Here is a 56763-nt window from a genome sequence, read left to right on the forward strand (position 1 = left end):
AACCAGCCGGGCGCCGTCGGAAAACTGGCTAAGACCACCGGTCCGCTCAAGGACAAGGTTGAGGGCAAGGCCCAGGAGGCATTCGACAGCCATCGCGACAAGCTGGAAACCGCCGTCGACAAAAGTGTCGAGGGGCTGGCTTCGGCCAAGGACTCACTGACCCGCAGTGGCAGTTACTCGCTCAACGCGAAAGACTCCACCGGCAGCAAGGTCGCCGACGCGACCCAAAGCGCGCTGTTCGGCGACAAGAGCGGTGCAACCTCGTACACCCCGACGCTGTACCTGGACGTCAGCCACACCAGCAAAAACAGCGTTACCCAGGCGTCCGGCATCAGCGGCAGCCAAGGTGTCGACCTTCGGGTCGGCGGAGAAACACAACTGACCGGCGCACGGATTTCTGCCAAGGAAGGTTCAGTGGATCTGGGTGGCTCCAGGGTCACCAGTACCAGCCTCAGCGGCAGCGACTACCGGGCCGATGTTGGCCTCAATCTGTCCAAGTCAGCGGTCAACCTGGCGACCGGCGCCAAGGACGAACTCACCCAAACGCCTGACGCCGCCACGGCCAAGGATCGCAAGTTCAACCTCGGCCCGCTGAGCGCCGGAGGCCATTACGAGACCCAGGTGCTGCAAGCCGGTATCGACGAGAAAACCCTCTAAGCCGGCTCAGGCCAGTGACTGTGTCACGGGCCTTGCGCAAGCAATAAAGCCCCTCTCCTGGCAACAGGAGGGGGGCTTTGCTTTCGACTGCGGTAACTAATAAGTTCACTTGTTTTTTCTGTCGGCTACCTGAACATTATTCAGAAAACAGTGCGCGTGCTCTGTTGGGTGCGGACAAGTCGGTAACTCGGTGGATATACTCCGGCGCATCCGAAGAACGACTCTTTAGTTGAGAAGATATCGCTGATCAAGCACTTGGATAGTGTTTGTTTGTGCGTGCGCCTATCAGAAATAAGTGCGCTGATGTTTCGTGATATGTATCAGAGTATGTAACTGGTTTTTTGATAGTGAACGCTGTTGGTGGCGGCCTGTATGGGTTTCAAGGTGGGCTGGGTTGCCGGTGGTAGACGTTTTCGGATGAAATAAAGTTGTCACAAATTGAAATAAATTCTGTCCGGCCAAGTTGGGTAGTCGTGCCTTGTTATGGCCGTTAATGAAAGATCAGGAGCATCGAAGATGACCGAAGAACCTAGTTGTAACTCTCAATACCTGAACGCTGACTTATTGTTGAAGACATTAACCTTAACCGTCGCAAACCCTCCTCGCCATATACATGAGGAGCGTTTTCGTGAACAAGTATTCAAGGTCGATCATGCCAAACTACACTCCTTGCCGCACCGTCCGGACCGCCCATTCGAAAACCACTGCACAGGCCGTTGAGGCCGGTTCATTCACTGCTTTTCTTCAAGATCTGTCTCCCCACAAACGCGGGGTCATGCGGCAAAACCTGGTGTTTGTCGGTGTGGCCGTTGGCGTCTCCCTCCTGCTGACTCTCGCTTCCAAAGCCCACGCCGCCGGCGGCCCCTATGTGGTCGACGACGGTTCGATCAACGCCCCCGGCGAATGCAACGTCGACGTCTGGTACAAAAGCCAGCGCCACCAACAATCGAACCATGAAACGGAGTTGTCCCAGGACTGCACGTTCAAGGCGCTGCCCTCGGTGCAGTTCGGCGCCGCGGTGTCCCACGGCCACGACGATGGCGACAGGGAGACCCAAGTCAGCCCGAAGATCAAGGCACAGGTGTTCAGCGATGACGAACTGGGGCTGGAAGTGGCCCTTGCCGCAGGCGCGAACTTTGCCCTCAACCGCCGCCACTCCTTCGATGGCGCCGACCTGACTCTGCCCATGACGTATCAACCTGTCGAGTCGTTGCGCCTGAACGTCAGCACCGGCTGGACCCACGAATATGACGACGGCAAGCAACGCCGCAGCTGGACCTGGGGCACAGGCGTTGAATACGCGCTGGCCGAATCCCTGACGCTGATTGCCGAGCGCTTCGGTCAGCAGGGCGGAGACCAGGGCTGGCAAGCCGGACCTCGTCTGCATCTGGGCAAGCGGGTCGATGTCGATCTGGTGCTCGGACGCCACCTGAACAACGACCGTGAACAGTGGCTTGTCACCGGCGCCACGTTGCGTTTTTAAACAGCCCGCTGCTCAGTTGGCTCTATACGGCTTCAGGGGGGGCATTTTGCGGCTGCCGCAGATATGCAGCGATCTGCCTATCCATCCGTTCCCTGTGCTCTTTAAGCACCTGCTGACCCTCCGGTGTCAGAACCCACGCGTTCCCCGCTAGATGCGGGTTTGTCAGAGCCTCAGAACAGGTTGATCGGCACGTTGGCGACGATGCGGAACTCGTCGTAACTGCCGTCAATCTGCCCGCCGCTGGCGAGGTGGTTGTAGATGATGGTGCGTAGCGCCGAGTTTTTGAGTCTTCCAGACTGGATGGTGTAGCCCAGCATCAAGCCGTTTTCGTTGTGTTTCGCGTCGTCCAGGCCGCGCACGTTGTAGCCGGTATTGTGGCCGTCGCGGTCGCCGTTGTAGTGGGTGCCGTCGATACCCCAGCCTTTGGCGTGCCACAGGCTGGCGGTGAGACCAGGGACGCCGTAGGCCGCGAAGTCCAGGTCGTAGCGCAATTGCCAGGACTTTTCGTTGGGGCCGTTGTAGTCCGCGTATAACGAGTTGGCCATGTAGTTGCCAGTGGATTCCCACACATAGTCAAAGTACTCGTTGCCGAATACTTGCTGCCAGGCAAGCGTCAGGCTATGGGCCTGGTGAGTGGCGGTGAAGGCCAGGCTGGCGGCGTTGTTGTCGATGTAGCCGAGGTTCTTCTTGCCTGAATCACTGGTGTGGTAGTAGTTGAAGGCGGTCTTGAGGGCCAGATCACCTTGGTCGCCCATGCGGTGCGTAACGCCGACGTAGGTCTGGTCCCACATGTCTTCGAAACGCGACGCGTAGACGCTGGCTTCCAGCCCATAACCCGGTTTGACCGTGGCCCCCAGGTAGCTGATGCGCGCGCCACTGTAGGCGCGGTTGCCGAAGGTGGTGGTCAGCTTTTCGGCGCCGGTGCCGGTGCGCGGAATCGCCCGTTCGAAGCTGCCGCCCTGTATCGACAGCCAGTCGAGTTCGTTGCTGAGCAGGCCCACGCCCTGGAAGCTGGAGGGCAGGGCGCGGTTGTCCTTGTAACGCAGGATCGGATTGTCGGTCATTAGCCGGCCGGCCTTGAGCTCGGTGTTGGACAGGCGAACACGCACATCACCTATACCCAGGCGACTCCATGTGGGAATCGCATCGCCGTCGCCGTCTACCAGCACCCGGTCGCCGCCGTTGGCCACCTTTCCGTGGCCGCGCTCCAGGTTTACGGCACTGAAGATCCCTGCATCCATGCCGACGCCGATCAGGCCCTGGGTATAGCCGGAGCTGTACTTGAGCATGCTCGCCTGCACCCAGGTTTCGCGAATACGGGTGGGCTCGATGCCGCCGGGTTTCTTGATGATCAGGTGAGTGGTGCGTTTGGTGTGCTGGTTGGAATAGTAGTGACGCAGATTCAGGTCCAGGGTACTGCCTTCCAGAAAGCCAGGTGCGTTGACCTGGGTCTGCTCTGGGGAGAATGGCTGAGCGAAAGCCTGGGTGCCGGATGCCAAAGTAACGGCCAGCAAAAGACGTGGATACATGGTAAATCCCATACAAATCGAATGTAAGGCAACCGTCCCGCGAAGGCCTCGGGGGCGCGTTTATCAGCGGACCCGGGCTTCTGCAAGCCGGGTTTCGCGGGCGGGGCGTTCGGGCAGCGACGGACGCGTTTCCTTGGCAAACCAGGCGGCGGTCAGGCACACAAGGTTAGCGATCAGCAGGTACCAGACCGGTGACATCGGGTCACCGGTGGTGCCGATCAGCCAGGTAATGATGATCTGCGCCGTACCGCCAAACGCAGCTACACCGAAGGCGTAGACGATGGAGAAACCGGTGGAGCGCACCGATTTCGGGAAGCTCTCCACCAGCAGCACGATCAACGCTGCGCCGCTCATGCCATGCAGACCCGAGAGGACCGCCAGGGTCAGCAGGAAGGTCGCCGGGCTGGGGTGCTCGGTCATCAGTTGCAGGGCCGGAAACAGGATCAACAGCAACACCACTCGGGGCGTCATCAGGGTCACCCGACGCCCGAAGCGGTCGCAGAGCATGCCACCCGCCACCGCGCACACAGCCATGGCAGCACCGGCCACCAGGGTCGAGAGCATGGAAATGCTGGTGGGCAGCTTCAATTCGGTGAGGGCGAAGGTGGTCATGTAGTTCAGGAAGTACTGGGTGATAGTGCTGCCGGAAAGAATCAGCAGCCCCAACACCAGAGCGCGCCGGTGTTTGCCGCCTATTTCCCGTACCAGGTCGACGGTATTGGTTTGCTCGCTATGGCCGTGGAAGGTTTCGGCAAGATTGCGGCGGATGTAGATACCGATCGGCAACACCAGCAGGCCGAACACGAACGGTACGCGCCAGCCCCAACTATTGAGGTCTTCCGGGGACAGGACTTTTGTCAGGATGAACCCCACCAGCCCGGCCACCATGGCGGCGACGCCCTGGGCAACCACTTGCCAGCAGGCGTAGGTGCCGCGTTTGTGGGGGGGCGCCGCTTCAAGGATGTAGGTGGTGGCGGGGCCGGCTTCACCGCCCCAGGCCAGGCCCTGGATCATGCGGGTGACCACCAGCAGGATTGGCGCGGCGATGCCGATGGTCTCGTAGCCGGGCAATATCGCGATGCTGCCGGTGCCCACAGCCATCATCACCAGGGTCAAAAGCATCGCTGGTTTGCGCCCGACGCGGTCGGCGTAGGCGCCGATCAGTACCGCACCCAGGGGCCGGACGATAAAGCCGGTGCCGAACGCGATGACCGACAGCATCAGGCTGACGAAGGCACTGTCGGACGGGAAAAACGTGTGGCCGATCATCACCGCAAAAGTTGCGTATACACCAAAGTCGAAAAATTCCACGGCGTTACCCAGGACTACAGCGAAGATGCTCTTCTTGCCGACGTCCGGAGGTGATGTGTCGAGTGCAGGATCGGGTCGTGTCAATTGTTGTGTGGGCATTCCATTGCCTTTTAGGTCGATAGGGCTCTGGCCAGGACGGCCCGGAGCAACAAGGTGGGAGGGGAGTTCTTGAGGGGGCGAAGTCAGGCAGGATTCGGCCAGCAGTGGATTGCACCACGCCAGTTTTCGTAGGTTTTTGCGATTTGCAGCAGCCATTGATCGGCAAAGCGCGGGGCGATCATCTGCAGCCCGATGGGCATGCCGTCGGCGGCGAAACCGCAGTTGATCGACAGCGCAGGTTGTTCGCTCATGTTCCAGGGCACAGTGAACACGATGTGTTCGAACGGTTGCTGCGGGTCATTGCTCGGTGACGGCCAGTCGGCCGCAAAGGCGTTGATCTGGTTGGTGGGGGAGAGCACCAGGTCGAATGTGTCGAACAACTGAGCGGCGCGGCGGCGCATTTCGAAGGTCTGGTTGAAGCCCCGTACGGCTTCCACGCCAGTGATATCGGCGCCAGGGGCGGCCCAGTCGCGGATGTACGGCAAGACTTTGTCGAATTGCTCGCTGCTCAAGGCTGACAGTTCGGCCCATTGGCGAGCGCGCCAGAACTGGTCGAGGCCGTCGAGCTGGGCGCGGTCCATGATCGGCGCAATCACTGTGACCTTGGCACCGTGGGCTTCGAACAGCCGAGCTGCTTGCTCCACGGCTTTACAGACGAAATCTTCAGGTGCGAGGCCGGCACCGGGTTCGAGCATCAGGCCGATACGCAGGCCCTTTACCGACAGCGACTGATTGCTCCATTGCGTGGTGAGCGGTGGCAGGCTGGTAGCGTCGCGCGAGTCGGGGCGGGCCAGGTGTTGCATCAACAACACGCAATCATCGACCGTGCGGGTCATGGGGCCGGCGGTGCGGCCGGTGTAATACGGGTCGATGGGGATGCGCCCCAGCGTCGGCTTGAAACCGACCAGCCCGCACCAGGCCGCGGGCAGTCGCACCGATCCGCCGATGTCGGTGCCTACGTGCAGAGGCCCGTAACCGGCGGCTGCGGCTGCGGCGGCCCCGGAACTCGATCCACCAGTGTTGTTGGCTGTGTTCCATGGATTGCGAGTGATGCCGTGGAAGCTGGAAAGGCCCGAAGAGAGCATGCCGAAATCCGGAACGGTGGTCTTGGCCAGGATGATTGCCCCGGCTTCACGCAAGCGCGCGGCGGGCGGTGCATCCTTCAGCGCCGGCGTCAGGCGGGTGGCGGCGCTACCCAACGGGATGGGCTGGCCCTCGGTGGCGATCAGTTCCTTGAGGGTCACCGGCACACCGTCGAGGGCGCCGTTGGGTTGGCCTTTGTTCCAGCGTTCGGTGGAGGCCTGGGCCTGCTGACGCACTTGTTGCGGGTCGAAGGCGTAGAGCGCATTGATCTGCGGTTCCCAGCGGTCGATGTGGGTCAGGAGCTGGTCGTAATAGTCGATGGGAGTGAGTTGCCGGCTGGCGAATCGGGCCAGCAGTTCGGCGGCCGTAAGGGTGTGCAGGTCACTCATCATTCTCTTCCTTGGAATGGGCCGGCGGGTTGCAATGGGGGCGACTATATACACCCCGCCGTGCATCGGCCAACACCTGTTCAGCAAAAGCGGTGGGGCATTTCTGTTCAGACCTTTGTTTTTGGCGCAGGGAGCGACGTCGAGGATTTGCCAGGTTATTGGCCTGCGTCGGTTGCCAACAGTTCAAGCCATTGTTGTGCCGCTACCGACAGCTGTGAGTTTTTGCGCCAGATTACGACGAGTTGCCACTGCAGTTCGGCGCATTCGAGCGGGATGATTTCCACACCGGGTGGGATATGGTGTTGAGCCAATAGCCTGGGCAGTACCATCAGGCCTGCATTCGCGGCCACTAATGACAGGCAAAAGGCCAGGTTGTCGCTCTTGGCTGTCTGTAGACGGCTGACGTCCAGAGCAGGGCAACAGTGCTTAATGCGGTGATTGAGGATAGAGGCACCCTGTAGCTGTACCCATGGGTGATGCGCTAAATCTGGCAGAGTCAGTCGATGGCGGCTGGCGAGTGGGTGGCGAGGCGGCAGGACGACAACGAGTGGCTCCTCACAAATCGGAAGCCAAGCCAGGTCGTCGCCCTCTGGTCGCAGACTGATAGCCAGTTCTATCTCGCCCTTGCGAACGGCCTCTTCCAGGGCTTGTCCTCCTTGTTCACGCAATTGGAGTTCCACTTGGGGAAAGCGTCGCCGAAACTCGGTCAACACGACCGCTACTTGATCGGTACTACCTAAAGGAGGTAGCCCCAGCCGAAGGACGCCGGTGACGAGGCTATTAAGCAAACTTACGTCGGTCAGCATTTGCTTGCTGCGGTTCAGTAATCCTTTGGCGTGGTGGAATACCACTTCGCCCGACGGGGTCAAGCGTGACGGCACGCCTGGACGGCTGCGAACCAATAGCGTCGTACCCAGTTCTTCTTCGAGCAATTGAACGGCTTTGCTAAGCGCCGATTGGGTGACGTGAATAGTGTGGGATGCCTTCGAGAAGCTTCCATGCTCTGTCACTTCCACGAAATAGCGCAAGTTCTTCAGATCCATCTTGTATTCCATTTCCGCATAGAGTTTATAAAAAATGTTCACTCACTCTGGTTGGAGAAATGCTTCTACTATCGCCCCCCCAAAAACGTCCGGATGCCAAGACGGGGAACATCAAATTAGTAGTAGAGGCCAACCTTGTTCAGTGATTGTATTCGGCTTGATCAGACGCTGGTTGAATCTGCACAGCGCTATCCACAGAGGCCCGCGCTACAAGCGGAAGATGCGTCATTTAGCTATCAACAACTGAACGAAGCGGTTAATAAATTATGCGAGTTGATGCGTGCAGAAGGCGTGCATGCCGGTGATCGAATAGGCATCTATATTGCGAAGAGCGCAGCCGCTGTTGTGGCCATTTATGCCGCATTAAGGCTGGGGGCATTAGTCGCTCCGATGGATGTCAAGGACCCCGCGGAGCGGGGCGCACGGATGTTGGCCAACGCCGACCTGGATTTTTTATTGGCCACCCCTGCAAGCCAGGCAGCAGCAACCAGGTTGGTTTCCATACATGGCCAGTCTGGCGACGCTCGCACAGTGGGCGATCTATGGCTGTTCCCCTTGCGAGGACAACCACGTCGACATGTCGGGTGCGAGGGTGGCTATGTTTTGTTTACATCAGGCAGTACCGGCGCGCCCAAGGGTGTATGCCTGACTCATGCCAACGTCCTGCATTTTTCTACTTGGGCGGCACGCGCAGTTGCTCTGGACTGTGAGGACCGTGTTGGATCACAAGCGGCACTCACATTTGATCTGACGACCTTCGATCTGTTCTCGACCGCACTGGCCGGAGCCTGTCTTTGTCTGTTGCCAGACTATCTCAAGACTTTTCCTCGCGATGTGACGCGCTGGCTGGGTGAGCAGTGTATCTCAGTGTTCTACGCAGTACCCGCCTTGTATCAGATGCTGCTACAGCAGGGCGGGATTGAACAAGCGAGGCCGTCTGCACTACGCGCTGCGTTGTACGCGGGTGAACCGTTCCCGCCACAACTGCTTAAGCGCTATCTGACTGCATTCCCCGACTTGCCGTTCTACAACCTGTATGGGCCTACGGAAACCAATGTGTGCACCGCAGAACTGGTGAGCTTGCCGAGTATCGAGACAGTTTTGCCGTCGATCGGTTGGGCGATTGATGGAGTGGAAGTCGACATCATCGGTGACGACGGTCGCGCAGCGTCGGAGGGTGAGATTTTCGTTGCGGGGCCGACGGTATTCGCTGGTTATTTGGTTGATGGCATCTGTCGCGATGCCCGCCGTGCAGTGTACTTCCGCGATGGAGTGGAAAGGTTGGCCTATGGCACGGGGGATATCGGGTATCAGGCGGCGGATGGTCGCTTTCATCTGCAAGGTCGACGAGACCATCAGGTGAAGCGTCGCGGCCACCGCATTGATCTTCTGGACATAGAAAGTGCGGTATTGGCGTTGCCGGGTGTTGAAACTGCCGCCGTTGTAGCTCGCCATGGCACAGCGCCTGACTGCGAGATTTGGGTACATGTGGTAAGTGCAAGTACAGGTCGTGATGAGATTGTTCGCGGCTTGAGCGGAACATTGCCGAAGAGGATGCAACCGGATGGAGTTCGTATGGCACGAACGCTGCCAGCTACTGCCAACGGCAAAATAGATCGACGTGCTTTGAGCCTGTTGAGTTTAAACATGGAAGAGATAAGTAATGAAGGACATTGAAACGCTGTGCTCGCTGATTCATTCGAATCTGCTGACTCAATATCAAGGTGCAGACCTTATTGTGGTGCCGGATACGGCGCTATTGGAGGAAGGCTGGCTGGACTCTCTCACGATCATATCCATTGTCGCCGACGTTGAGAAAAAGTTCGAGATAGCGTTCCCCGAAAACAAAGTTGTCGCGGCTTCATTTCGCACGCCGGCCGCGCTATGGGCCGTCATTGAGGCCAGCCTGGTCGAGCTCGCTTGAGTCTGTGCCGATAACAGAGAGGGCGAGTGATGCTGTTCGCAGACGAAGACAAGTTAGTTGAACAAGCGGTGCAGGAGAGTTGCATCCAGGGGCAGGCTTTGTTGCCTGCGCTGGAAGGAAAAACGTTCCGCGAGCAATGGTTGCTGGCAGCGGCTACAGGGCTGCTGCGCACCTCCAATAGCACCGTGACAAACAAGCTCGCGATGGTGGAAGGATTGGGCATGAGCGGTCTGAGTCCTGCCCTTTGCTATGCGCTGGCTTCACAGTTGTTCGGTATGCAATTGCCTATGCAGCCTTGGCTGAATGCCGAACAGTGCAAACAACTGGCAGGCCTGGAAACCGGAGAGACGCTGTTGTGTCACGCGCTGACTGAAGTGCAGGGCGGTAGTGATCCAAAGTCGATGGAAACCGTGGCTGAACGTCAGGCGGACGGTAGTTATCGGTTGACGGGCGAGAAGCGCTTCATTACCGCCGCCCCGGTAGCCGATCACGCGTTGGTGTTCGTTCGTACCGGCAAGGGCCGATCACCATTCGATTTATCAGTCGCATTGGTTGACCTGTCGGATGCGGGCGTAGTGCGCAGTGAGCCGCTGGACAAGACCGCGTTGCCCGGCGTACCGATGGGGGTGTTGACCTTTGACGGTGTGCGGTTGGAAGAGCACAGCCTGTTGGGAGGCGAGGGGGCGGGTTTCTCTGTAATGACCGCGACCACGACCTGGGAACGAGCGCTGCTGATGGGGTATGCGCTAGGCCCCATGCGCAGGATGCTGGATCAGACGGTGGAGTGGAGCCGGGAGCGAACTCATTTCGGTAGATCCATGAGCTCCAGTCACCTGGTGGCGGGGCATGTGGCCGACATGAGCATGTACCTTTACCGTTCGCGAAAACTGCTCTACGGCATTGCGCGGCGCATCGATGCCGGAGTGACGATCCGTCAATTGAGTGGTGAGGCTGCGATGGTGAAGATATCGGTTTCTGAAGACTTTACGCGGCTGTCGCAGTTGGCAGCCCAGTTAGGTGGTGTGCGTTCTTACATCGCCGATTCCGGTCGGGCGATCGATCTCATCAGTTCATTGGCTTCAATGACCTATGCGGGGGCGAACGATCTGCTACGTATCAGCGTGGCGCGCCAGGCTGGTTTGTGGCGCGCCAGGCTGGTTTGCCAGTCGAGAACTGAGCGCTAGAGTTTTTGAATCATATACATAAGGTCAACGCATATGGCTTTGCCACATCAAATCGATGAAATTCTCACGTTGGTGGATCGCATCGGTACACGGCTGGTCGACTTGGCTCCGTTGGTAGATAACCAACAATCGGATAGTAGCGAGAGCTATCAACTGATCAAGGAGTCTGGTCTGTTGGGGTTGCTGATCCCTCGCGAGGCTGGGGGGGCGGGTCTAAATTATTTGGAATATAGCCAGGTTCTGGCGCGACTTGCTCAGTATGACGCGGCCACTGCGCTGGGATTCAATATGCACAATGTGGCGCTTGGCTCGTTATGTGAGTCGGCGGGGAAATCGCTGTCAGCGGCTGCGGATGCCTTTCGCTCCTGGGTATTTGATGAGGTGATAGCGCACAACAAGATGTTTGCATCTGCGACGTCAGAGCTGGGTAGTGGTGCGCGGTTGCGAGGTATCCAGACACATTACCGCCCGCATGAAGGCGGCTTCCTGCTCAATGGCAACAAGTCTTTCGTGTCGTTGGCAGGCGCTGCAGACTATATCGTAGTAACGGCAAAACCTGAGGGTAACGACAGCGACAGCGAAATCAGCCACTTCGTGGTCGGTCGCAATGACGAAGGTGTGCGTTACGGCCAAGTTTGGGACGGGTTTGCCATGAATGGTACCCAGACTGCCAGCATGACTTTTGAAAATGTGCTTTTGACCCGCCAGCGTTTGTTTCTGGCAGTCGAAGGGATGTCTTTATTCAAGCTGGTACGTGAGCCTCATTGGATGATTTCCGGTTATACCGGTGTTTATCTTGGGATTGCTACTGCGTTGCTGCAACACATCACCGAGGCCGTGCGTTCCACGCCTTCCCAACTTGAATCTAGCGCGATCCATCAGGAAGTAGGCAGGCTATCGGCTGAATTACAAGCGGGTCGAGCGTTGCTGAATGAGGCTGGCACACTCATCGTGCAACGGCGCGGAACGATAGAGGCGAATGCCGCTGTGCATGCTGCTAAGTACTTCATCGGTGAGCTTGCGCCGAAGATGGCAATGGCGGCGGTTAAGATTTGTGGTGCGAGCACATTGAATCGTAGCCGACCGCTGGAACGATTCCTGCGCGAATCGTTCTTTTGCAGTGTTATGCCGGCCAAGCCAATGGACTGTCTGGAATACTTAGGCAAGGCCCAACTGGGGGTTAATCTGTTCGATGCGCGACAGATTAACTGGTAGTGGCTCATGCGAATTCCAACCCAATTCAGACGCGCCGCCTGGCTCAGCACTTATCTGTTGTTGGTGGTGATGATGGTGGGTACCTTGCCGACACCGTTGTATCCGCTCTATGCCACGCAATTAGGCTTGTCTCCATTTGTGGTGACGTTGGTATTCGCGTCCTACGCACTAGCCATCCTGTTCAAACTGATGGTGTTTGGTCGATTGTCTGATTTGTTGGGCAGACGAGCAGTGCTGGGGCTCGGGCTCGGGCTGACATTTTCCAGTCTGTTGAGTTTTTTACTCTGGCCCACGTTAGCCGGTTTGTTCGTTGGGCGAATATTGTCCGGGATGGCAGTAGGGTTGATGGTGGGGGCCACGACTGCCTATCTGAGCGAGTTGCTGAGCAATCGGTCACTCGCGGCTCTGATCTCCAGCTTGAGCAACATGAGCGGTCTGGGGCTTGGGGCGTTACTGTCTGGCTGGGTGGCAGAGAGTGCCGCGCAGCCGCTCCATGCCAGTTATATCGCGCTGCTGTTCATGCTGTTGCCAGGTTTGCTGTTGCCATGGCTACCCGAAACAGTGATCCACGGAGGTACTCGCCCACCGTTGCGATTGCAGCGATTGAGGATACCGAGTGAGATGGGGCAAGCCTTTATGGCCGTGGCAATGTCGGTGTTGTGCGGCTTTAGCTTTCTTGGCTTGTTCGCCGCACTGGCAGGTCGTTTCCTCGCTGTTGGATTGCATCACAGTGGCCTTCTGTTGAGCGGAGGCATTGTCTTTTTGACTTTCTGCAGTGCTGCAATCGGCCAGTTGTTGGTGTTGCGATTGTCGCCCCGTCGAGTCGTTCCCGTTGGTGTCTGGCTGCTGCCCTTGGCTTTGGCCTGTGTCTGGCTGGCCTTTCATTTTGCATCCTTGTCCTTGTTCCTGGGGGGAGCGGTCTTGGGAGGGATGGGGGCGGGCATGGTGCTGCGCGCAGGTCTGGGACTGGTGACGATGTTGTCTCCTGCCGATCGTATTGCGGAGGTCAGTTCAGGCTTTTTCGTCGCGGCCTATTTGGGGTTGATTGTGCCCGTGGTCGGGGTGGGTTTGCTTTTGTCCGTATGGGATATGTCTTCAACCATTGGCCTGTTCGGCGGACTGGTGACGATATTGGTGATTTTCAGCAGCCGTGCGGTTTTGGGGCTTGGCCCGGTACCCGGTTTGTCTATCGCAGTAGGGGGTGAATGATGGCGACGATCTCACTGAATGGCGGAGAAATTGATTATTTGCTGATCGACGGTGAGTCAGATCTTCCTCCGCTTGTACTGCTGCATGAGGGGCTCGGTTGCATTGCGATGTGGCGACGTTTCCCTTATCGACTGGCAGCAATGACCGGACGCCGAGTGCTCACTTATAGCCGCTATGGTTACGGTCACTCGTCTCGAGCGGATCTGCCACGTCGTTCTGACTATATGCACGTGGAGGCGCAACAGGTATTGCCTGAACTGCTGGAAAAACTGCAGCTTCGCAATCCAGTGCTGGTGGGGCATAGCGATGGCGCGTCTATCGCGCTGCTCCATGCGAGCAAATTCCCTGTTTCGGGGCTGGTGCTGTTTGCTCCACATGTTTTCGTCGAATCCATCACCTTGAGCGGCATCGACGCCGCGCGAAATTCGTTCCTGGCCGGGAACCTGGAACGACAACTTGCTCTGTTTCATCCCGATCCCAAAGCAGTCTTCGAGGGGTGGAGCAGTGTCTGGAGGTCCGATCATTTTCTTGACTGGAATATTGAGCAGTGCCTGGCCGATATCCGTTGCCCTGTCTTGTTGTTGCAGGGAGATCGGGACGAGTACGGAACGCTGGCGCAGCTGAGCGCGATTCAACGGAAGATACCCGCAGTGGTCACCCAGCATTGCCTGATCGATTGCGGACACTCGCCGCATCTTGATCAGACGGACCACACACTTGATCTGATAGTCGAATTCTTTGAGCAGATGATGGGCGCGTCGCCCAAAGCCGACCTGGCGTCAGCGTCGTTTTAAGAGGTCTTTCCTTCAACGCTATTTTCGCGAGGAGCTAACTTCATGAGTACCGCAGTCAGTGAGACCCGCCGTCTAACCGTGCCAGATATCAGGGCTTACAAGGGCAAACGCAAGATCGTGTCGTTGACCGCGCACAATCGATCGCTCGCTGAAATCGTTGACGAATTTGTCGACGTTATCCTGATGGGGGATTCGACCGCGATGGTTGCCTATGGGCAGCCCAACACGCTGGATTTCACTTTGGACCAGACGATACAACACAGTCGCGCGGTAGTGCGTGCTACACGTCGCGCGTGCGTGGTAGCTGATCTGCCGTTCGCCTCCTATCAGGAGTCGCCGGCTCAGGCTTTCCGCAGTGCAGCGCGGTTGATGAAGGAAGCGAATATCGCAGCGGTAAAGTTGGAAGGCAGTGCGGTCATGGCGCCCACCGTGCAGTTTCTGGTGGAGCGAGGCATTCCAGTGATGGCGCATATCGGGTTGATGCCTCAGTTTGTCAACACCATGGGGGGGTTCAAAGCCCAAGGTATGGATGAGCAATCGGCAGACTCTATCTGTGAGGCAGCCATGGCGATGGAATCTGCAGGGGCCTTTTGCATCGTGCTGGAGGGGGTAGCAGAGTCGCTGGCCCGAGAGTTGACCGAGGTACTGCGCGTGCCGACGATCGGAATCGGGGCCTCGCCCGCGTGCGATGGCCAGGTGCTGGTGATCGAAGATATCCTGGGTCTTGGCGGCGAGTTCGTACCGCGTTTCGCTAAACGTTATGTTGATGCCCATGCTGTTATCCGCGATGCAGTGGGCCTGTACGCATCTGATGTCCGCGATGGCCGCTTTCCTGAACTCTCGCACTGCTTTGGGGTGAAACGCTGACCTTAATACTGCTTAACTCAGGTTGACTGACTCGATGCCTCCACATAACGGCCCAAGAAGCGCACCGAGACATCAGCCACTATTTGATGCATCGGTACAACTGGATTCGGCCCCATCAATTCAACGGCGGGCTGGCACCCGCTCAGGCCGAGAAAAAACTTAACGTCGTGTTCGGGATTAGTTGACCACTACAGCCTTGCTCCTACATATATCGGTCGTATGCGGATATTCGGCCGACTCTGAACGTGTAGGAGCAAGGCTTGCCCGCGATAAGGTCCGCAGGACCTTCCGGCGATATTGCTGTTAAAGCTTCAACGCTTTGCCACTGATCGCCACCGCCAGCAGCAACACCGCGATCAATCCAAAGGCAAAACTCAAGCTGCTGCCGTGGGCGATAAATCCGATCACCGCAGGTCCCGCCAGAATCCCTGCATACCCCAAGGTCGTGATGGCCGGAACGGCGATGCTTTCCGGCATGACGTTCTGTTTGCCGACAGCGGTGTACAACACCGGCACGATGTTCGAACACCCGACTCCGACCAACGCATAACCGATCAGCGCGGCTTCCCAGGTCGGTGCCAAGATTGCCAGCAACAAACCGGCAGCCGCGGTCAAACCGCCAAACACGATCACGCGCGTGGCCCCCAACTTATGCACGATGGCATCGCCCGTCAGCCGTCCGACCGTCATGGTCAAGGCAAACGCGGCATAGCCCAGTCCGGCATACGCGGTGTCGAGATCACGCTCTGAGGTCAGGAACACCGCGCTCCAGTCCAGCACTGCGCCTTCGGCCAGGAACACGATAAAACACAGGCTGCCGATAAACAGCACCACGCCGTGGGGAATGGCGAACGCCGGCCCCGCGCTTTCGCTGCCATAGGGCAACAAGTGCGGCGCAGCCTTGAGCAACGACACCAGCAGAAACACGATCACCACCAAGGTCGCGCCCAACGGCGAAATACCCAGGCCGAGCAGGGCGCTGACACCGGCCGCGCCGACGATCCCGCCGAGGCTGAACAAGCCGTGAAAGCCCGACATCATGGTCTTGCCGCTGGCTCGCTCGACGATCACCGCTTGCAGGTTCACCGTCGAATCCACCGTGCCCAACCCAGCTCCGAACAGGAACAGCGCAGCAATCAGCAGCGGGATCGACGACACCGTCGCCAGCAGCGGCAGTGCCAGGCAGATCAACAGCGTGCCGCCACTGAGCACCCGTCGACAGCCGAAGCGCGAGGCCAGCGCACCGGCCATTGGCATCGCCAGAATCGAACCGCCCCCCAGACACAGCAACAACAAACCGAGCGTGCCGTCATCGAGCCCGGCGCGGGCTTTGGCGTAAGGCACCAGCGGTGCCCACGCGGCGATACCGAAACCGGCGATAAAGAAGGCGATGCGCGTCGACCTCTGTTCGAGGCGTCCGGGACGGACGGAGACGGGAGGGATGATGGCGGTCATGAAAATCCTTGGTACTTCGGGGAGGCTGTGATCAGGGTCACATCCTTGCACATCAGTGACCGTCAGACGACCTTGAGGCTCTGCGGGTGCGATTCGAGTCGCCAGCGCTTACAGTAGCGTCGTGTTCCAGACCTCACTCAGGACCTGTCCATGACGTCGTTTTTCGATGCTCGCGGGAATATCTACGCCGTTGTCAGCCCACACGATCTGCGCCAGCGCGGGATCGATCTGCCGGAGGATGCCAGCCAGGCGGCGCAAAACCGTGCCGACTGGGCGCTGTCTGCGGTGGAGGCCATTTGCAGCTGGGCCCCCGGCACCCAACCGGCCGGTGCCAAGGAGCACCGTTCGGATGGCTTGCTGGTTGGCCCGTTTCAGGCGGCGCCACCGTTTGACCTGTTGATCGTCAACACCGACGGGACGTTGGCCGAGCGCAGTGGCAACGGCCTGACGATTTTTGCCCAGGCGCTGACCGAACAGGGCTTGATGCCGGCGCAGGGGCGTTGCCTGTTCAAGGTTCACCATGACAAAGGCGATGCCGTGTCTCCTGTCGAAACCTCGGTCGAGCCGGCGCAGGTCGACGGCGTGCAGGGTTTCTGGCTGGATTTGGGGAAACCGGCCTTCGGGCCGAATGCAGTGAGGGCTCAGGCAGTCGAGGCGCGGACATTGAATCAACGTGAGTTGAGCCATGTGCCGCCGCTCGCACGACTGAATCCGCTTTGGGCTCACAGTCAGTTTGTGCGGATCGGCAATCCCCATTGTGTGACGCTGGTGGCGGATGCCGAGGCCTTGCCGAGCAACGAACAGATGCGCGAATCCGGATTGTCGGCCGACCTGACCTGCATCGCTTTCGCGCCACCGAGCGGGGCTGGCGCGCCGTGTGCGGCGGGCGTCAATCTGCAATGGGCGAGGCTGGAATCCGAGCGGCGCATTGTCGCCCGGGTCTTCGAGCGTGGGGAAGGGCCGACGGCATCTTCTGGCACCAGCGCCAGCGCGGTGGCTTGCGCGGCGTGGAGTGTCGGTTGGGTGACGGCGGGGGCTGTGGCGGTGGTTATGCCCGGCGGTACGGCGCCGGTCTTGCTCGAAGAGCTGGACGGTGTACTGAGCCGGGTCAGTTTGTTTGGTACGGCGCGGTTGATGTCCTGATTCTGCGGTGCCGGACGGGCCTCTTTAGAATTTATCCGCCCATTCCACCACCGGCATCTGCCGCTTCATCAACACCTTCCCGCCACGAATCGAATACAGCGGCAAGCCCTGGCTGCGGATCACTTCGTAATCGCTGTCCGCCGACAGAATCAGCAAGTTCGCCGGACGCCCCGGTTCCAGTCCGTAACGATCGCCCAGGGCCATAGCCTTGGCGCTGTTGTCGGTCACCAGGTCGAGCGCGGTTTGCAGGTTGCGGTAACCGAGCATGTGGCAGATGTGCAGGCCGGCTTCGAGCACCCGCAGGATGTTGCCGTTGCCCAGCGGATACCACGGGTCGACGATCGAGTCCTGGCCGAAACACACGTTCATCCCGGCTTCCAGCAACTCGTTGACCCGGGTGACGCCTCGGCGTTTCGGGAAGTTATCGAAGCGCCCCTGCAGGTGAATGCTTTCGGTCGGGCAGGAAACAAAACTGATCCCCGAGTGCCCGAGCAGGCGAAAGAGCTTGGCGCAGTAAGCGTTGTCGTAGGAGCCCATGGCCGTGGTGTGGCTGGCGGTCACCCGTGAACCCATGTCGCGGCTGCGCGCTTCTTCGGCCAGCACTTCAAGAAAGCGTGAATGCGGGTCGTCGGTTTCGTCGCAATGCACATCCACCAGGCAGCCGGTGCGCTCGGCCAGGTCCATCAGGAATTTTACCGAGCTGACACCTTGATCGCGGGTGTACTCGAAATGCGGGATGCCACCGACCACATCGGCGCCCAGGAGAATGGCTTCCTCCATCAAATCGCGGCCGTTGCGGTAGGACTCGATGCCCTCCTGGGGGAAGGCGACGATTTGCAGGTCGATCAGGTGCCGACTCTCTTCGCGTACTTCAAGCATCGCCTTGAGTGCGGTCAGCGCAGGATCGGTCACATCGACGTGGGTACGCACATGCTGGATACCGTGGGCGGCGAGGGCGTTAATGGTCTTTTTGGCGCGGGTCTTGGTGTCTTCAGCGGTGATGGTCGCCTTGCGCTCGCCCCAGCATTCGATGCCTTCGAACAGCGTGCCGCTCATGTTCCAGCGCGGCTCGCCGGCGGTCAGCGTCGCGTCGAGGTGGATGTGCGGCTCGACAAAGGGCGGCACCACCAGATTGCCACCCGCATCGAGGTCTTCAGGCCCCAGCGTCGGGGCTTCGGTCTGCCGGGCAATGTTGGCGATCAGGCCGTTTTCCAGGTGCAACTCATGCAGGCCTTCATGGTTGCGCAGGCGGGCGTTGATGATGTGCATGGGTCAGGTCCTTTGGGCAGGTGCTGTATTCGGAGGGCATTGGTCGTTGGTAATACGTTAGCGTAGCGGTGACCGTACCGGCCAGTGGCACCTGTCAACTCTGACAGTAGACGGTGTCTGATGCTGGATGCTATCCAATACCCATGGACAACCTCAGCCTACATCACGTCACGCCTGCCCTGGCGGTCATCGATCCGCGCAGCCTTGCTGTGCGCAGCGTGACTTATTGGCGTTCGAAGGTTGAGCAAACACTCGAGGCGCGGGTGACACGTCATGGGTTCGATGCGGCGGGGCGTGAGGTCGCCCAGTGGGACCCGCGGTTGTGGGCGAACGGTGGCGCTGCGGCGTTAAGCAATCATTACAGCCTGTCGGGCAAGGTGATATCGACCGACAGTGTCGATGCCGGTTGGCGTGTGTCGTTGCTCGGGCAGGCTGACGAAACCTTAAGCCACTGGGACAGCCGTGGCACTCGGCAGGACACTGAATACGACGGGTCGTTGCGGCCCTTGGCCGTACGGGAGCAGGGCGTAGAGTTGACCGCGCGTGTCGTGGAACGCTTCGAGTATGGCACCGCCAATTCCGGCAATCAGTGTGGACGGTTGATTCGCCACGACGACTCGGCCGGTACACGGTATATGCCGGCGTACGATCTGCTGGGGCTGGCGCAGCTGGAAATCAGCCACTTTCTGAAGACGCTGGACTCGCCCGACTGGCCGCTGGAAAAGCCGGCACGTGACTTATTACTGGAACCCGGCACTGGGTTGGAGAGCCGTTGGGCCTACAACCCTGTCGGCGATCTGCTGAGCCTCACCGATGCCAAGAACCATTGTCGGCATTTCATCTACACGGTGGCGGGGCAGCTCAAGGAAGGCTGGCTGCAACCGGCGGGCACCCAATCGCCCGGGCGCTGCCTGGTGCGCGATATCCGCTACACCCCCAGTGACAAGGTCGAACGGGAAACAGCAGGTAACGGCGTGGTGACCGAGGCGCAGTACGAACTCAGCGATGGCCGGTTGCTGCGACTGTTCGCCGGATTGCCGAATGCGGAGCCACTGCAGGACCTGCATTACGAGGTCGACCCGGTCGGCAATATCCTCCAGATCGACGACCACGCACTGCCGACCCGTTACTTCAAGAACCAGCGTGTCGAGCCCAATTGCACCTATGGCTATGACAGCCTTGGCCAATTGACCAGCGCCAGCGGTTGGGAGGCCGAGAAACCCTCCTTGCATCCCATCGCCCAGTATCGAGCCTCGAACGACCCCAACGCCGTGGCCAATTACCGCGAAGAGTATGACTACGACCCGGCCGGCAACATGACCGAGCTGCGGCACCTGGGCGCGCAACCGTTTACCCGTCGCTGGGTCATCGCTCCTGACAGCAATCGCAGCCTGCTTGAGGATGACCGGCTCCCGGACTTTGCGAACGGCTTCGACGGCAACGGCAACTCGCGGTTTTTGCAACGGGGCCAGGCGATGAATTGGGACCTGCGCAACCAGTTGGCCCGCGTGTCACCGGTGGTGCGCAAAGATGAAGACGACGACAGCGAACGCTACATCTACGGCGGAGGAGGCAAACGCCTGCGCAAAGTCCGCACCGCATTGACCGTCGATCACACCGTGACAGCTGAGGTGCGCTATCTGCCGGGGCTGGAAATCCATAAGCGCAACGGCGACAAGGAACACCAGGTGCTCGACCTCGAAGCCGGGCGCAATCGGGTGAAATGGCTGCACGGGCCGGATGCCCCCGGGTTTCAGCTGCGTTATCAGCTGACCGACCATCTGGGCTCCGGCACGCTGGAACTCGACGAACAGGCCAGCGTGCAGAGCCGCGAAGTGTATTACCCGTTTGGCGGCACGGCCTGGGAGGATCACCGCGATCAGACCGGCGCCTACAAAACCACCCGTTACTCGGGCAAGGAGCGCGATGCCACCGGGTTGTATTACTACGGTTACCGCTACTACGCGCCGTGGCTGAGCCGCTGGATCAACCCGGACCCGGCGGGGGCGGTGGATGGGTTGAATCTGTATGGGTTTGTCGGGAATTCGCCGGTGGGGCATGTGGATGGTGATGGGCGGATGAAGGAGCGCGTGAGTGATTTTCTGGCCGGTGGCGGGGAGTTGCGTACACGAGAGGAGTTGGCGTCTGACGGCGGTCGACTGATGTGGGGTCATATCGCTGAGGTGATTCAGCCGGTCGTCGCTTCTTTTGAGTCGTCGGCTATGGTTGAAAACTTCTCTGTTGACTCGCAAGCGTCAGTCAGTTCCATCGGATCAATTGACGGTTTGCGGTCATTTGCCGGGCTAGTAGGAAATGAATCGCCCACCGGCATTGATGAAATAGTGCTGTCGACTGGAATGCCGGTGCGAGGTGCACCAGAGCCGGTTGCCGGTCCTTCGTCGTCGGTTTCGTCAGTTGCAGTCAAACGGTTTTTTTGCGGGGCTTGCGGTAAAGCGTTTTCACGGAGCCTCGACGTAACCAGGCATATGCGAGCGCATACCGGCGAGAGGCCCTTCCGTTGCACTGTGCCAGAATGTGGTCGAGCGTATAAGCAGAGTGCCCATCTGGCTGTACATAGGCGAACGCATACCGGCGAGAGGCACTACCCTTGCCCAGTGGGAGATTGTGATCGAGCGTTTACGCAGAGTGGCGATCTGGCTAGACATAGGCGAACGCATACCGGCGAGAGGCCCTTCCTTTGCACAGTACGAGATTGTGGTCGAGTGTTTGCGCAGAGTAGCAATCTGACTAAACATAGTCGAACGCATACCGGCGAGAGGCCCTTCCGTTGCATTGAGCCAGATTGTGGTCGAGCGTATAAGCAGAGTGGCGATCTGGCTATACATAGGCGAAAGCATACCGGCGAGAGGCCCTTCCCTTGCACTGAGCCACGTTGTCTTCAAGCATTTGCGCGTAACAGAGACTAACCCGGCATAGGAAAACGCATCGGTAAGAGATATCAGGTCTGCCTCGGGTTTGTGCGATTTGTCCTGGCTATGCAGGTGAAACCTGTGTTTGCCGAAATCGATACCTGGCAGAGCGGACTGGCTGATGACGGCCTAGGAAAACAAAACACCCTGTGAAAGCAAAGCCCTCGCAGGGTGTGTGGGTGACCATAGATTTTTATTCCGCCGGCTTACTCGCCGTGGTAGATGCACCCGCTGGTGCAAGTCTCATGAATCCGAATCGCACTCAGCTCCGGCAGCAATGGCTTCAACTCGTTCCAGATCCACTTGGCCAGGACTTCGCTGGTCGGGTTTTCCAGGCCGGGAATGTCGTTCAAATAGTTATGATCCAGACGCTCATACAGCGGCTTGAAGATCTCTTTGATTTCCGAGAAGTCGCGGATCCAGCCGGTGTGTGGATCGAGGTCGCCGCTCAGGTGAATCGCCACTTTGAACGAGTGACCGTGCAGGCGGCCGCACTTGTGGCCTTCCGGGACGTGAGGCAGGCGGTGGGCGGATTCGAAGGTAAATTCTTTGAAGATTTCCACAGTGTTTGAGCTCTGTCAGGTGGCTATCGCCCGCGGCGATGGGGCAGATCGGGAGTTTAACAGCTTGGGTTCGGGGTTGCGGGAAAACACTGACTAAAGGGTCAACAGCTGCTCGCCCAAACGCCCGCTGGCAGTGATTTCGAGGAACTCGTCGCCGAGCCGCTGGCTCTCGTCCATGGCGGTTTTCCAGTATTTCTGGCGGCTGGCCGGGTCAGCCATAAAGCGTTTGAAGTCATTCCTGTCGGGCAACTTGCCATAGGGCAGGCGCGACAGGTAGGCCTTCGACGGTGCCACCAGCAGCACATCCTGCAAACGCCCGGAATTGTCGCGTCGCCATGGCAGGGTTTTGTCGAACCAGCCGGGAATCACCCGATCGGTGAAGTGCGGGTAGAGCACAATGTCGTCACCGCTGTACGGCAAGTCGAGGTGGTAATCCAGCAAGCCGCCATCGCGATAAGTCCCCGCGCCTGCACCGGGCAGGTCACGTACGCCTTCCATGACCATCGGGATCGAACCCGACGCGAGCAGGGCCTGACGCAAGTTACCGGTATTCAGCGGGACGAAGCGCGACGGGAAGTCGTTCAGCGCATTGAGCGGCGGCGCCAGGCGTGGGTCATGCACGATCAGCCGTTCGAAGTGCCGCGACAACCGTGAGCGCCCGCGCAGGTTGTCGGCGATCACCGATGACAAGCCCAGCCCGAGCCGCCCACGATGGTCGTCGGCGAGCAGGCCGTGGCTTTTCACCACCATGATGTTCAGCCGATAGAGCGGATTGTCCAGCAGTCGCGCATCGTTCCCGTCGAGCAAGTCATGCAGCATGCGCTGCGAGCTCTGGCTGACCTGCGCCATGCTCACGCCCTTGGCAAAACTCTGCGCGTTGTACAACTCACCGAGACGTCTGATGCCTTCGGCAGCGTCCGGCAAGCAGGCGCTGGCGAAGCGCCAGGAGCCGACCGAAGCGCCGATCAGCGAGCGCTCGCGCGGTGCGGCCGGTAGCCACTGGCCGAACAGCGCCAGGTCCAGACCTTGAATCCCCAGGGCCTTCGGTCCACCGGCGGCACCCGGCAGCGTGCCGACCTCCAGGGCGCTCAAGCCGTTTTCGCGAATCCGCGTAAAGGCTCGTGGGCCGGCCTTGAGGGTCAGGGCAGGGAACTTGATATGGATGGCGGTCATACCGGTCTCGATTTTTTGCAGGGTGTGTGCACAGAAATGAAGTGTAAACGCATCAATGATGGCAATTCAGTTTCAGTTAAGTTGATGCAGCTAGGGTGACGCCCCGGGTAATTTATGAAGAATACGCAGGCACTCCATGCTCAGGATATGTAATGAAGGTTAATCTGCGCGCCTATGGCCTGGCGACACTGACGCTCCTGGCATTTTGCTCGGCGGTGGTGGCCCGTGACCTGGATCAGGACGAAGCGCTTCGCCTGCGTCAGAAAGGCGTGATTCTACCGCTTGAACAGCTGTTGCAGCAGGCCATGGACCGCCACCCCGGCGCTAAATTGCTCGAAGCCGGGCTTGAAGAAAAGAATGGCATCTACATTTACGAAGTCGAGTTGCTGAGCGCCGACGGCGTGGTACGCGAGCTGGACCTGGAAGCCGCCACCGGGCGCTTGATCAAAGACAAGGACGATGACTGATGCGCCTGCTGCTGGTAGAAGACCACGTACCGCTGGCCGACGAATTGATGGCCGGGCTCGATCGCCAGGGTTACGCCGTCGACTGGTTGGCCGATGGCCGCGATGCGCTGTATCAGGGCAGTTCTGAACCCTACGACCTGATCATTCTCGATCTCGGGCTGCCGGGGTTGCCGGGGCTTGAGGTGCTCGGCCAATGGCGGGCTGCGGGCCTGGCCACGCCAGTGCTGGTGCTGACCGCGCGCGACTCCTGGGCCGAACGCATCGAAGGGCTCAAGGCCGGCGCCGACGACTACCTGAGCAAACCGTTTCACCCGGAAGAACTGCACCTGCGGATTCAAGCGTTGCTGCGCCGCTCCCACGGCCAGGCTAATCAACCGACGCTCAAGGCGGCCGGGTTGCAGTTGGACGAGGGCCGTCAATGCGTGATTCGCGACGGTGCCGACATTCAGCTGACCGCTGCCGAGTTCCGCCTGTTGCGCTACTTCATGCTGCACCCGGAGCAGATCCTTTCCAAAAGCCACCTGGCCGAACACCTCTACGACGGTGAAACCGAACGCGACTCGAACGTACTGGAGGTTCACGTCAATCACCTGCGCCGCAAACTCGGCCGCAGCGTGATCGATACCCGTCGCGGTCAGGGTTATCTGTTCGGTGGGCAAACCCGGTGAGGTCGATTCAACGGCGTTTGAGCCTGGGACTGATCAGCGTCATGGTGGTGGTCGGTCTGGTGCTGGCGCAAACCAGTCTGTGGTTGTTCGAAGTGGGCTTGCAGCGTTACCTGGAAGCCGGGTTGCGCAATGACAGTGAAAACCTGCTGATGGCGCTGGTGCGTGGCCCGCAGGGTTTGCAGCTGGACGAACGACGTCTGGCCCCGGCTTACCAGCGACCGTTCTCCGGGCATTATTTCCATATCGACTTTGCCGACAACCACTGGCGTTCACGTTCGCTGTGGGATCAGGAATTACCGTTGCTCGATCATCCCGGGCTGCACAGCAACCTGCAACTGGGCCCGGAAGGCCAGCAATTGCTGGTCCTGCGCGCGGACTACCGGCGATTGGGGCAGTCCATTTCGATCAGCGTGGCGCAGGACTACACGCCGGTGCGCGAGAGCTTCCAGCGCATGCGCCAGGTCGGGCTCGGGTTGGGCCTGGCGGGGTTGCTGCTGATTCTGGTGTTGCAGCGTGTCACCGTGCGGCGCGCCTTGCGACCGCTGGAAAACGCCCGCGAGCAGATCGCTCAGTTGCAACAAGGGCAACGCTCGCAACTGGACGCTCAAGTGCCGCTGGAACTGGTGCCTTTGGTGGCGCAGATCAACCATTTGCTCGCGCACACCGAAGACAGCCTCAAGCGCTCGCGCAATGCCCTGGGTAACCTCGGTCATGCGCTGAAAACGCCACTTGCGGTGCTATTAAGTCTGGCGTCGTGCGAAAAATTCGACGCCCATCCCGAACTGCGCAAGATGCTTCGTGAGCAACTTGCACAGGTTCAGCAGCGACTCAATCGCGAATTGAATCGCGCGCGCCTGGCGGGCGATGCCTTGCCGGGTGCGCAGTTCGATTGCGCTGCCGAGCTGCCGGGACTGCTGGCGACCCTGAACATGATCCACGGCGACCACCTGCATCTGGGCTACACGGCACCGTCCGGTTTGCACTTGCCTTGGGATCGTGAGGATGTGCTGGAACTGCTCGGCAATCTGCTGGATAACGCCTGCAAGTGGGCGGATGCCGAGGTGCGCTTGAGCATCGTCGAGACGGCTGAAGGGTTTAAATTGGCGGTAGAAGATGATGGCCCCGGGATTCCCGAAGCGCAGCGCGATCAGGTGTTCAGTCGTGGCACGCGGCTGGATGAGCAGACCGACGGGCATGGTCTGGGATTGGGGATCGTGCGCGATATCGTCGAGGCGTGGGGCGGGGCGTTGGTGTTGCAGGAGAGCGAGTGGGGCGGGTTGAAGGTTGTGGTGTTATTGCCAAAGCGCTGAAAGATCGCAGCCTGCGGCAGCTACGGGATCGGTGTTGGTTTTGACAAGCCAGGCCTGCTGCGGCACAGTGCGTGCCCTCTAATAAAACCCTCTCTTCAATCCGCCGTCGGCTCATGCAGCTGGCTGGACGGACTCATCCTGTTTGCGCCGGATTTACCCGTCGCCCTGTTTTGAGGTAACGATGATTAATGCAGTAATTGCCGCGGTCGGCGTCATGCTGGTGCTCAGCCTGTCCCGCGTGCATGTGGTGATCGCGCTGATCGTCGGCGCGCTGGTGGGCGGTTTGACCGGCGGCCTGGGCATCGATGCCACGCTCAAGGCCTTCAACAGTGGCCTGGGCGGCGGTGCGACCGTGGCCTTGTCCTACGCCTTGCTCGGCGCTTTCGCGGTGGCGATTGCCAAATCCGGCCTGGCCCACGCCCTGGCGGACAAAGCCTTGCTGCTGGTCGACCGGCAGGACGCCGCAGGTGGTGGGCAGGTCAAATGGCTGCTGATCGCGTTGCTCTGGGTCGTGGCTATCGCTTCGCAGAACGTCCTGCCGATTCACATCGCTTTCATTCCGCTGCTGGTGCCGCCACTGCTTTATGTACTGACCAAGCTGCAACTGGATCGCCGACTGATTGCCTGCGTCATGACCTTTGGCCTGATCACGCCGTACATGTTCTTGCCGGTGGGCTTTGGCAACATCTTCCTGAATGAGATTTTGCTGGCCAACGTCAGTAGAAGCGGGGTGGACATCAGTGGTGTCAACGTCACTCATGCCATGGGGATTCCTGCGTTGGGCATGGTATTCGGGTTGTTGATGGCGTTCGTCAGCTACCGCAAGAAGCGCGTGTATGACCTGGAGAAAATCGAGCGGGTCGAGCAGGTCGCGGTGCAATACAACCCGCTGACCTTGATGGTCGCGGGGCTGGCGATTGCCGCTGCGTTCATCATTCAGTTGCTGCTGGACTCGATGATTATCGGCGCATTGGCCGGGTTTCTGATCTTCTCGGTATCGGGTGTCGTGCGCTGGCGCGAGACTGACGACCTGTTCACCGAAGGCATGAAGATGATGGCAATGATCGGTTTCATCATGATCGCCGCCTCGGGTTTCGCCGAGGTCATGAAGGCCACCGGTGATGTGAAAACCCTGGTCGAGGCCTCGGCTTCGTGGATCGGTCACAGCAAAAGTGTCGGCGCATTGCTGATGTTGCTGGTCGGGCTGCTGGTGACCATGGGCATCGGCTCATCGTTTTCCACGGTGCCGATTCTCGCGGCGATCTTCGTGCCGTTGTGCGTGCAACTGGGTTTCAGCCCGTTGGCGATCGTCTGCATCGTCGGGACTGCCGGCGCCTTGGGCGATGCCGGCTCGCCAGCGTCCGATTCAACCCTGGGCCCGACCTCCGGTCTGAATATCGACGGCCAGCATCACCATATCTGGGACACCGTGGTCCCGACGTTTTTGCACTACAACCTGCCGCTGCTGGCGTTTGGCTGGGTGGCAGCAATGGTGTTGTAACGGATCGACCGCATCGTTTTCATCACCGACAGGCCTGCGCCTACAGTTTTGCGCAGGCCGGCCGTTAATGCTTTAACCACGCCAATAATATCCAGAGTGAACAACACATGCGCCTGAGCCTTAAAGCCAAAGTCTTGTCCCTCTCCGTCCTCCCGGTGTTGCTCTTTGCGCTGGTGATCAGTCTGACCACTGCATTCATCTTGCAAGAGCAGGCCCGCAAAGAAGTTGAAGAAACCCGTCAGCGGTTGATGAACGATGCCAAGGCCACCCTGCAAAGTTACGTTGCGGTGGCGATGACGGCGATCAAGCCGCTGTATGACACCGCAGCACCTGGCGACGATGCGGCTCGCGCGCAAGTGGTCAAATTGCTCTCGAGCATCAGCTACGGCAAGGACGGTTACTTCTTCGGCTACGACTCCAACACCGTGCGCCTGTTCAAGGCCAACAGCCCGGAAGGCGTTGGCCAGAGTTTCAAGGACAACCGCGATCCGAACGGCGTGTACGTCAACCGTGACCTGGTGAACGTCGCCAAGGACGGTACGCACTACCTGCAATACAGCTCGCCGTTACCGGGCGACAGCAAAGTCCTGGTGCCCAAACTGGGTTACACCGAATACCTGTCCAAGTGGGACATGGCTATCGGGACCTCAGTAAATCTCGATGGTGTCGAAGCCCAGGTCGCCGTGGTCCAGACCGAGGTTCGCGAGCGCATGGAAGGCGTGCTGCTGAGCATCGTCGGCGTCGCGGCGGTGGTGCTGCTGGTGATCGCGGCGGTCGGTCTGTTTGTGGCCAATACCATTTTGCGTCCGCTGCACCTGATGAAGGCCAATCTGGACGACATCGCGGCAGGCGAGGGCGATTTGACGCGGCGGCTGGCGATTACCTCTCAAGATGAACTGGGTGAGCTGGCCGGTTCGTTCAACCGTTTTGTCGACAAGATTCACGGCCTGGTGCGGCAGATTACCGAGATGACCTCGCAGCTGACCGGGCTGGTCAATCAGGTCTCCGATCAGGCCCAGCGTTCGGATCAGGCCATGGAACGTCAACGTCACGAGACGGATCAGGTGGCCACGGCAATCAACGAGATGTCGGCGGCGGCGCAGGAAGTGGCGAAAAGCGCTCAAGGCGCTGCGGTTGCGGCCCAGCAAACCGACGAAGAAGGTCAGGCGGCCAAGCGCGTGGTGGCCGGGAGCATTTCGCAGATCCATGCCTTGGTGAAAGATATTCGCAGCAGCGGGGTTTCTCTCGACAGTTTGCAGCAGGACGTGTCGTCGATTGTCAGCGTGCTGGGGGTGATCCGTTCGATTGCCGATCAGACTAACTTGCTGGCGCTGAACGCCGCCATCGAAGCCGCTCGCGCCGGTGAAGCCGGGCGTGGCTTTGCAGTGGTCGCCGATGAGGTGCGCGCGCTGGCCAGTCGCACTCAGCAAAGCACTCAGGAAATTCAGGGCATGATCGACCGCTTGCAGGCTGGCACACAGTCGGCGGTCGATGCCATGCGCCGCTCCAGCGAGGCCGGTGAGGGAACCTCGGCCCAGGCCAATCAGGCGGGCGCTTCGCTGGACACCATGGCCCAGTTGATTGGCACCATCAATTCGATGAACGCGCAGATCGCCAGCGCCGCCGAAGAGCAAACCGCGGTGGCCGAAGAGATCAACCGCAGCGTGCATCAGATCGCCGTCGCCGTGGACAGCGTCGCCGACGAAACCCAGCTCGGCGCGCAAACCTCCCGCAGCCTGGCGGATTTGGGCCAGCGGTTGGGCAAGCTGGTAGGGCAGTTCAGGATCTAAGCGCCTGACAGACAGCTATTCCCGATCGTTCCCACGCTCCTGCGTGGGAACGCCGCCATGGATGCTCTGCGTCCGCTTTGAAAGTGACGCGGAGCGTCACGAGATGCATTCCCACGCAGAGCGTGGGAACGATCAATCAGAGTGGGTTTCAATCTTCACGCACATCCCGCATCAACAACCCAAACCGCAAATCCACCGCGTCCGGAATCGGTAGATACACGGTGTGCCCGTCCCCCGGCGCTACTTCAATCGCTTCGCCTTTGGCACTTTGCAACTGATGCAAGTCGAAGTGGAAATTGCCTTTGGGCGTCATCAATTCCATGTGATCGCCCAAACCAAAGCGGTTCTTCACCTTGACCTCGGCCAGCCGGTCTCGGCGCTCGCCGGTCAGTTCACCGACGAACTGCTGGCGCTCCGAGACCGAGCTGCCGTTCTGGTAGTTCTGGTATTCGTCGTGCACATGGCGGCGCAGGAAGCCTTCGGTGTAGCCACGCTGGGCCAGCGATTCGAGGTCGGTCATCAGGCTGCGATCGAACTCGCGGCCGGCCACGGCATCGTCGATGGCGCGGCGATAGACCTGAGTGGTCCGGGCGCAGTAGAAGTGCGATTTGGTCCGGCCTTCGATCTTCAACGAGTGGACGCCCATCCGCGTCAAGCGATCGACATGCTGCACCGCGCGCAAATCCTTGGCGTTCATGATGTAGGTGCCGTGTTCGTCCTCGAAGGCCGGCATCAGTTCATCGGGGCGGTTGGCTTCCTGGAGCAAAAACACCTGGTCGGTGGGCGCGCCGATGCCCAGCGTTGGCTCCGGGATAAACGCCTGAACAATCTCGCCTGCGGTGTTTTCCATGGCGGGCTGTGCGGAGTATTTCCAGCGACAGGCATTGGTGCAGGTGCCCTGATTGGCATCGCGCCTGTTCATGTAACCCGACAGCAGGCAGCGCCCGGAATAGGCCATGCACAATGCGCCGTGAACGAACACTTCCAGCTCCATGGCGGGGACTTGTTGGCGAATCTCGGCGATTTCTTCCAGCGACAGCTCCCGTGACAGGATGATCCGGCTCAGACCTTGCTGCTGCCAGAACTCGGCGCTGGCCCAGTTCACCGTGTTGGCTTGCACCGAAAGGTGAATCGGCATCTGCGGGAAATGCCGGCGCACCAGCATGATCAATCCGGGGTCAGACATGATCAGCGCATCCGGGGCCATGGCGATGACCGGCTCAATGTCCTTGAGGAAGGTTTTCAGCTTGGCGTTGTGCGGGGCAATGTTCACCACCACATAGAAACGCTTGCCCTGGGCCTGGGCCTCGCGGATTCCGAGGGCCAGGTTGGCATGATCGAACTCGTTATTGCGCACGCGCAAGCTGTAGCGCGGCTGGCCGGCGTAGACCGCATCGGCGCCGTAGGCGAAGGCGTAGCGCATGTTTTTCAGGGTGCCGGCAGGGGCAAGCAGTTCAGGCGTGGCGAGGGTCATGAGGGCATCGATCACAAAAGCTCGCGAGGGTAGAGCAGTTGCGCGGGGCGTTTATTGATCTGGATCTATGCTGAGTGAACAAAAGAGGGCGCTCGGACGTGTCGACTGACCTTGAAGAGGCAGTCAGTGTCTGCGTGCTACTGGCAGGGATCGGACATGAATGAAACCGTTGGGCGAGACAAATCACTGTTGGTGCTATTGGTGCTGGTGACCGCCGCGTTCATCTGGATTCTGCTGCCGTTCTACGGCGCGGTGTTCTGGGCAGTGATTCTCGGCATTGTCTTCGCACCCCTGCAGCGTCGGCTGCAAGTGAAGTTCGGCTGGCACCGTAACCTGACGGCCCTCTGCACCTTGAGCATCTGTCTGGTCATTGCCATTTTGCCGGTGATCATTACCAGCATCTTGCTGGTGCAGGAGGGTGCGAACATCTACAAGGATATCGAGAGCGGCCAACTAGACATCGCCAGCTATCTGGCTCAGTTCAAACACAGCCTGCCGCCGTATTTTCAGCATCTGCTGGATCGCTTCGGCATGGGAGAGCTGAACGCTTTGCGCGAGAAAATCGTCAAGAGCGCGATGCAGGGCAGCGAGTTTTTCGCCAGTAAGGCGTTCAGCTTCGGTCAGGGCACTGTCGACGTAGTGGTGAGCTTTTTTGTCATGCTCTACCTGTTGTTCTTCTTTCTGCGCGACGGTGCCGAACTGGCGCGCAAAGTCCGCGCAGCCGTGCCGTTGGCTGAACATCAAAAGCGCCGCCTGCAGCTCAAATTCAATCGCGTGGTACGCGCCACAGTCAAAGGCAACCTGCTGATGGCGATCACGCAAGGCGCGCTGGGTGGGTTGGTTTTCTGGTTTCTGGACATTCCCAGTGCATTACTCTGGGCGGTGATAATGGCGTTTCTGTCGCTGTTACCCGCAGTGGGGGCGGCGATTGTCTGGGGGCCAGTGTCCGCGTACTTCCTGCTCAGCGGCGCGATCTGGCAGGGTGTGGTGCTGGGCTTGTTCGGGGTGTTTGTGATCGGTCTGGTAGACAATATTCTGCGTCCGACCCTGGTGGGCAAGGACACCAGGATGCCGGATTACCTGGTCCTGATCTCGACCTTGGGCGGTCTGGCGATCTTCGGGCTCAACGGTTTTGTCATTGGACCGTTGATCGCCGCGCTGTTCATGTCGAGTTGGGACTTGTACATCGACACCAGGCCGCGAGTGCAGTTGCCTTAAGCGCCCAGCGCGTAGGTGCCGATACGTTGCGACAGAGCCTGGGCGGCGGGCAGTGAAGTGAGCGGGCCGCTGATCGCAACGCCGTCCTGAACCAGATACCAACAGGCGAGCAATCCCAGCTCTCTGAGCGGTGCAGGAACGGCGCTGCCGATAACGGACATGATCTGAACCTTGGGCATAAGTACCTCCATCAATCTATAGAGCTACCTTACTGACCCGGCGGTTCAACGGAAAATCAACGCGCTCGATAGTGGACATTGACAACAACGTGGCGAATGGCCGCTGTCAGTCGACGACCTGGTCGAGCATGTTCATCACTTCATGATCATTGAGCAGGCCTTTGCGCACCAGGTTTTCGGCGAGCAGCGAGAGAAACTTGGCACTGCGATGGCCTTCCAGGTGTTTGAGCTCGGTCAATGCGTTATAGACCTTGCTTGAGGTACAGAGTCCAACAATGCGGTGCGGGTTTTGCGTGGGCATAAGGGTCGTCCTTGTTGTTATGAACCGTTTATTACGGACAATTCAAAGCTTGCTGAACTGTCATGACATAAATATGACGGTTATAGCGCACAAGCCAGGGCATTCGTCGGATCAATCATGCCAAATTTAACCGCAGTCACTGTCCCGGTAGCGACCTTGGCGAGATTTATTCAGACATTGTTCTGACCGCAGAACGAAAACAGGCCCCGTCGAGACGGAGCCTGTGTTGTGTAACTGGCAGTGATTACCCGCCTGGGTTTCAGTAACGGGGCTGAACGTAATACCCCTGTGGCTGGACGTAAACCGGTGCGGGCTGGACGTACACCGGCTGCGGTTGAACATAGACCGGCTGCGGTTGAACGTAGACCGGTTGTTGTTGTACGTAAACCGGACGCTCGTTGGCCATGACTGATCCCGCGACCACCGCGCCTACCACAGCGCCGACGGCGAGCGGTGCACCCCAGCCCCAGCCGCCGCCACGGCCATGACCATAATAGTAGCCATGGGCTTGCGCCTGTCCTGCGACAGCAAATGCACCGATCAGCAAGGCTATTACAGGGAGTTTGCGGATCATGATAATTCCTCGTGTTTTCGCCCCAACGCGCTTGAGCCTTCAATAGATTCAAGGATAGTTGCGGGGATAACTCTAAGACAGCGTTTTTTGGCGAATCTGCGACGCGTCAGAGTAAATATTGTGTAAGGTCTGTACCGGCATCTTTACCTTTACATGCCCGCCGGGCCAGAGGCCTCGCTATCATCGGATAAACCCGATGCGATGGCCAATCCCGTCCATCTGAAAGTGCAATTTGAAGGAGAACCACATGCTGATGAACCCGAATAAAGACACCCAACTGTGCATGTCACTGTCTGGGCGCCCCGGGAATTTCGGCCTGCGTTTCCACAACCATCTGTATGAGCAACTGGGCCTGAATTTCTATTACAAGGCGTTCAGCAGTCAGGATCTGCCGGGGGCGATTGGCGGGATTCGTGCCCTGGGTATTCGCGGCTGCGGCGTATCGATGCCCTTCAAGGAAGCCTGCATCGCACTGGTCGATGAGCTGGACGCGTCGGCGCAAGCCATTGCCTCGATCAATACCATCGTCAACACCAACGGTCACCTCAAGGCTTACAACACCGATTACATCGCCATCGAGCAACTGCTGAAAACCCATGCGGTGCCGCAGGACTCGACGTTCGCCTTGCGCGGCAGCGGCGGGATGGCCAAAGCGGTGGCCAGTGCCTTGCGCGACGGTGGTTATCAAAACGGCCTGATCGTGGCGCGTAATGAAAGCGCTGGTCGTGCCTTGGCCGACTCGCTGGGGTATCGCTGGCAAGCAGCGCTCGGCAGCGAGCGCCCGCGGATGTTGGTCAATGTCACGCCGATTGGCATGAGCGGTGGCGCGGAGGCCGATCAGCTGGCTTTTGACGCTGATGCCATCGATTCCGCGGAAACTGTCTTCGATGTGGTGGCGATCCCCTCGGAAACGCCGCTGATCGTGCGTGCTCGTGCCGCAGGCAAGCGGGTCATCACCGGGCTTGAAGTGATCGCCATTCAAGCGCTTGAGCAGTTTGTGCTGTACACCGGCGTGCGTCCCAGCGATGAGCAGTTCCACAAGGCCGTGGCGTTCGCCCGCAGCTGATCAGACGCTGCGGGGCCGGGTGGCAGGGTTACTCGAGGCGCGCCAGACGCTCTTCGAGCGCCGCGATCCGCGCTTCGAGTTCTTCGATGCGCTCCACCGACACGCCGCTGCTGGCGCCACGTTCCGTCGGGTTCTGGCGGGCGGCGAGGATCGCTTCGATATCTGCCGGGTCGCCCAGTGCGTGCATGTAGCGGTCTTCGCGCTGGCCCGACTGGCGCGGCAGCAACATCGCGAGCCCGCGGGCAATCAAGCGTTCCAGTTGATGCACAACCTGTTCGGCATCTTCGAAGTCGTGCATGCGGCCGCTGCGTGTCAGCAGTTCGTTGACCGTCTGCGGACCGCGCAGAAACAGCAAGCCGGCCAGAATAACCTGGGCCGGCACCAGTTCCAGCGCCTTGTCGAGCCGATGCTCCCAGCGATCGGCGCGGCTGCCCATGACCAGTTTGGTGAAGCCTCGACCTTCCAGGGCGCGCAAACTTTGCCCGACCTGGCCCTGGCTGAGGTTCATCACCGGTTCCCGGCTGGTTTTCTGGTTACAGGCGATGACCAGTGCATTAAGGGTCAGTGGATACGTCTCCGGGCTGGTCGCCTGTTTCTCGATCAATGAGCCGAGAATGCGCAGCTCCGTGCTGCTCAGCTGCAGTGCCTCGGGGGACGTCTCTGGCTCTGCGCTCATGTTTTCCGGGCCCTTGTTAACCGTTTCTTCCATTGTTGACTCCCTAATTTAGCAACAGACCCTTGTTTGTGGGTCAGATCGCTTTCCTTTCACGTCGTTCTGTTTGACGCAGAACCTCGTCGGAGGAGGCGAGTGCGGCAATCTTAGCGCACTGTTGCTCAATCTTCTGGCGCAGTCACGGTTCTTCTCGCAGTCGGCATCGCTATCGTAGAGCGTGCCATTTGCCTCACTCAGCAAGTTCTTCGGGCGACACGATCCAGACACTGCAGGGCATTTTGTACAACAGGCTTTCTGCCGTACTGCCGACCAGCCGGTCCAGCCCTCGATGGCTGATCCGGCCCATGACAATAACATCGACCTGATTGACGTTGGCATAGTTGACCAGGACCTTGCCCGGGTTGCCCATGATCATGTGACGCTGTTCCGGCGGGATGCCGTTGCGCTCGGCAAGTTCGTTGAACGCCTCCCCCTGAGCGTCGAACAGGGTCTTGGCTTTGTCTGAAGAGAAGAAGGTCGAAACGTTGTTGAAGTCGAATTCGTCGGCACTGATGGAGGAAAGGTCATAGGCATAGACGACGTCGACCTCGGCATTGCAGGCGCTCGCCAGTTTGACCGCTTCGTGGAGTATCCGGTCGTTCAAGCCCTGGTACTGTTTATCGCGATGGAAGGGATCGACCGCTGCAACAACCTTGCGAGGCAAGGCATGGATGGCGTTACTGACGAAATGTAGCGGTACTGGACATTCGCGCAGCAAATGCACGTCGAGCGGCGTGAACATCAGCCGCGAGAGCAGCGATTCGTGCTGCAGCGCTTTGATCAGCAATTCGATCGGTTGTTCTTTGAGATGGATCAGAATTTCCTGGAGCGGGCGTTCGACCCAGACCACCTCGGTGGTGACCTCCAGGCCAGTTTTGCGCAGGGGCCTGGCCTGCTCCTCCAGCCACAGGCGGTGACGTTCGACATAACCCAGGCGCATCTCTTCGCGGGCCTGGTCGTTGACCAGGCTGGCGGTCGCGAGGCCTTCCAGGTAGTCGAAAGCCACGATGTGCAGCGCCGCACCTTCGGCCTTGGCCAGTGCGGCGGCCCTGTCGAAGGCCGGGCTGTGCTGCATCAGCGGCGAGACGATCAGCATGAAACGTGATTGACCAGACATGACAAACCTCTCCTGGGTAGACACAAAGTCTGCGGCTGTACTGTAGGCACGGTGAGTTGTCAGCTCCTGAAACCATGACTTGATCGTGTCGCTGGCCAGGTGCCCGAGCTTGATCTGTGTCAAACGGGCGAGAGGCCGGTCTTGTCGTCCGACATACGGTCGCTTGCTTCACCTCCAATCTCTTGATTATTGACCATGATCAATCTCTCGCTTGCGAACCCGGTGCAGTCTGAAAATGGTGCGCATTTCACGCTTGCGTACCGCGCAGGACGCATTACCCCCAGACCCGATTGCGAGGCTTGATCCGAGGCCGGCTATGATTATTGAGATAACAGAACAACTGGCAAGACACCGTTGGCTCGTACAGATGGATGTGTGGGAGGTGGGTTTCGACAGTCGGGATGAAGCAGAGGCGTTCGTCAGGCAACTCAAGGCGCGCATCAATGCGCCGCATGCCTGGCCGGCAAACACTGTCACGAAGCCATTGCTCCGACAGCCCGCCGGCGCGCGATCCGACCCGGCGGTCGAGCAACGGGTGCTGGCTGACCTCGCGAGATAAGCGCCGAGGTCAGGGGGGATGACCGGGTGCGTATCCAATGAGTGAAACCTTCGACCTGACCAATGCAGCCGCTGCGCTGGGCATCGGCATGCTGGTCGGTCTTGAGCGCGAGCGCCACAAGGGCGGGGGCGACAGCCGTGCCTGTGCCGGGTTGCGGACATTCGCGATCACTGCGTTGCTGGGCTATGTCGCCATGCAGGTGGGCGATGGTCTGCTGCTGGGGATCATGGCGATCTGTGTGGCGCTGCTGCTCACTGTGGCTTATTGGCGGAACCTTGAAAAGGATCCTGGCATTACCAGTGAAGTGGCCTTGCTCACGGTGTTGGTGCTGGGAGGGCTGTGTGGTACCGCACCGGAGCTGGCCACTGCCATTGGGGTGGTGATGGCAGGGCTGCTGACCTATCGCCAGAAGCTGCATCATTTCGCACGCAGTCAGTTGACCAATGCGGAAATGCGCGATGGTTTGGTGCTGTTGGTCGCTGCACTGGTGGTGCTGCCGCTGGCGCCGGATCGCTATATCGGGCCCTATGCTGCAATCAATTTGCGCACCATTTGTACCTTGACCGTACTGTTGATGACGATAGGGGCGGTGGGGCATATCGCGGTTCGCACCGTGGGCACCCGCTACGGTTATCCGATCAGTGCAATCGCTTCGGGGTTCGTTTCCGGTACGGTGACCATTGCGGCCATGGGGCATATCAGTGCCAGGGAGCCGGCGCACATAAAAGTCCTGAGCGCAGCTGCGATGCTGTCCAATCTGGCGACCGTGATTCAGGTAGGCCTGATCCTGGGAACGGTCGATCCCGGCCTGTTGCGCAGCATGTGGGGGCCGTTGTTATCCGGACTCTTCGTCACGGGGTTGTATGGCGTTTGCTTGATGTTTCCCAGATCGACGGGGGACGGCAACGAGCCGATCAAGGTCGGTGGTGCGTTCAATCTCAGGCTGGCCTTGATCGTGGTACTGGCCATGACCGGCATTACCTTCCTGTCTTCTGCGATGCTGAGTCACTTTGGCCAGGTGGGTATGATGCTGACGGCGGCCTTCACCGGTTTTGCCGATGCTCACTCTTCAACGGCGTCCATTGCCTCCCTGGCCAAGGCCGGTCAGCTACCCTTCGATGCCATTGCCGGCCCTGTGCTGATCGCGGTGAGCAGCAATTCTCTGAGCAAGTGCGTGGTGGCGTGGGTCAGCGGCGGTCGGCCGTTCGCCACTTATGTCATCCCAGGTCAGGTATTGATGACGGCGGCGATGTGGGCGGGCACCTTGCTGCACTGAAGCGTTCGATGCGGCTTGTATCAATCGAGCTCCTGCAAACAGTGCATAGAGCTGATAAAGATCAAGTCGCCTGCACCCGGAACGTTCAATCTAACGTCTTACCGACTGCATTGAAATGGCCGAGCGCCGAGGTGTCTTATGTCTCAGACTCAACGTTTATTGCTGATTGCTCCGCCCGCGATGACCCGTACTCCGGCGTTCGAACGCGCTACGGCCCTGGCTCTGGCGGCACAATTACCCTTGCATATCGTGGCGTTCGATTACATCGAAGCCTTGGCGATGGCCGGTCTGTTCGCCCCCGAACGAATCCGGCAAGCCCGTGATGGCTACCTGGAAAACCACCGACAATGGCTTGAGCAGCAAGCCGCAATGGCTAAGAAGCATGGGGTTGAGGTCACCAGTGAGGTGGTCTGGGTCCAGCACCCCTATGAAGAGATCCTTCACTTCGTCAACGAGATGCCTCTGGCCCTGATCATCAAGGACGCTCAGGAGGAGTCCGCGTTGAAGCGGATCTTCTTTACTCCGCTGGACTGGCAGTTGCTGCGCGATTGCCCGGTGCCGGTGCATCTGGTCACCAACGCCAGCCACCCACGGCCGCACAAGATTCTGGCAATTATCGATGTGTTGCGCAGTGAAGACCAGGACCTGGTGTTCAACGATCAGATTGTCGAGGCGGCAGTGAAGCTGGCCGAACAGTGCGACGCCGAGCTTGATTTGGTGCATGTGTATGACTGGGCAGCGGTGTACGCCACGGACATGGGCGTTGGTGCATTGCCCCTTGCCACCGGCATCTACGAAGCATTGGGGGATGCTCAACATGAGGCATTTGCGGCCCTGGCCGAACGCCACGGCGTGCCGGCTGATCGTCGCCACTTCATTGAAGGCGCGCCCCTGCAGAGCATCTGCGAGTTTGCGACGGATCATCAGATCGATGTCATCGTCATGGGGACGGTACACCATAAAGGTTTGAACAAACTCTTGGGCAGCACCGCCGAACATCTCTTGCATCGGGCGCCGTGCAGCGTGCTGGCGATCAAGCCGGGCGAGCGGCTGCAGTAGTGTTGAATTGCCCCTTGGCGTGCCAGTGTCTGGTGCGCCAAGGGGCGTTTTTTTTACAGCATGAGGCGGTGAATGACCTGGCGGGCATCGTCAGGATCGTTATGGACTTCAAATCCCAGGGCTTTTGCCAAATCACGCATGGGGGCATTGCTTGAGGCATCAATGGAATACATCTGATGAAAACCGTTCTTGCGGGCGGTCTTGATCAAGTGCTCCATCAACAGCGTACCCAGCCCCAGGTGCTGCCATTCATCGGCGACGGTTATCGCGCATTCGCATTCATGTTCGGCGGTGGCGGCATAGCGACTGACGCCGATTTCGATCAATTTACCGTCTTCGTGGACCAGCGCGATGTAAGCCATGCGCTGCTTGCAGTCGGTGTCCATCAACTGGTCGAGCATGGCTTTACCGGGTTCGCTGATCTGCGCCAGAAAGCGCATATGGCGGGATTCCGGGGACAGGCGCTTGATGAAGGCGTATTCGCGCTCGCGGTCCTTTTCCGTCAATGGCCGGATCAGTACATGCCGACCGTCCCTGAGCGCTTCGATCCAGTATTGCCCGGAGACCGCGGCATAGGCGGCGGCAGCCCGTTCGTTGTGGTCCTTGACAGTGAGCATGGTGCAATCCTCCATCTGATGGAAAAAAGGTCCGCGTGTAGTAGAAGGTCACGCGGTTCATACCTTTATTACGCCAACGGCGGCATTCGAATCTGATCTGGATCAGACACTCGGCACAGGCGTCCTCAAAGGCCCGGATTTGATGTAAATCAACCGCGTTGGGGGCAATGAGCGCAGTCTTGGAACATGCCGGCGGGATCGACCGGCGCCGAGCCGAGGTGTGTGATGGGTCAATATCAACGTTTACTGCTGATCGCCGACCGAACCCTGCATCAATCTCCAGCCTTGCTGCGCGCGGTCGCCCTGGCCAAGGCGAGTGGGGCGGTTTTGCACGTGTGTGCCTTTGTCGAGCCGGTGCCGATCGTTCATTTGTGGGATGAAAAAGTCGATGAGGCGGCGTTTCAGAGTTACCTGCGTCGCTATCGCCGCTGGATGTCGGAGGAAATCCAGCGACTGAGCGGTGAGGGGCTGAAAGTCTCGGTGGAAGTGGTCTTCACCACCCATCCGCTGCTGGATATCCTGAAGCATGTCGAGGAGTTCAAGCCTGACCTGCTGATCAAGGACGCCACGCTGGAGCCGGTGCTCAAACGGGTATTCATCACGCCACTTGATTGTCACCTGCTGCGCGAATGCCCGGTGCCGGTGCACCTGGTCAACCAGGCCCGTTACAGTTTGCCGCATCGGATCGTGGCGGCGGTCGACCCCTTCGACCCGCAAACCCAGATCAGTGGCCTCAACGACACCATCATTCAAACGGCGAACGCCCTGGCCCTGCAGTGCGATGCGCCGCTGCATTTGCTGTACGCCTATGACCTGTCGCCAGCGTTCAATGGCGATGTAGCGATGGTCAGCGACGGATGGGGCCTGGATTACATGGAGGAACTGCGTGAATCCCTGCACCTGGCCTTTGTGACCCTGGCCGACCGCTATGGTGTGCCGCCCGAACGTCGGCACTTCATCATGGACCAGCCGGTTCGGGCATTGACTGAGTTTGTCGAAGAGTACCTGGCCGACGTGGTGGTGATGGGCACCGTGCACCGGGTCGGGCTGGATCGGTTGATTGGCAGCACCACCGAACGGGCGCTTTACTCGGTGCCTGGCAGCATTCTGGCGGTCAGGTCACCCGGTTGGGCGGTCAGGGAGTGAGCACGATGGCGCCTTTGACCTGACCGCTCCTCAGGTGGGCGAGCGCTTGATTGGCGTCGTCCAGTGCAAAGCAGGTGACATCGCTGTGCACAGGCGTGTGCCGGATCTCTTGAAAAAACGCCGATTCTCCAGAAGCAAAGGCCTCTACGCTGTCAAAGTGGCGCGTCCCGGTGACAGCCGGTGACCAGTTGCTTGAGCCCGTCGATGTCGAGGATTGTGACGTTACGCCCGGAAATCTCGACCAGTGCCTGATCCCGCAGGTGGGCAATGCCTCGGCAGATGGTTTCCAGGCGTAGTCCCAGGTAGGAGCCGATCTCCTCGCGACGCATCTTCAATACAAACTCCCTGGACGAGTAGCCGCGCATGTTAAACCGCTGCGACAGGTTCAGCAGAAAGGCCGCCAGGCGCTCGTCCGAGTTCATGTTGCCCATCAACATCAGCATGCCCTGATCCCGGACGATTTCACGGCTCAGGAGTTTGTTCAGGTTGTGCTGCAGCGACGGCAGCTCATGGGCGAGCTTCTCCAATTGGGCGAAATGGATGGGACACACTTCGCTGTCTTCAAGGGCGAAAGCATTGCACGCGTGCTGGTCCGCACTGATGGCATCGAGGCCAAGCATCTCGCCGGGTATTTGAAAGCCGGTGACCTGCTCGCGACCGTCAATAGTCAGCACATTGGTCTTGAAAGACCCTATGCGTACCGCGTAAAGCGAGCGCAACGGGTCACCTGTGCGGTACAGCGCGGCGCCTTTTTTCACCTTCACGCGTTGGACGATCAGGGTGTCCAGTTGCTCGACTTCCTGACCGGTCAGGCCAATCGGCAGGCACAACTCCAGCACGCTGCAGTTGGAGCAGGCAGTCTTGAGGTAATGGGCCTGACGGGGTTGGACTTCAAACGGTGACATGACGCGCCCCTCTGTGAATGTATCAAGCATAGGCGTGGAAAGCCTGATCTGGTCCTTAATGCAGAAACCGGAGGCGGGTGTACGACGAACGGAGATGAGGCCATAGATCCCGTGGAGGCGGTCCGTATCCGCGAGGCCGCTATTTGCTCTTCCAGTATTTCTGCATTTCGAGAAACAGAAACGATGCAGTCCAGGAGATCAGTACCAGGCCGGTCAGTCCCTGCAGCCCGGTCAGGTACTTGAGCTTGCCCAAGGGCGATATGTCGCCGAAACCGATGGTGGTAAAGGTGGTGAAGGAAAAGTACACACAGTCCATGAGCGAGCCGTCAAAATTGCCGCTCAGGCTTCCCCATTCGCTGGAGCGTGTCATCAGGTAATAGACCAGCGCGAAGCACCAGACTTCCAGCGCATGGGCCAGCATCGCGCCAAATACCCCGACGACAATTCTGAATCGACTCCACGCCCTGAGCGTGGGTAGCCAGTCGTTCAGGCGTAACAGGCATTCGTAGTGGATCACCACCGCCACGATGACCACCAGCGTATTGATCAGCGTGACCTCAATCATGGCGATCCATCGGGGGCGGCCTTGAGCGGTAGCAGCGGCGCAAACTCCTCTGGCGTCAGCGTTTCCTTTTCCAGCAGCAGGTGGGCGCCGGCGTCCAGGTCGGCCCGGCGACTGTCGAGCAGCGTTTTGGCACGGCCATAGGCTTCTTCGAGCAAGGCGCGGATGCCCAGGTCGATTTCCCGCGCGGTTTGTTCCGAATAGTCCTTCTGGCCAAATCCGGGCATGTTCTCGCCCAGATAAGTCGGACTTTGCCGTTCCAGTACCGACTGACCGAGTTCGGCACTCATGCCGAAACGGGTGATCAACTGTCGGGCGATGTCGGTCGCCCGGGTCAGGTCGTCGGCGGCGCCGGTGGAAATCTGGCCATAGACGATGTACTCGGCCGCCCGGCCGGCCATCAGTACGGCGATTCGGTCCTTGAGCATCTGACAACTGATCAGGAAGTGATCCTCGGTCGGCCGCTGCAGGGTATAACCCAGCGAGCCGATGGAGCGGGGAATGATCGAGACTTTGTGTACCGGGTCCATCCCCGGCAAGCTGCCAGCGGCCAGGGCATGGCCCATTTCGTGATAGGCCACCACCAGGCGCTCGTCCGGCCGTAACAGGCTGCTCTTGCGTTCCACCCCCGCGACGATGCGTTCGACCGCCGCCGTGAAATCGTCGAGGTTGACGGTCTCGCCTCCCCGGCGGGTGGCCACGATGGCAGCTTCGTTGATCAGGTTCGCCAGGTCCGCACCGGTGAAGCCCGTGGTGATTTCGGCGATACGTTCGGAGTCGATGTCGGGCGCCACGGTGATTTTTTTCAGATGGACCTTGAGGATGGCCTGTCGGCCTTTTCGATCGGGGCGGTCGATCACCAGTTGACGGTCGAAGCGACCGGCCCGCAGCAGCGCCGGATCGAGGACCTCCGGCCGGTTGGTTGCCGCCAGCAGGACCACACCTTCGCGCGGGTCGAAACCGTCCAGTTCGGCCAGCAACTGGTTAAGGGTCTGCTCTTTTTCGTCGTTGCCGCCAAATGCACCGACACCGCGCATTTTGCCCAGGGCATCGAGTTCGTCGATGAAAATAATGCACGGTGCCGCCTGCCGCGCCTGCTCAAACAAGTCGCGCACTCGAGCGGCGCCGACCCCGACGAACATTTCGACGAATTCGGAACCGGAAATCGAGAAAAACGGCACGCCGGCTTCACCGGCAATCGCCTTGGCCACCAGGGTCTTGCCGGTGCCCGGCGGGCCGACCAGCAGAGTACCCTTGGGAATATGCGCCCCCAGGCGTGCGTATTTGGCCTTGTCCTTCAGGAACGAGACGATTTCCACCAGCTCGGCCTTGGCTTCATCGATGCCCGCGACATCGGCAAAGGTCACCCCGGTATCACGTTCGACAAAGACCTTGGCCCGCGACTTGCCGACGTTCATCAGTCCGCCAAGGCCCTGTTTTTCGGCCATGCCGCGGAACAGGAAATGCCAGAGCACCATGATCATGGCAAAGGGCAGCAACCATCCCAGCAGCGCGTTCAGCAGTGTGTTTTCGCTGATGCCGGAAAAGCCGACACCCGATTGAGCCAACTCAGTCGCCAGCGTGGGATCGACCCGCACGGTGGTGAACAGGTCGTGGCCGTCGATGGGCTCTTGCAGCTTGCCGCTGATCTGGTCCTTCTCGACCCGCAACTCGCTGACCTTGTGCTCGCCCAACAGTTGCAGGAACTGACTGTAGGGGATGCTCTGCACCGAGTGGCGGTCAACAAAAAACAGCTGAGCGAACGCAAGTACCAGAAAGGTGATCGCGAAGTAGGAAAGGTTCCACTGGTGATTCTTCTTCATGGCCTGGGCTCAGGGATAAGGGGGACGATGCGTGGCGGTTCAATCCTTGATCCCCATGGGCATTTGAATAGGATTTTAGACGCCATTAGCTCAAGCGCCGGGTTTTACGCCGCCTTCCTGGCCGACAACCCCGGGACATTTTGTCTTGAGCGCACGACGACAATTTTTTGTGATTTTTATCAACTTCAGCCAGCACCTGCCCGCTCACTATTGACTTCAATCAGTGATGTTGTTTGTCGAGCCGTTTATGCCGACGAGGTGTGTGATGTTTGAAATTCGTCGTTTACTGCTGATCGCTCCGAGCGAAATGTCCCGTACCCCCGCGTTTGATCGGGCGGAGTCCCTGGCAAGAGCGACAGGCGCGATGCTGCACATCGTGGCATTTGATTATGTCGAAGCGCTGGCGGTCGCTGGCCTGTTTGACCACCAGGCGATGGCGCAGGCGCGCGAGGGATATTTGCAGGTGCACTGTCACTGGCTTGAGCAGCAGGCCCGGTTCGGGCAGTGCAAAGGCCTGCACGTGACCACTGAAGTGGTCTGGGCCAAACCGAGTATCGAGGAGATGCTTGAGTACGTGAATGACTTCGGGGCAGACATCGTGATCAAGGATGTCCAGCGCGTATCGGCATTCAAACGGGTTTTCTACAAGCCCCTGGACTGGCTGTTACTGCGCGACTGTCCGGCCCCCTTGCACCTGGTCACCGATGCCAGAAACCCGTTGCCCTTGAGAATACTGGCGGCTATCGACCTTTCCCATCTTGAAGAGCTGACGCAGGGGCTTAATGACCAGATACTCGACATTGCGTCGACGCTGGCTGTGTCCTGTGGCGCGAAGTTGCACCTGCTCAATGTCAGTGGCTGGATTGTGTCGGGCGACTCTGGGGTGAACCTGCAAAACCTGACCATGCGAGACAGCTTGAGAGACGCGGTCAGCGACGCCCAGATTGAAGCCTTTGATACGCTCGCTGAACGCTATGAGATTCCAGAGGCGAAACGGCATCTGTTGGCCGGGGTCCCGCATAAGATGATCGAGCGTTTCGCGGCGAGTAATGCATTCGACATGATTGTGATGGGAACCGTGCACTATCGGGGAATCAACGTCTTTCTCGGCAGTACCGCCGAGAACACCCTGAACCGGGCGCCTTGCAGTTTGATGATCGTCAAGCCGCGGTCTTGATGGCGTATAGCGGTGGCGGAGTACCGTGACAGCGTTTAGTCCCGTCCTGATAAAACGTGCGACATGCAGGCACCTGTAAAGGTCCCGCGACGTCGTGACTTTGTTGATAAAAATCAACGTCGCGCGAGCCATTTCAAGGAAGCTGCATGTACCTGCCTGTTGCAGAATGACTCGGGAGAGCAACCTGATGGCTCACAGTAAAATTCTGTTCCGTGCCGCTGCTCGCGAGAAAATCCTCTGCGGTGCCACACAGCTGACGGACGCGGTTCGGATGACCCTTGGGCCGAAATCGAAATCGGTGTTGATTCAGAACAAATAGGCTAACCCGACGGTCTGCAACGACGGCGTGACGATTGCCAAGCGGATCGACCTGCAAGACCCCGAGGACGCAATGGCTGACCTCCGGCAAGGGGCAGCGGCAGGCGTCGATGCCCCACCTGTCTGGAGTCCAGATCATGAGCCAATATAAAAAGTTATTGCTGATCATCAACCCGGTCCTGCGCCACTCCCCGGCGATACATCATGCCGCTGCCCTGGCCAAGGCCAGCGGGGCGAGCTTGCATATTGCCGCGTTAGTACAATCGCTGGACATTCTTGCACTGCTTGAAGAAGGCATTCGGGAAAAGGCTCGGCAGAGTTACCTCAAGGACCATAGCGATTGGCTCAAGGATCAGGAAGAAAAAATGCGCGGCAGAGGGATCGAGGTGACAGCCGAGGTGGCATGGGCCGATGACATGCAGCAGGCAATCCTTGATCACGTCAGCGAAATGCAGCCCGATCTGCTGATCAAGCAAGTGCAGCATGAGTCAGCGCTCAAGCGCGCATTTTTCACCCCACTGGACTGGTACTTGCTGCGCCACTGTCCGATACCGGTGTATCTGGTGGGCGCGAGCGGTCACGCCTTGCCGCGCATGGTGGTGGCAGCGGTTGACGCTTCGGATACCGAGTCTTCGAACAGTGAACTGAATGACCGGATCATCCAGCAGGCCAACAGCCTTGCGCTGCAGTGCAATGCCGAGCTGCATTTGCTGTATGCCTGTGACATTTCGGCGGCCTATCTCGGGGATATGGGCGGCGGCGGGCTGACGCTGGCAGACCTTACCCGGGAACTGCGCAGAGACCTGGAAAAGTCATTTCTGCGGGTGGCCGGTCGGTTCGGTGTGCCCTCTGACCGTCGACATTTCATGACGGGGAGCCCCGTCTCGGTGTTGAGTGAGTTTGCCAACGAGCAACAGGTGGATGTGATCGTGATGGGCAGAGTCCAGTCCCACGGGCTGGAAAAACTACTCGGCAGTACGACTGAACATATCCTGTATCAGGTGCCTTGTAGCGTTCTGGCGGTTTAGGGTCTGTGGCGCGTCGCGTCGAGGTCAGTAGCGCAAGTTCTCCTGCCGTAGTCGCGCGAAGCGCTCAAGCGCTGCGGCATCGAGCGCTTGCGCGGCGTCAGGCGCTACGCCGTCGCGAATGGCTTGCCACACGGTTTGCGAGCCGATTGAGCCGCGGGTCGCCGCAAGATCGAACGCGCCGGGATAGAGCGCATGCAGTGTGGCGAGCAGCGTCAATCCCAGGCGTGCGACGGGACGTTGCTCAGGCACTGGGTTGGGAGTGATGCTCACGCCATGACAGAGCTGACCGTGCCAGTTCGATTCGGTGGGCACGAAGTCGATCGGCTCGAAATGTGCGCCGACGTCGAGCGCATTCAGCACATGTGCGAGCTGAGTCGCGTTGATCCACGGTGCGCCGATCCACTCGAACGGATGCGCTGTGCCGCGCCCCACACTCAGATTCGCGCCTTCGAGCAATCCGACATCCGGGTAGAGGTCCAGTTGGGACAGCGTGCGCAGGTTTGGTGAGAGCGGCACCCAACCGAGCCCGGTGTCGGCGAAGGTCATCTCACGCCGGTAGCCCTGCATCGGCACAACGCGCAAATCTGCGCCAATGTGCTTGTTGCGGTTGAACAGACTCGCCAGTTCACCGACCGTCATGCCCGGCTGCAGTGGTGCCGGGAAATAACCGGTGAACGATTCGTGACGGCTGTCCAGCACCGGTCCGCCGAATCGCTGCGCACCGAGCGGATCGGGCCGGTCCAGCACGAACAGCGGAATGCGCCGCGCTGCAGCGGCTTCAAGTGCGTAGCCGAGCGTCGTCTCGTAGGTGAAGAAGCGCACGCCGGCATCCTGAATGTCGAAGACCAGCGCATCCAGTCCAGCGAGCGAACCGGCCGGAAAGCGCCGCGCCGCGCCGTAGAGGCTGTGTACGGTGAGGCCCGTCGCGGTGTCGAGGGTGTCGCCGACCCGCTCATCCATATCGATATTCAGCCCGTGCTCTGGCGAGAACAGCGCTGTCAGCCTGACGCCGGGCGCGTGCGCGAGTACGTCGACGGTGCGCCGGCCTTCGGCATCGAAGCCGCTGCGATTGGTGATCAAGCCCACGCGCTTGCCGGCGAGCGGCGCAAACCGCTGCGCCTCGAGCACGTCGATGCCGGTTTGTACCAGCCCCGTCGAGGTCGGCAGGCGATCGGCGGCACTCAGCGCCGGTAACGTCGATGGCAGCCATTGGCCGATTTGCCCGACGCTCGCAGCCGGAGCCCGGCTTGCCAGCAGCGCGAGCAACTGCGCACGAAGCGGGCGAGCGTCACCGCGGTCGTCCGGGTACACGCGGTTGGTCAGGATAACGATGAATTGGCGCGTCAGCGGATCGATCCACAGGCCCGTGCCGGTGTATCCGGTGTGGCCGATCAGGCCAATCGGCGGCAGACGGTCATGGTTCGACGCGAACGGTGCGGCCAGGTCCCAGCCGAGTCCGCGCCACGGTGGAGTCGCGAGCGGCGAGGCGGCACTCATGAGCGCGGCGATGCTCGCTGGCCGCAGAATCTGCAGGCCGCCCGCGCGCCCTTCGTTGAGCATCATCTGCGCGAAGCGGGCGAGGTCATCCGCGGTGGAAAACAACCCGGCGTTGCCGGAGACGCCGCCCATCCATTCAGCCGTCGGATCGTGTACGCGGCCGCGGCGGATGCCGGCCTTGTTGGCGAGTGTCGGCGCACTGCGGGCCACTCGCCCGGCGTCCGGTATAAAGACCGTGTCGCGCATACCGAGCGGCCCGAAGATGTAAGCCTGGCAATACGCGTCGAGCGGGCGGTGGGTGATGCGCTCGACCAGTTCGCCCAGTACCACGAAATTCAGGTCACTGTAGATGACGCGCTCACCTGGCACGCTACGCAGACGCTGCGCCGCGATGGCGCTCAACACGCCTTCGCGGTCCAAGTGCAGTGGCCGCGCAGGCAGGTCTGGCAGCAGCCCGGAGGTGTGGGCCAGCAGATGACGAACGGTCACTGCGTCTTTGCCGAAGGCTGCAAAGGCCGGCCAATACTGTGCAACGCGTGCGTCCAGGTCGATGCGGCCGGCTTCGGCCAGTTGCATGATCGCCGTGGTGGTTGCAATGACTTTGGTCAGCGACGCGAGATCGAACTCGGTGCTCAGCGTCATCGGTTCGGGGTCGGGCGTTGTCGCGCGTTGCCCAAAGGCCTGGCGATAGAACACGTGCGTGGCGTCCCCGATCAGGACGACGGCCCCCGGAATGCGTCCGGCGGTGATCTGCCCCTCGACGATCTGCGTGGCTTGCAGGCGCGCCGCGGCATCGAAATCGGCGGCACCCGCGAACTGCGCCGCCACCATTGCAAGCAGCATCGCCCAGCGTTTCAGCACACCGATCAACGGTGCGGCATATCGGCGGCGTTGTAGTGATTGTGTGGATTCCATAACATCCATCCATCGGTGCCGGCTGCATTGGCGGCGTTGATCTGTGCACTGATCGCCGCCGCATCAAACAGGCGATGATCGAACGCATAGTCGCGAAAGGCCTGCAGCCACGGACGAAAACGCACACCCGACAGATGGGTGCGCTTCAGTGCCTCTGTCAGGGAGCGTCTGACGATTTGACCGGGATCGCTGACCGGGTTGGTCAAACCCGGCAGCCCCCAGGTAAAACCGGACGGGTAGAGCATCGGCGAAATATAGTCGAGCGGCTCGCCGAGCAATTCGATCTGCTGGCCGATCGCGGTATCGTCGAGATTCCAGCAGACATAGCCGAAGATGTCTGCGGAGACGAATACATTGTAGGGCGCCAGCCGTGTGCGCGCGGCCTGCAGGAAGCCGACGATCGCCTCGGTCCGGTTGTGCCGGGTGTTCTTGAGGGCAAAGTGCAGCCCGCTCTTGTCGGGAAAGCGCACATAGTCGAACTGAACCTCGTCGAAGCCCATCCGCGCCGCTTCCTCGGCAACATCCAGATTGTGCTGCCATACGTCCTGCGAAAACGGATCCATCCATTGCAGGCTCTCGCCATCGCGCCACGGCAGGCCTTCTGCGGTGTGCACGCTCCATTCCGGGTGCGCGTCGGCGAGTGGATCGTCCTTGAACACCACGATGCGCGCGATCAGGTACAGGTGTTGCGCATGCAGACTGGCGAGCAGCGCCGGAAAGTCCTGAGCCTGCGGTGCGCGCTTGGTCACGCGGGCTGCCGCGCCGATCGCCTCGCGCGCCGCGCTGCGATACGGCGTCATGCCGCGATCACCCTTGACGTCGATCACCAATGCATTGATCTCGGTGCTTTCGGCAAGGCTGACGGCGTTGCTGCGCAGCGCCTTGCTGGTCACGCCGAACACCGACAGGTAGAGCGCTTTCGGGCGAAACGGGGTCAACTCGAGCGTCACGGGTGTATCGCCGGACACCTTGGCTTCGGTGCGCAGGTACCCCGGAGCGCGGGCCGCAACGCTCTCCACCGCCTGAGCGATTTCGAACTGGCCGTGTTCGTCGGTCCGCGTCACACCCGCCGATGTGGTGATGATCGCGTCGGCGAGCGGATTCTGCGTACTTGAGTCGAGCACGACACCGGTGACGGCCAGGGCGCCTCGTTCGGTCAGCAGGACCGTGACGGCGAGTAGCGTCGGAATCGCATAGCGCCTCATTGCGCGATTGAAGGTCATCGTACGCTCTCCGTAGCGGGTATCGCCGGGGTGTTCGGTTCGCCAAGCAGGTGCGCGAATGCGCTGGCGCCGTAGGCATCGGTCATCAGAAAGCGCGGCAGCGCGAGCAGTCGGGCGTGCCGGTCCGCCTTGCGCGCGTCCAGGGTGAAGGCGACGACGTAACCCTCATCGGAGGCGAGTGCGATCAACTCGTCGTCATAGATCCCGAACGGCCACGCGAGCATGTCGATATGGGTACCGGTTTGCGTCTCGAGGCGTTGACGGGATTTGTCGAGTTGCATACGGACGAATTGCTGGAAATCTTCCGGTGTACGGTGTCTGCGCTCGACCTTGAAATTGGGATGCCAGTAAGTATGCCCCTGGATGTCAAAGAGCCCGGTCTGTTTCAGGCTGCGCAATTGTTCCCAGGTCATTGCATAGGAGGCGTTCGAGATCGCCGATGGGTAGATGAACAGCGTGACCGGAAAACGCTCGCGCAGCACGATGGGCAGCAGTTTTTCGAATACCGAGCGATGCCCGTCGTCGACGGTGATCGCCACCGGCTTCTGCGGTAACGTCGCATTGGGATCGCGCAACCAGTCGACCACCTCACGCAACGGCACGATGTGGTAGCCATGCTCGTGCAGGACGCGTAACTGGGTTTCGAAGGTGCTCATGCGCACGGTCATCGAGTCGTCCAGTGTCTGCGAAAAACGGTGGTAAACGAGGATCGTGACGCGCGGTTCGGTGTTTTGCCCGGTGTTGTCCGCGCCCAAGGCTTGACCCCAGATGCACACCAGCACAGCGCACACCAGAAGCCGGATCGAACCGTTCATATAAGCAACCCGCCGTACGGGCGCTCAGAGGGACCCGGTCCGAGCACGTTCATACGATGCTCAATGATGCAGATTCAGCCAATAACGCGGCCACCAGGGCCGTGCTGTCGAGTACGTGCAAGCGGCGCGTCACACAGTCGGCTGGCAGGCGAAACGGCGGCACGCTGTCAGCGATCACAAGGTGTTCAAACAGTGGCTTGTCGAGCAGATCGGTGCCACCGGTGAACAAACCATGGGTGGCGGCTGCAAACAACCGGGCGGCACCGGCCTGCTGGCAGGCAAGGCCCGCATGCATCAGCGTTTCACCGGTGCTGATCAGGTCGTCGTAAATAATCGCGGTCTTGCCCTGCACTTCGCCGACCAGCAGGGTGCCAGTGAACGTCGCTTGAGCACGGTGCTTTTCCATCAGCGCACCGCCCACCGCGCGTCCCAGTTGCTGCTCCAGGGCCTGGCGAAATTGCTCGGCCCGCTTGGTGCCGCCAGCATCCGGGGAAACCGACACCACCTCGGCGTCGCCGACGATTCCGGCGAAATGCCGGGCGAACAACTCTGTGCACTGCACGTTCCAGGTAGGGATGCGGAACGCATTGTCAAACGCTGCCGGGTTGTGCACCTCCAGGGCCACCAGACGGTCCACGCCACAGGCTTCAATCATGGCCGCCACGTAGCGGGTGATCGTGGGGTCCTGAGGTTGGGTGCGACGATCCTTGCGCCCATAGCAGAGGTAGGGCGTCACGGCCTGCACCTGGCGAGCGCCGGCATCCTTGAGTGCGCCGCAAAAAAACAGCAGGCGACACAGCTTGTCGTGTGCGCTCTGGCGGTCATCCCCATACAAGGAATGGAACACCACGACCTCGCGACCGTTGACCGACTCCAGCGGTCGGCATTTGTGCTCGCCATCTTCATAGTCGCGCTCTTCATGGTGCGCCAGTTGACAGCCAAGCCGCTGCGCGACGCGGCTCGCGTAATGCTCACTGCCTTGCAAGGCAAACAGAAGCGGGCGTTCGGTGAGCATGTATTGGCTCCTTCGAGGCACTCATCGAACACGCCTCGCCTGGACGGCTTACGGTCTACTGCTGTGTAGACCCGACGAGCGCCGGGTTGTGCCATATACGCGCAGATAGCAGTCTCCCGTCGAGAGCCGATGGATTAATCATAGCGCAGGGACTGTGTTGCCGATGGTGGTGACGGGGACTTGATATAAATCAAGGCCGGGGGGACTTCATGGGAGGAACCTGAATAAAAATGGGTGTTGACGCACGGTTGAGCACCTTCCACGCGCTCATGAGCTGGAAAAGCTTCTCGGCAGTACGCCTGAACCTGTCCTGTATCAGGTGCCTTGCAGCGTTCAGGCGGTGTGGATTTGGCCCGATTGCCTCAGGAGGTTCCAAATGACCCAGAGTTCCTCACTGAATACCATCTTGCACGACCGGACTGCTGCCGGTCGAACCTTGGTCGAACCGCTGCTCAAATACGCTCATCGACCCGATGTCATCGTGCTGGCCTTGCCCCGTGGCGGTGTTCCGGTGGCCTATGAAGTGGCCACGGCCCTGGAAGTTCGCCTGGACCTGATGCTGGTCCGCAAGTTGGGTGTTCCGTCCCATCAGGAGTTCGCCATGGGCGCCATTGCCAGTGGCGGCATACAAATTGTCAACGAAGACGCGCTACGGCTTCACCCGATTGATCAGGACACGTTCGAGGCCGTGGTCGCACGGGAAACCCGGGAGCTGTTGCGTCGCGAGCATTTGTACCGCGCAACGCGTGCGCCGGTGGTACTCAAGGACCAGGTGGTGATTCTGGTCGACGATGGCCTGGCGACAGGGGCCTCGATGATGGCCGCGATCCACGCTGTGCGCCTGCAAGCGCCGTCGCGCATTGTCGTTGCCGTGCCCGTGGCGCCGCTTGAGACGGTCGAGGCGCTGCGCACCGAAGTGGATGAGCTGGTGTGTCCGCTGATTCCCGAGTGGCTGATGTCGATCGGCTATTGGTACATGAACTTCACCCAGACCTCGGATGAGGAGGTCATCGATCTTTTGCAGCGAGCCTGGCAACGAGAGTCCAGTACGGGCACTGCCCCTCAGGAGAATTCCGATGCTTGAGTCTCTCCAAAGGATGCAATGCCCCAAGAGACAGTGTCTGCATCACACGCCCGCAGGCCGCTGAATATGACCTGACGCAATGGCGTTGCAGGCTTGAACGGCGAAACGCTCGACTGAACTTGTAAATGGCAAGCGTCTGGCTAGGCTCCATCCAGGGTCATGTCACTTGACAGCCTCATCCCAGAGGGACTTGAAATGTATCCAAAGGACGACGAAGCAGGCGGGAAGAAGGCGGTGGGGCGGTCGTTTTTTTTCAGGTCATTCAGGCGACCGGGAACCCTGTTGGGGGCGCTAGTGCTCCTGCTGCTCTGTCAGTCAGCCCAGGCCCTGCCTTCCTTTGCACGTCAGACAGGGCAAAGCTGCGTTGCCTGTCATGCGGGTGGGCAATTTCCCGAGCTGACACCTTATGGGCGCCTGTTCAAGCTGACGGGTTACACCAATGGCGTCCGAACCAACCCTCTGGCAGCGATGATCGTTGGCGACTTCACCTCAACGCGCAACAACAGCGATGGTGCGGGCAGCTCGATTTCACCCAAAGACAAGCAATTCATCATCGATTACGGCAGCGTGTTCCTCGGTGGAAAAATCACTGACGTCATCGGCGGCTTCGCCCAGTTCACCTACAGCTCGTATGACCACCAGGATGCTTCGGGTAATTGGGTCAGTCACCTGGGCTCGGACAACTTTGACCTGCGTTATGCAGACCGCCGGGTGGATACCTCGAGTGATGTCATCTGGGGGGTTACATTGAATAACAACCCCACGGTTCAGGATGTCTGGAACAGCACGCCTGCCTGGGGCTATCCCTATGTCAGTTCAACCTTGGGCGCCTTCGGCGGGGTCCCGACCTCGACACTGATCGAGGGGGGATTGGCTCAACAGGTGGCGGGTATCGGTGCCTATGTTTATTTGAACAAGTCGTTGTATCTGGAGCTGACCTCCTACCAGACCGCCAAAGACACCTGGCAGTTTCTGAGTCTGGGCAACAAGAAGGGTGACACCTACCATCCGCTGACGTACTTGGATGGCTCAAGCCCTTATGCAAGGCTGGCGTATACCTACGAATGGGGGGCCCAAAACGTGATGGTGGGCGCCTTTGCGCTGAATGCCAAAATTCTGCCCATGGATGACTCCAACAATCCGATCCACGGCCAGGGTAGCACCGAGTACCGGGACGTCGGCTTCGATGGCCAGTATCAGTACCTCCTTGAACCCCATGCTTTCACGGCACAGATACGCTATGTCAAGGAGGAGATCAGGGATGACACCCAGACCCTCTTCGACGGACCTGCAACCCTGCGATCGTTCAAGGTGAAGGGCAGTTATGTGTACCGTTCCAAATATGGTGCGAGTCTGGCGTATACCAATGTCAATGGCAGCTCGGATGCCACGGCGTACCCGGACAGCGCCAACTTTTCACCCGATACACGAATGTGGACGCCAGAGGTGTTCTGGTTACCGATGCAGAACCTGAGGGTCGGGCTCCAATACAACTATTTCACCCGCTATTTGGGCGCAACGAACAACTATGACGGCAATGGCCGTGATGCCAGTGAAAACGACACCACGTATCTTTATATGTGGTACGCGTTTTGATCAGTTGAACGCAGGGGTGTAGACCATGGACGCAGTGGGCATGAAGGCTACTTTCAATCGATCGCATTTTTTTCTTGCCCTCTGCGTGGTTGCGCTCACGGGCTGCACCGGTACGAACGAGCAGGCATCGGAAAAAACCTCGCCCATGCCCGGTATCGCCATGGTCGACAAGGTTTGTTCCATGTGCCATGGGCTGACGGGGGAGTCCATCTCGCCGATGTTTCCCAAGTTGGCCGGCCAGCAAAAAGAGTACCTGAAGTTGCAGCTGGCGGACTTCAAGGGCCATGCACGCAGCGATGTAACCGGGACTCAATACATGTGGGGGTTTACCCATTTGACAGAGACCCAGATCAGCGAACTGGCCGACTATTTTTCCAGTCAGAGCCCCATGAAGGCTGACGACGACAAGCCTGATGCGCGCGGTGAGTTGATCTTTCGCAAGGGCTTGCCTGAGTCGGGCATCGCTCAGTGCAGTTCCTGCCACGGTGCCGACGGCCAGGGCAATGGTCAGTTTCCACGCCTGGCGGGTCAACATGCCTACTACATGATTCGCCAGATCAAGGTTTTTCAACAGACTGACCAGCGCCCGCGTGGCGCCCTGATGAAGCAGGTCACTCATTCACTGTCTGATGCCGATGCCGAAGCTGTCGCTCATTACATTGCGACACTCGGGGCAAAAAAATGAGGGCCTCTGCGGCACCTGCGATGAATCACTGCTGGTGGAGGATTGAGGCGATCCACTCTTTTTCGCCACCAACGTGCCAGATACAGTCTGGAAATCAGCTGCGCCTGTCACTGTATAGGGCCGGAGGGTGTCCCCGGAACCATGCGCCATGCTTCAGGACACTGTCGCACATTGGGGTAGTAGCCCTTGGCTGAAGGGCAGTAATACCAGCTTGGCGCAGGCTGGGTGTTGGGGGGCGCAGCCACCACGGGCGGGTTGGCCGGGTAGTAATAAACAGGGGGTGGGTAGTAGTAAACCGGGTAGGAGGGGTAGTAATACGGACCACGAAGGTACGCACCTTCCCAGCCCAGGCCCAAGCCAAGACCGATGCCCCACCAGAACGGAGCGCCGCCATGACCGCCTCCGTGTCGGTCGGCGTTGGCCGGTAATGCAAGGCTTGTGGCGATCAGGATCGCCCCGATCAGCGCGCAACGTTTTACCGAGTCGATATTCATGATGTCTACCCAATAGCGCAGTGAGTACCGCTTATTGTTTGCTGGTTTCGTCCTGGTCGCCTTCCATTCGGTGTTTGAACATATGCATTGGCATCTGCCCACCTTCATGGCCGGAGAAACGGTGATGCATCACCGTCCAGAACAGGTCGAAAATGGTCTTTTGTTGAGGGTCCAAAACGTCGTAGAAGGTTTTGGTGCGCACCTGAGCCGCATCCAGACGCGCCAACTGCGCCTGCATCCAGACGGTTTGTGCGCGCAAACGCTCTATCCCCCTGGCCATTCTTTGCGGTGTCGTTTGATCAATCAGGGCTTTCGGCGTGCTCGTCGTTTCATCGCCTCCGGGCTTGTCCTTTTCCAGTTGCTGATTGGCATCCGTGATTACCCCCGCGGCCCATGTATCCCACGCTGGCATTTGCTCCGGCTTGAGATTGAGCTTGCCCTTGAGATCATCCAGGGTCTGCTGCGTGTGTTTGACCCAGTCGAAATCCGAGTGATGACTGGACATGCCGCCGGGTGATGACATGGGCGGGTAGGCAAAAACGCTGGTTGATGGCAACAGTAAGGCACTTGCCGCCATCAATATGCATTGGCCGATCAAGCCTGATTTCTTCATCTCCAGCTCCTCTCGATACCGTGGGGGTCAACTCGAGAATAGGAGTCGGTCATAGCGAGAATCTGATCCACATCAGAAAACAGGCATACAAACGGGCAAGCGGATAGACGGGCTGGCAAGGCGGGGGATTTGATGCAAAAAAACCTTGCCGGTTTCCCGGCAAGGGGCAGGGCGGTCATCGGCTATTCGGCTTTGATCGGCACGATTTTTTCCGGTTTCATGGCCTCGGGTTTCTTCGGTAGCGATATGTGCAGCACACCTTTGCTGAAACTCGCTTCAATCTTCTCGGCATCAACGCCTTTGGGCAGGTTGAACACCCGCTCGAAGGAACCGTAGTGACGCTCGGACAAGTGATAGCCCTTTCTATTTTCTTCCTTGTCTTCCTGTTTTTCGCCTTTGATGATCAAGCTGCCGTTGGACAGTTTGATCTCGACATTCTTCTGATCCATGCCGGGCAGTTCGGCAGTTATTTCGAAGCTTTTTTCTTTCTCGGCAATATCCACCGCAGGAATGCTGTGACCGATCAGTTCCCGACGCCAGAGTGGCTCGACATCGAACAGCCCACGGCCGAATGGCGATAATCCCGAAGAACCTCGATTGAAGTCTTCGAACAGGTGGTCGACCTGTTGCCGCAGTTTTTGCAGAGGACGCCACAGTTC

At 59.4% G+C, this 56763-nt stretch carries 52 protein-coding genes and 4 pseudogenes (2 of these 56 running past the window's edge); 30 read left to right on the forward strand and 26 right to left on the reverse strand.

Annotated elements, in window-relative coordinates:
• Both FPT12_RS19665 and FPT12_RS19670 read left to right on the forward strand, forming a co-directional pair.
• Positions 1 to 657, forward strand: partial view of a hemagglutinin repeat-containing protein gene (locus FPT12_RS19665; RefSeq protein WP_145018816.1) — the 3' portion only. Its footprint begins 4122 nt before the window's first position; 657 of the gene's 4779 nt are visible here — the last part of the coding sequence; the start codon falls outside the window, past its left edge; its stop codon occupies positions 655 to 657.
• 652 nt (positions 658 to 1309) lie between these two features.
• A complete protein-coding gene (locus FPT12_RS19670; RefSeq protein WP_256676821.1) occupies positions 1310 to 2140 on the forward strand; it encodes a hypothetical protein in 831 nt (276 codons plus the stop codon).
• 170 nt (positions 2141 to 2310) lie between these two features.
• Here FPT12_RS19670 and FPT12_RS19675 read toward each other — a convergent pair whose 3' ends face one another.
• The 4 genes from FPT12_RS19675 to FPT12_RS19690 form a co-directional block, all read right to left on the reverse strand.
• Positions 2311 to 3669, reverse strand: a complete 1359-nt coding sequence (locus tag FPT12_RS19675; RefSeq protein ID WP_145018822.1) for an OprD family outer membrane porin — start codon at positions 3667 to 3669, stop codon at positions 2311 to 2313.
• 63 nt (positions 3670 to 3732) lie between these two features.
• Positions 3733 to 5079 (reverse strand): citrate-proton symporter, encoded by a 1347-nt coding sequence (locus tag FPT12_RS19680; protein ID WP_256676823.1) that lies wholly within the window; start codon positions 5077 to 5079, stop codon positions 3733 to 3735.
• A gap of 83 nt (positions 5080 to 5162) precedes the next feature.
• Complete coding sequence (locus FPT12_RS19685) at positions 5163 to 6551, reverse strand: amidase (RefSeq protein ID WP_145018825.1); 1389 nt, start codon at positions 6549 to 6551, stop codon at positions 5163 to 5165.
• 155 nt (positions 6552 to 6706) lie between these two features.
• Positions 6707 to 7636: a LysR family transcriptional regulator gene (locus FPT12_RS19690; protein ID WP_145018828.1), complete on the reverse strand. Its 930-nt coding sequence runs from the start codon at positions 7634 to 7636 to the stop codon at positions 6707 to 6709.
• Between the two features lie 93 nt (positions 7637 to 7729).
• On the opposite strand from FPT12_RS19690, the gene FPT12_RS19695 reads away from it, so the two are divergent.
• The 8 genes and pseudogenes from FPT12_RS19695 to FPT12_RS19730 all read left to right on the forward strand — a co-directional run.
• Positions 7730 to 9271, forward strand: coding sequence for an AMP-binding protein (locus tag FPT12_RS19695; protein WP_145018830.1), 1542 nt, complete (start codon positions 7730 to 7732; stop codon positions 9269 to 9271).
• Complete coding sequence (locus FPT12_RS19700; protein WP_145018833.1) at positions 9258 to 9518, forward strand: phosphopantetheine-binding protein; 261 nt, start codon at positions 9258 to 9260, stop codon at positions 9516 to 9518. Before FPT12_RS19695 ends, FPT12_RS19700 begins: the two co-directional genes overlap by 14 nt.
• Positions 9519 to 9547: 29 nt before the next feature.
• Positions 9548 to 10702, forward strand: coding sequence for an acyl-CoA dehydrogenase family protein (locus FPT12_RS19705; RefSeq protein ID WP_145018836.1), 1155 nt, complete (start codon positions 9548 to 9550; stop codon positions 10700 to 10702).
• A 33-nt stretch (positions 10703 to 10735) separates the two neighbouring features.
• Complete coding sequence (locus FPT12_RS19710; RefSeq protein ID WP_145018839.1) at positions 10736 to 11917, forward strand: acyl-CoA dehydrogenase family protein; 1182 nt, start codon at positions 10736 to 10738, stop codon at positions 11915 to 11917.
• Between the two features lie 6 nt (positions 11918 to 11923).
• Positions 11924 to 13126, forward strand: coding sequence for an MFS transporter (locus FPT12_RS19715; RefSeq protein WP_145018842.1), 1203 nt, complete (start codon positions 11924 to 11926; stop codon positions 13124 to 13126).
• Entirely contained in the window at positions 13123 to 13920 is a 798-nt protein-coding gene (locus tag FPT12_RS19720; RefSeq protein ID WP_145018845.1) for an alpha/beta fold hydrolase, read from the forward strand. The genes FPT12_RS19715 and FPT12_RS19720 overlap by 4 nt, the downstream gene beginning before the upstream one ends.
• Positions 13921 to 13962: 42 nt before the next feature.
• A complete protein-coding gene (panB, locus tag FPT12_RS19725; protein ID WP_145018848.1) occupies positions 13963 to 14787 on the forward strand; it encodes a 3-methyl-2-oxobutanoate hydroxymethyltransferase in 825 nt (274 codons plus the stop codon).
• A 41-nt stretch (positions 14788 to 14828) separates the two neighbouring features.
• Positions 14829 to 14972, forward strand: a pseudogene (locus FPT12_RS19730) (IS3 family transposase); the annotation flags it as partial.
• 118 nt (positions 14973 to 15090) lie between these two features.
• Here FPT12_RS19730 and FPT12_RS19735 read toward each other — a convergent pair.
• Positions 15091 to 16242, reverse strand: a complete 1152-nt coding sequence (locus FPT12_RS19735) for an MFS transporter (RefSeq protein ID WP_145018851.1) — start codon at positions 16240 to 16242, stop codon at positions 15091 to 15093.
• A gap of 150 nt (positions 16243 to 16392) precedes the next feature.
• Between FPT12_RS19735 and FPT12_RS19740 the strand changes: the two genes are divergently transcribed.
• Positions 16393 to 17385, forward strand: coding sequence for a diaminopimelate epimerase (locus FPT12_RS19740; RefSeq protein WP_145018854.1), 993 nt, complete (start codon positions 16393 to 16395; stop codon positions 17383 to 17385).
• A gap of 24 nt (positions 17386 to 17409) precedes the next feature.
• On the opposite strand, the gene codA is transcribed toward FPT12_RS19740, so the two are convergent.
• On the reverse strand, positions 17410 to 18654 hold the full coding sequence (gene codA, locus FPT12_RS19745; RefSeq protein ID WP_145018857.1) for a cytosine deaminase: 1245 nt from the start codon (positions 18652 to 18654) through the stop codon (positions 17410 to 17412).
• A 143-nt stretch (positions 18655 to 18797) separates the two neighbouring features.
• Here codA and FPT12_RS19750 point away from each other — a divergent pair, with 143 nt between their 5' ends.
• On the forward strand, positions 18798 to 21581 hold the full coding sequence (locus FPT12_RS19750) for a C2H2-type zinc finger protein (protein WP_145018860.1): 2784 nt from the start codon (positions 18798 to 18800) through the stop codon (positions 21579 to 21581).
• Positions 21582 to 21790: 209 nt separating this feature from the next.
• Here the strand turns inward: FPT12_RS19750 and queD are convergent, their stop codons facing one another.
• Entirely contained in the window at positions 21791 to 22147 is a 357-nt protein-coding gene (gene queD / locus FPT12_RS19755) for a 6-carboxytetrahydropterin synthase QueD (RefSeq protein WP_145018863.1), read from the reverse strand.
• A gap of 93 nt (positions 22148 to 22240) precedes the next feature.
• Positions 22241 to 23320 (reverse strand): patatin-like phospholipase family protein, encoded by a 1080-nt coding sequence (locus FPT12_RS19760; protein ID WP_145018866.1) that lies wholly within the window; start codon positions 23318 to 23320, stop codon positions 22241 to 22243.
• A 152-nt stretch (positions 23321 to 23472) separates the two neighbouring features.
• Between FPT12_RS19760 and FPT12_RS19765 the strand changes: the two genes are divergently transcribed.
• The 6 genes and pseudogenes from FPT12_RS19765 (at position 23473) to FPT12_RS28405 (ending at position 29056) form a co-directional block, all read left to right on the forward strand.
• Entirely contained in the window at positions 23473 to 23787 is a 315-nt protein-coding gene (locus FPT12_RS19765) for a PepSY domain-containing protein (protein WP_145018869.1), read from the forward strand.
• Entirely contained in the window at positions 23787 to 24455 is a 669-nt protein-coding gene (locus tag FPT12_RS19770; protein WP_145018872.1) for a response regulator transcription factor, read from the forward strand. The genes FPT12_RS19765 and FPT12_RS19770 overlap by 1 nt, the downstream gene beginning before the upstream one ends.
• The gene (locus FPT12_RS19775; RefSeq protein WP_145018875.1) at positions 24452 to 25765 is read left to right on the forward strand and encodes a sensor histidine kinase; all 1314 of its coding nucleotides are present in this window, start codon (positions 24452 to 24454) and stop codon (positions 25763 to 25765) included. Before FPT12_RS19770 ends, FPT12_RS19775 begins: the two co-directional genes overlap by 4 nt.
• A gap of 184 nt (positions 25766 to 25949) precedes the next feature.
• On the forward strand, positions 25950 to 27266 hold the full coding sequence (locus tag FPT12_RS19780; protein ID WP_178098821.1) for a Na+/H+ antiporter family protein: 1317 nt from the start codon (positions 25950 to 25952) through the stop codon (positions 27264 to 27266).
• Between the two features lie 107 nt (positions 27267 to 27373).
• Positions 27374 to 28198 (forward strand): annotated as a pseudogene (locus FPT12_RS28400) (cache domain-containing protein); the annotation flags it as partial.
• 102 nt (positions 28199 to 28300) lie between these two features.
• Positions 28301 to 29056 (forward strand): methyl-accepting chemotaxis protein, encoded by a 756-nt coding sequence (locus tag FPT12_RS28405; RefSeq protein WP_371922597.1) that lies wholly within the window; start codon positions 28301 to 28303, stop codon positions 29054 to 29056.
• Positions 29057 to 29204: 148 nt separating this feature from the next.
• Here the strand turns inward: FPT12_RS28405 and yegQ are convergent, their stop codons facing one another.
• On the reverse strand, positions 29205 to 30530 hold the full coding sequence (gene yegQ / locus FPT12_RS19790) for a tRNA 5-hydroxyuridine modification protein YegQ (protein WP_145018988.1): 1326 nt from the start codon (positions 30528 to 30530) through the stop codon (positions 29205 to 29207).
• A gap of 156 nt (positions 30531 to 30686) precedes the next feature.
• On the opposite strand from yegQ, the gene FPT12_RS19795 reads away from it, so the two are divergent.
• Positions 30687 to 31748, forward strand: coding sequence for an AI-2E family transporter (locus FPT12_RS19795; protein WP_145018884.1), 1062 nt, complete (start codon positions 30687 to 30689; stop codon positions 31746 to 31748).
• Here FPT12_RS19795 and FPT12_RS19800 read toward each other — a convergent pair.
• The 3 genes from FPT12_RS19800 to FPT12_RS19810 all read right to left on the reverse strand — a co-directional run bounded on the left by FPT12_RS19800 (position 31745) and on the right by FPT12_RS19810 (position 32802).
• The gene (locus FPT12_RS19800) at positions 31745 to 31927 is read right to left on the reverse strand and encodes a hypothetical protein (RefSeq protein ID WP_019692817.1); all 183 of its coding nucleotides are present in this window, start codon (positions 31925 to 31927) and stop codon (positions 31745 to 31747) included. The two genes, FPT12_RS19795 and FPT12_RS19800, sit on opposite strands and share 4 nt — an antisense overlap.
• A 106-nt stretch (positions 31928 to 32033) precedes the next feature.
• Positions 32034 to 32228 (reverse strand): hypothetical protein, encoded by a 195-nt coding sequence (locus FPT12_RS19805; protein WP_054596479.1) that lies wholly within the window; start codon positions 32226 to 32228, stop codon positions 32034 to 32036.
• Positions 32229 to 32487: 259 nt separating this feature from the next.
• A complete protein-coding gene (locus FPT12_RS19810) occupies positions 32488 to 32802 on the reverse strand; it encodes a hypothetical protein (protein ID WP_123582951.1) in 315 nt (104 codons plus the stop codon).
• Between the two features lie 247 nt (positions 32803 to 33049).
• On the opposite strand from FPT12_RS19810, the gene FPT12_RS19815 reads away from it, so the two are divergent.
• Positions 33050 to 33868, forward strand: a complete 819-nt coding sequence (locus FPT12_RS19815; protein ID WP_145018887.1) for a shikimate 5-dehydrogenase — start codon at positions 33050 to 33052, stop codon at positions 33866 to 33868.
• Positions 33869 to 33896: 28 nt separating this feature from the next.
• Here the strand turns inward: FPT12_RS19815 and FPT12_RS19820 are convergent, their stop codons facing one another.
• Positions 33897 to 34544 carry a YceH family protein gene (locus FPT12_RS19820; RefSeq protein WP_145018991.1) on the reverse strand — a complete coding sequence of 216 codons (648 nt, stop codon included), beginning with the start codon at positions 34542 to 34544 and terminating at the stop codon, positions 33897 to 33899.
• A 226-nt stretch (positions 34545 to 34770) separates the two neighbouring features.
• Positions 34771 to 35697, reverse strand: coding sequence for a universal stress protein (locus tag FPT12_RS19825; protein WP_145018890.1), 927 nt, complete (start codon positions 35695 to 35697; stop codon positions 34771 to 34773).
• Between the two features lie 316 nt (positions 35698 to 36013).
• Here FPT12_RS19825 and FPT12_RS19830 point away from each other — a divergent pair, with 316 nt between their 5' ends.
• From FPT12_RS19830 to FPT12_RS19840, 3 genes are all read left to right on the forward strand, one after another.
• A complete protein-coding gene (locus FPT12_RS19830; protein WP_145018893.1) occupies positions 36014 to 36256 on the forward strand; it encodes a hypothetical protein in 243 nt (80 codons plus the stop codon).
• A 37-nt stretch (positions 36257 to 36293) separates the two neighbouring features.
• The gene (locus FPT12_RS19835) at positions 36294 to 37532 is read left to right on the forward strand and encodes an MgtC/SapB family protein (RefSeq protein WP_145018896.1); all 1239 of its coding nucleotides are present in this window, start codon (positions 36294 to 36296) and stop codon (positions 37530 to 37532) included.
• Between the two features lie 138 nt (positions 37533 to 37670).
• Positions 37671 to 38591 (forward strand): universal stress protein, encoded by a 921-nt coding sequence (locus FPT12_RS19840; protein ID WP_145018899.1) that lies wholly within the window; start codon positions 37671 to 37673, stop codon positions 38589 to 38591.
• A gap of 53 nt (positions 38592 to 38644) precedes the next feature.
• Here the strand turns inward: FPT12_RS19840 and FPT12_RS19845 are convergent, their stop codons facing one another.
• Complete coding sequence (locus FPT12_RS19845) at positions 38645 to 39208, reverse strand: GNAT family N-acetyltransferase (RefSeq protein ID WP_145018902.1); 564 nt, start codon at positions 39206 to 39208, stop codon at positions 38645 to 38647.
• A 225-nt stretch (positions 39209 to 39433) separates the two neighbouring features.
• On the opposite strand from FPT12_RS19845, the gene FPT12_RS19850 reads away from it, so the two are divergent.
• The gene (locus FPT12_RS19850) at positions 39434 to 40354 is read left to right on the forward strand and encodes a universal stress protein (protein ID WP_145018905.1); all 921 of its coding nucleotides are present in this window, start codon (positions 39434 to 39436) and stop codon (positions 40352 to 40354) included.
• Here FPT12_RS19850 and FPT12_RS28220 read toward each other — a convergent pair.
• From FPT12_RS28220 to ftsH, 4 genes and pseudogenes are all read right to left on the reverse strand, one after another.
• Positions 40344 to 40478: pseudogene (locus tag FPT12_RS28220) on the reverse strand (alcohol dehydrogenase); the annotation flags it as partial. The gene FPT12_RS19850 and the pseudogene FPT12_RS28220 overlap by 11 nt on opposite strands.
• 28 nt (positions 40479 to 40506) lie before the next feature.
• Positions 40507 to 41259, reverse strand: coding sequence for a fumarate/nitrate reduction transcriptional regulator Fnr (fnr, locus tag FPT12_RS19860; RefSeq protein ID WP_145018908.1), 753 nt, complete (start codon positions 41257 to 41259; stop codon positions 40507 to 40509).
• A gap of 139 nt (positions 41260 to 41398) precedes the next feature.
• The gene (locus FPT12_RS19865) at positions 41399 to 41824 is read right to left on the reverse strand and encodes a potassium channel family protein (protein WP_145018911.1); all 426 of its coding nucleotides are present in this window, start codon (positions 41822 to 41824) and stop codon (positions 41399 to 41401) included.
• On the reverse strand, positions 41821 to 43644 hold the full coding sequence (ftsH, locus tag FPT12_RS19870) for an ATP-dependent zinc metalloprotease FtsH (RefSeq protein WP_145018914.1): 1824 nt from the start codon (positions 43642 to 43644) through the stop codon (positions 41821 to 41823). Before ftsH ends, FPT12_RS19865 begins: the two co-directional genes overlap by 4 nt.
• 265 nt (positions 43645 to 43909) lie before the next feature.
• Between ftsH and FPT12_RS19875 the strand changes: the two genes are divergently transcribed.
• The 3 genes and pseudogenes from FPT12_RS19875 (at position 43910) to FPT12_RS19885 (ending at position 46167) form a co-directional block, all read left to right on the forward strand.
• Positions 43910 to 44821 (forward strand): universal stress protein, encoded by a 912-nt coding sequence (locus FPT12_RS19875; protein WP_145018994.1) that lies wholly within the window; start codon positions 43910 to 43912, stop codon positions 44819 to 44821.
• A gap of 187 nt (positions 44822 to 45008) precedes the next feature.
• Positions 45009 to 45236, forward strand: a pseudogene (locus FPT12_RS19880) (TCP-1/cpn60 chaperonin family protein); the annotation flags it as partial.
• A gap of 40 nt (positions 45237 to 45276) precedes the next feature.
• Complete coding sequence (locus tag FPT12_RS19885) at positions 45277 to 46167, forward strand: universal stress protein (RefSeq protein WP_145018917.1); 891 nt, start codon at positions 45277 to 45279, stop codon at positions 46165 to 46167.
• 24 nt (positions 46168 to 46191) lie between these two features.
• Here the strand turns inward: FPT12_RS19885 and FPT12_RS19890 are convergent, their stop codons facing one another.
• Genes FPT12_RS19890 through FPT12_RS19905 form a run of 4 tightly spaced genes read right to left on the reverse strand, consistent with a single transcriptional unit; the run spans position 46192 to position 51632 of the window.
• Positions 46192 to 48579 carry a serine hydrolase gene (locus FPT12_RS19890; RefSeq protein WP_256676825.1) on the reverse strand — a complete coding sequence of 796 codons (2388 nt, stop codon included), beginning with the start codon at positions 48577 to 48579 and terminating at the stop codon, positions 46192 to 46194.
• Positions 48531 to 49802, reverse strand: coding sequence for a putative glycoside hydrolase (locus tag FPT12_RS19895; RefSeq protein ID WP_145018920.1), 1272 nt, complete (start codon positions 49800 to 49802; stop codon positions 48531 to 48533). Before FPT12_RS19895 ends, FPT12_RS19890 begins: the two co-directional genes overlap by 49 nt.
• The gene (locus FPT12_RS19900) at positions 49799 to 50617 is read right to left on the reverse strand and encodes a polysaccharide deacetylase family protein (protein WP_145018923.1); all 819 of its coding nucleotides are present in this window, start codon (positions 50615 to 50617) and stop codon (positions 49799 to 49801) included. Before FPT12_RS19900 ends, FPT12_RS19895 begins: the two co-directional genes overlap by 4 nt.
• 49 nt (positions 50618 to 50666) lie before the next feature.
• A complete protein-coding gene (locus FPT12_RS19905; protein ID WP_145018926.1) occupies positions 50667 to 51632 on the reverse strand; it encodes a ribose-phosphate pyrophosphokinase in 966 nt (321 codons plus the stop codon).
• A gap of 376 nt (positions 51633 to 52008) precedes the next feature.
• Between FPT12_RS19905 and FPT12_RS19910 the strand changes: the two genes are divergently transcribed.
• The 3 genes from FPT12_RS19910 (at position 52009) to FPT12_RS19920 (ending at position 54997) form a co-directional block, all read left to right on the forward strand.
• Complete coding sequence (locus tag FPT12_RS19910; protein ID WP_145018929.1) at positions 52009 to 52716, forward strand: phosphoribosyltransferase; 708 nt, start codon at positions 52009 to 52011, stop codon at positions 52714 to 52716.
• 159 nt (positions 52717 to 52875) lie between these two features.
• On the forward strand, positions 52876 to 54312 hold the full coding sequence (locus FPT12_RS19915; RefSeq protein WP_256676826.1) for a cytochrome C: 1437 nt from the start codon (positions 52876 to 52878) through the stop codon (positions 54310 to 54312).
• A 40-nt stretch (positions 54313 to 54352) separates the two neighbouring features.
• Complete coding sequence (locus FPT12_RS19920; RefSeq protein WP_256676827.1) at positions 54353 to 54997, forward strand: cytochrome c; 645 nt, start codon at positions 54353 to 54355, stop codon at positions 54995 to 54997.
• Positions 54998 to 55104: 107 nt separating this feature from the next.
• On the opposite strand, the gene FPT12_RS19925 is transcribed toward FPT12_RS19920, so the two are convergent.
• From FPT12_RS19925 to FPT12_RS19935, 3 genes are all read right to left on the reverse strand, one after another.
• Positions 55105 to 55491: a hypothetical protein gene (locus FPT12_RS19925; RefSeq protein WP_145018932.1), complete on the reverse strand. Its 387-nt coding sequence runs from the start codon at positions 55489 to 55491 to the stop codon at positions 55105 to 55107.
• Positions 55492 to 55522: 31 nt separating this feature from the next.
• Positions 55523 to 56104: a Spy/CpxP family protein refolding chaperone gene (locus FPT12_RS19930; RefSeq protein WP_145018935.1), complete on the reverse strand. Its 582-nt coding sequence runs from the start codon at positions 56102 to 56104 to the stop codon at positions 55523 to 55525.
• 182 nt (positions 56105 to 56286) lie between these two features.
• Positions 56287 to 56763, reverse strand: the 3' portion of a protein-coding gene (locus tag FPT12_RS19935) for an Hsp20/alpha crystallin family protein (RefSeq protein ID WP_145018938.1). It continues 69 nt past the right edge of the window; 477 of the gene's 546 nt are visible here — the last part of the coding sequence; its start codon lies off the right edge, out of view — the gene reads right to left on this strand; the stop codon is at positions 56287 to 56289.

The sequence above is a fragment of the Pseudomonas sp. H3(2019) genome, from assembly GCF_007713465.1.
In the GTDB taxonomy this organism is placed as follows: domain Bacteria; phylum Pseudomonadota; class Gammaproteobacteria; order Pseudomonadales; family Pseudomonadaceae; genus Aquipseudomonas.

Coding starts and splice junctions, on each gene's coding strand:
- FPT12_RS19670 (WP_256676821.1), top strand. CDS start 1,310: ATGCCAAACTACACTCCTTGCCGCACCGTCCGGACCGCCCATTCGAAA.
- FPT12_RS19675 (WP_145018822.1), bottom strand. CDS start 3,669: ATGTATCCACGTCTTTTGCTGGCCGTTACTTTGGCATCCGGCACCCAG.
- FPT12_RS19680 (WP_256676823.1), bottom strand. CDS start 5,079: ATGCCCACACAACAATTGACACGACCCGATCCTGCACTCGACACATCA.
- FPT12_RS19685 (WP_145018825.1), bottom strand. CDS start 6,551: ATGAGTGACCTGCACACCCTTACGGCCGCCGAACTGCTGGCCCGATTC.
- FPT12_RS19700 (WP_145018833.1), top strand. CDS start 9,258: ATGAAGGACATTGAAACGCTGTGCTCGCTGATTCATTCGAATCTGCTG.
- FPT12_RS19705 (WP_145018836.1), top strand. CDS start 9,548: ATGCTGTTCGCAGACGAAGACAAGTTAGTTGAACAAGCGGTGCAGGAG.
- FPT12_RS19710 (WP_145018839.1), top strand. CDS start 10,736: ATGGCTTTGCCACATCAAATCGATGAAATTCTCACGTTGGTGGATCGC.
- FPT12_RS19715 (WP_145018842.1), top strand. CDS start 11,924: ATGCGAATTCCAACCCAATTCAGACGCGCCGCCTGGCTCAGCACTTAT.
- FPT12_RS19720 (WP_145018845.1), top strand. CDS start 13,123: ATGATGGCGACGATCTCACTGAATGGCGGAGAAATTGATTATTTGCTG.
- panB (WP_145018848.1), top strand. CDS start 13,963: ATGAGTACCGCAGTCAGTGAGACCCGCCGTCTAACCGTGCCAGATATC.
- FPT12_RS19735 (WP_145018851.1), bottom strand. CDS start 16,242: ATGACCGCCATCATCCCTCCCGTCTCCGTCCGTCCCGGACGCCTCGAA.
- FPT12_RS19740 (WP_145018854.1), top strand. CDS start 16,393: ATGACGTCGTTTTTCGATGCTCGCGGGAATATCTACGCCGTTGTCAGC.
- codA (WP_145018857.1), bottom strand. CDS start 18,654: ATGCACATCATCAACGCCCGCCTGCGCAACCATGAAGGCCTGCATGAG.
- FPT12_RS19750 (WP_145018860.1), top strand. CDS start 18,798: ATGGACAACCTCAGCCTACATCACGTCACGCCTGCCCTGGCGGTCATC.
- FPT12_RS19760 (WP_145018866.1), bottom strand. CDS start 23,320: ATGACCGCCATCCATATCAAGTTCCCTGCCCTGACCCTCAAGGCCGGC.
- FPT12_RS19765 (WP_145018869.1), top strand. CDS start 23,473: ATGAAGGTTAATCTGCGCGCCTATGGCCTGGCGACACTGACGCTCCTG.
- FPT12_RS19770 (WP_145018872.1), top strand. CDS start 23,787: ATGCGCCTGCTGCTGGTAGAAGACCACGTACCGCTGGCCGACGAATTG.
- FPT12_RS28405 (WP_371922597.1), top strand. CDS start 28,301: ATGGAACGTCAACGTCACGAGACGGATCAGGTGGCCACGGCAATCAAC.
- yegQ (WP_145018988.1), bottom strand. CDS start 30,530: ATGACCCTCGCCACGCCTGAACTGCTTGCCCCTGCCGGCACCCTGAAA.
- FPT12_RS19795 (WP_145018884.1), top strand. CDS start 30,687: ATGAATGAAACCGTTGGGCGAGACAAATCACTGTTGGTGCTATTGGTG.
- FPT12_RS19800 (WP_019692817.1), bottom strand. CDS start 31,927: ATGCCCAAGGTTCAGATCATGTCCGTTATCGGCAGCGCCGTTCCTGCA.
- FPT12_RS19805 (WP_054596479.1), bottom strand. CDS start 32,228: ATGCCCACGCAAAACCCGCACCGCATTGTTGGACTCTGTACCTCAAGC.
- FPT12_RS19810 (WP_123582951.1), bottom strand. CDS start 32,802: ATGATCCGCAAACTCCCTGTAATAGCCTTGCTGATCGGTGCATTTGCT.
- FPT12_RS19815 (WP_145018887.1), top strand. CDS start 33,050: ATGCTGATGAACCCGAATAAAGACACCCAACTGTGCATGTCACTGTCT.
- FPT12_RS19820 (WP_145018991.1), bottom strand. CDS start 34,544: ATGAGCGCAGAGCCAGAGACGTCCCCCGAGGCACTGCAGCTGAGCAGC.
- FPT12_RS19825 (WP_145018890.1), bottom strand. CDS start 35,697: ATGTCTGGTCAATCACGTTTCATGCTGATCGTCTCGCCGCTGATGCAG.
- FPT12_RS19830 (WP_145018893.1), top strand. CDS start 36,014: ATGATTATTGAGATAACAGAACAACTGGCAAGACACCGTTGGCTCGTA.
- FPT12_RS19835 (WP_145018896.1), top strand. CDS start 36,294: ATGAGTGAAACCTTCGACCTGACCAATGCAGCCGCTGCGCTGGGCATC.
- FPT12_RS19840 (WP_145018899.1), top strand. CDS start 37,671: ATGTCTCAGACTCAACGTTTATTGCTGATTGCTCCGCCCGCGATGACC.
- FPT12_RS19845 (WP_145018902.1), bottom strand. CDS start 39,208: ATGCTCACTGTCAAGGACCACAACGAACGGGCTGCCGCCGCCTATGCC.
- FPT12_RS19850 (WP_145018905.1), top strand. CDS start 39,434: ATGGGTCAATATCAACGTTTACTGCTGATCGCCGACCGAACCCTGCAT.
- fnr (WP_145018908.1), bottom strand. CDS start 41,259: ATGTCACCGTTTGAAGTCCAACCCCGTCAGGCCCATTACCTCAAGACT.
- FPT12_RS19865 (WP_145018911.1), bottom strand. CDS start 41,824: ATGATTGAGGTCACGCTGATCAATACGCTGGTGGTCATCGTGGCGGTG.
- ftsH (WP_145018914.1), bottom strand. CDS start 43,644: ATGAAGAAGAATCACCAGTGGAACCTTTCCTACTTCGCGATCACCTTT.
- FPT12_RS19875 (WP_145018994.1), top strand. CDS start 43,910: ATGTTTGAAATTCGTCGTTTACTGCTGATCGCTCCGAGCGAAATGTCC.
- FPT12_RS19885 (WP_145018917.1), top strand. CDS start 45,277: ATGAGCCAATATAAAAAGTTATTGCTGATCATCAACCCGGTCCTGCGC.
- FPT12_RS19890 (WP_256676825.1), bottom strand. CDS start 48,579: ATGGAATCCACACAATCACTACAACGCCGCCGATATGCCGCACCGTTG.
- FPT12_RS19895 (WP_145018920.1), bottom strand. CDS start 49,802: ATGACCTTCAATCGCGCAATGAGGCGCTATGCGATTCCGACGCTACTC.
- FPT12_RS19900 (WP_145018923.1), bottom strand. CDS start 50,617: ATGAACGGTTCGATCCGGCTTCTGGTGTGCGCTGTGCTGGTGTGCATC.
- FPT12_RS19905 (WP_145018926.1), bottom strand. CDS start 51,632: ATGCTCACCGAACGCCCGCTTCTGTTTGCCTTGCAAGGCAGTGAGCAT.
- FPT12_RS19910 (WP_145018929.1), top strand. CDS start 52,009: ATGACCCAGAGTTCCTCACTGAATACCATCTTGCACGACCGGACTGCT.
- FPT12_RS19915 (WP_256676826.1), top strand. CDS start 52,876: ATGTCACTTGACAGCCTCATCCCAGAGGGACTTGAAATGTATCCAAAG.
- FPT12_RS19920 (WP_256676827.1), top strand. CDS start 54,353: ATGAAGGCTACTTTCAATCGATCGCATTTTTTTCTTGCCCTCTGCGTG.
- FPT12_RS19925 (WP_145018932.1), bottom strand. CDS start 55,491: ATGAATATCGACTCGGTAAAACGTTGCGCGCTGATCGGGGCGATCCTG.
- FPT12_RS19930 (WP_145018935.1), bottom strand. CDS start 56,104: ATGAAGAAATCAGGCTTGATCGGCCAATGCATATTGATGGCGGCAAGT.